The organism is Pseudomonas sp. 32A, from assembly GCF_052682255.1.
In genome coordinates this window covers 1318636-1372835 of record NZ_JBQYLY010000001.1, presented here as the reverse complement: position 1 = coordinate 1372835, position 54200 = coordinate 1318636, and the positions used below count along the sequence as shown (strand labels likewise).

General features: G+C 60.7%; 59 protein-coding genes, 1 tRNA gene and 1 pseudogene (2 of these 61 only partly in view). 24 read left to right on the top strand and 37 right to left on the bottom strand.

The features are described from left to right. Window positions 1-312 carry the end of an MBL fold metallo-hydrolase gene (locus ACUN0G_RS06280; protein ID WP_445572925.1) on the top strand. The gene continues 561 nt to the left of window position 1, outside the view, so only the last 312 of its 873 coding nucleotides appear in the window; its start codon lies beyond the left edge, outside the window; it ends in the stop codon at window positions 310-312. Window positions 313-346: 34 nt separating this feature from the next. Beyond that, window positions 347-961, top strand: coding sequence for an NAD(P)-dependent oxidoreductase (locus ACUN0G_RS06275; protein WP_445572924.1), 615 nt, complete (start codon window positions 347-349; stop codon window positions 959-961). A 130-nt stretch (window positions 962-1091) separates the two neighbouring features. Here the strand turns inward: ACUN0G_RS06275 and ACUN0G_RS06270 are convergent, their stop codons facing one another. Further along, window positions 1092-1961 carry a LysR substrate-binding domain-containing protein gene (locus ACUN0G_RS06270; protein WP_445572923.1) on the bottom strand — a complete coding sequence of 290 codons (870 nt, stop codon included), beginning with the start codon at window positions 1959-1961 and terminating at the stop codon, window positions 1092-1094. A gap of 111 nt (window positions 1962-2072) precedes the next feature. Here ACUN0G_RS06270 and ACUN0G_RS06265 point away from each other — a divergent pair, with 111 nt between their 5' ends. The 4 genes from ACUN0G_RS06265 to ACUN0G_RS06250 all read left to right on the top strand — a co-directional run bounded on the left by ACUN0G_RS06265 (window position 2073) and on the right by ACUN0G_RS06250 (window position 7663). After that, the gene (locus ACUN0G_RS06265; RefSeq protein ID WP_445572922.1) at window positions 2073-3698 is read left to right on the top strand and encodes a 5-guanidino-2-oxopentanoate decarboxylase; all 1626 of its coding nucleotides are present in this window, start codon (window positions 2073-2075) and stop codon (window positions 3696-3698) included. Further along, window positions 3695-5137, top strand: coding sequence for an aldehyde dehydrogenase family protein (locus tag ACUN0G_RS06260; RefSeq protein WP_445572921.1), 1443 nt, complete (start codon window positions 3695-3697; stop codon window positions 5135-5137). Before ACUN0G_RS06265 ends, ACUN0G_RS06260 begins: the two co-directional genes overlap by 4 nt. A 265-nt stretch (window positions 5138-5402) precedes the next feature. Further along, window positions 5403-6590: a cyanate transporter gene (locus tag ACUN0G_RS06255; RefSeq protein ID WP_445572920.1), complete on the top strand. Its 1188-nt coding sequence runs from the start codon at window positions 5403-5405 to the stop codon at window positions 6588-6590. Window positions 6591-6727: 137 nt separating this feature from the next. Next, complete coding sequence (locus tag ACUN0G_RS06250) at window positions 6728-7663, top strand: LysR family transcriptional regulator (RefSeq protein WP_421524652.1); 936 nt, start codon at window positions 6728-6730, stop codon at window positions 7661-7663. A gap of 110 nt (window positions 7664-7773) precedes the next feature. Here ACUN0G_RS06250 and ACUN0G_RS06245 read toward each other — a convergent pair whose 3' ends face one another. After that, window positions 7774-8136 (bottom strand): 5-carboxymethyl-2-hydroxymuconate Delta-isomerase, encoded by a 363-nt coding sequence (locus ACUN0G_RS06245; RefSeq protein ID WP_258344182.1) that lies wholly within the window; start codon window positions 8134-8136, stop codon window positions 7774-7776. Between the two features lie 170 nt (window positions 8137-8306). After that, a complete protein-coding gene (locus ACUN0G_RS06240) occupies window positions 8307-9242 on the bottom strand; it encodes a LysR substrate-binding domain-containing protein (RefSeq protein ID WP_167662740.1) in 936 nt (311 codons plus the stop codon). Between the two features lie 60 nt (window positions 9243-9302). Here ACUN0G_RS06240 and ACUN0G_RS06235 point away from each other — a divergent pair, with 60 nt between their 5' ends. Beyond that, the gene (locus ACUN0G_RS06235; RefSeq protein ID WP_258344178.1) at window positions 9303-9548 is read left to right on the top strand and encodes a hypothetical protein; all 246 of its coding nucleotides are present in this window, start codon (window positions 9303-9305) and stop codon (window positions 9546-9548) included. On the opposite strand, the gene ACUN0G_RS06230 is transcribed toward ACUN0G_RS06235, so the two are convergent. The 6 genes from ACUN0G_RS06230 to ACUN0G_RS06205 all read right to left on the bottom strand — a co-directional run bounded on the left by ACUN0G_RS06230 (window position 9503) and on the right by ACUN0G_RS06205 (window position 15757). Further along, window positions 9503-10828, bottom strand: a complete 1326-nt coding sequence (locus ACUN0G_RS06230) for an MFS transporter (RefSeq protein ID WP_445572919.1) — start codon at window positions 10826-10828, stop codon at window positions 9503-9505. The genes ACUN0G_RS06235 and ACUN0G_RS06230 overlap by 46 nt on opposite strands. A 59-nt stretch (window positions 10829-10887) precedes the next feature. Next, a complete protein-coding gene (locus ACUN0G_RS06225; RefSeq protein WP_445572918.1) occupies window positions 10888-12210 on the bottom strand; it encodes an MFS transporter in 1323 nt (440 codons plus the stop codon). 75 nt (window positions 12211-12285) lie between these two features. Beyond that, the gene (locus ACUN0G_RS06220; RefSeq protein ID WP_445575524.1) at window positions 12286-13164 is read right to left on the bottom strand and encodes an SMP-30/gluconolactonase/LRE family protein; all 879 of its coding nucleotides are present in this window, start codon (window positions 13162-13164) and stop codon (window positions 12286-12288) included. 69 nt (window positions 13165-13233) lie between these two features. Beyond that, a complete protein-coding gene (locus ACUN0G_RS06215; RefSeq protein ID WP_445572917.1) occupies window positions 13234-14166 on the bottom strand; it encodes a 3-keto-5-aminohexanoate cleavage protein in 933 nt (310 codons plus the stop codon). 83 nt (window positions 14167-14249) lie between these two features. Next, the gene (locus ACUN0G_RS06210; protein WP_445572916.1) at window positions 14250-15038 is read right to left on the bottom strand and encodes an SDR family oxidoreductase; all 789 of its coding nucleotides are present in this window, start codon (window positions 15036-15038) and stop codon (window positions 14250-14252) included. Next, window positions 15035-15757, bottom strand: a complete 723-nt coding sequence (locus ACUN0G_RS06205; protein WP_003211913.1) for a GntR family transcriptional regulator — start codon at window positions 15755-15757, stop codon at window positions 15035-15037. The genes ACUN0G_RS06210 and ACUN0G_RS06205 overlap by 4 nt, the downstream gene beginning before the upstream one ends. 134 nt (window positions 15758-15891) lie before the next feature. Here ACUN0G_RS06205 and ACUN0G_RS06200 point away from each other — a divergent pair, with 134 nt between their 5' ends. Then, window positions 15892-16284 (top strand): VOC family protein, encoded by a 393-nt coding sequence (locus tag ACUN0G_RS06200; protein WP_445572915.1) that lies wholly within the window; start codon window positions 15892-15894, stop codon window positions 16282-16284. Window positions 16285-16404: 120 nt separating this feature from the next. Here ACUN0G_RS06200 and ACUN0G_RS06195 read toward each other — a convergent pair whose 3' ends face one another. Beyond that, the gene (locus tag ACUN0G_RS06195; RefSeq protein WP_445572914.1) at window positions 16405-16551 is read right to left on the bottom strand and encodes a hypothetical protein; all 147 of its coding nucleotides are present in this window, start codon (window positions 16549-16551) and stop codon (window positions 16405-16407) included. A 198-nt stretch (window positions 16552-16749) separates the two neighbouring features. On the opposite strand from ACUN0G_RS06195, the gene ACUN0G_RS06190 reads away from it, so the two are divergent. Next, window positions 16750-18042, top strand: coding sequence for an MFS transporter (locus ACUN0G_RS06190; protein ID WP_258344171.1), 1293 nt, complete (start codon window positions 16750-16752; stop codon window positions 18040-18042). 12 nt (window positions 18043-18054) lie between these two features. After that, window positions 18055-18813: a substrate-binding domain-containing protein gene (locus ACUN0G_RS06185; protein ID WP_421524655.1), complete on the top strand. Its 759-nt coding sequence runs from the start codon at window positions 18055-18057 to the stop codon at window positions 18811-18813. On the opposite strand, the gene ACUN0G_RS06180 is transcribed toward ACUN0G_RS06185, so the two are convergent. Then, entirely contained in the window at window positions 18805-19707 is a 903-nt protein-coding gene (locus ACUN0G_RS06180; RefSeq protein ID WP_445572913.1) for a LysR family transcriptional regulator, read from the bottom strand. The genes ACUN0G_RS06185 and ACUN0G_RS06180 overlap by 9 nt on opposite strands. Before the next feature lie 382 nt (window positions 19708-20089). Between ACUN0G_RS06180 and ACUN0G_RS06175 the strand changes: the two genes are divergently transcribed. The 3 genes from ACUN0G_RS06175 to ACUN0G_RS06165 all read left to right on the top strand — a co-directional run bounded on the left by ACUN0G_RS06175 (window position 20090) and on the right by ACUN0G_RS06165 (window position 21667). After that, window positions 20090-20371, top strand: coding sequence for a ribbon-helix-helix domain-containing protein (locus tag ACUN0G_RS06175; RefSeq protein WP_063032594.1), 282 nt, complete (start codon window positions 20090-20092; stop codon window positions 20369-20371). Continuing rightward, complete coding sequence (locus ACUN0G_RS06170) at window positions 20368-20688, top strand: type II toxin-antitoxin system RelE/ParE family toxin (RefSeq protein ID WP_177027148.1); 321 nt, start codon at window positions 20368-20370, stop codon at window positions 20686-20688. The genes ACUN0G_RS06175 and ACUN0G_RS06170 overlap by 4 nt, the downstream gene beginning before the upstream one ends. A 127-nt stretch (window positions 20689-20815) precedes the next feature. Further along, complete coding sequence (locus ACUN0G_RS06165) at window positions 20816-21667, top strand: hypothetical protein (protein WP_445572912.1); 852 nt, start codon at window positions 20816-20818, stop codon at window positions 21665-21667. Here ACUN0G_RS06165 and ACUN0G_RS06160 read toward each other — a convergent pair. From ACUN0G_RS06160 to ACUN0G_RS06140, 5 genes and pseudogenes are all read right to left on the bottom strand, one after another. Beyond that, the gene (locus tag ACUN0G_RS06160; protein ID WP_374106749.1) at window positions 21636-22445 is read right to left on the bottom strand and encodes a methyl-accepting chemotaxis protein; all 810 of its coding nucleotides are present in this window, start codon (window positions 22443-22445) and stop codon (window positions 21636-21638) included. The genes ACUN0G_RS06165 and ACUN0G_RS06160 overlap by 32 nt on opposite strands. Before the next feature lie 48 nt (window positions 22446-22493). Continuing rightward, window positions 22494-23261 (bottom strand): annotated as a pseudogene (locus ACUN0G_RS06155) (MCP four helix bundle domain-containing protein); the annotation flags it as partial. A 179-nt stretch (window positions 23262-23440) separates the two neighbouring features. Beyond that, window positions 23441-24466 (bottom strand): histone deacetylase family protein, encoded by a 1026-nt coding sequence (locus ACUN0G_RS06150; protein WP_445572911.1) that lies wholly within the window; start codon window positions 24464-24466, stop codon window positions 23441-23443. A gap of 11 nt (window positions 24467-24477) precedes the next feature. Then, window positions 24478-25707, bottom strand: a complete 1230-nt coding sequence (locus ACUN0G_RS06145; RefSeq protein WP_445572910.1) for a Zn-dependent hydrolase — start codon at window positions 25705-25707, stop codon at window positions 24478-24480. Between the two features lie 22 nt (window positions 25708-25729). After that, on the bottom strand, window positions 25730-27040 hold the full coding sequence (locus ACUN0G_RS06140) for an MFS transporter (protein WP_445572909.1): 1311 nt from the start codon (window positions 27038-27040) through the stop codon (window positions 25730-25732). Between the two features lie 159 nt (window positions 27041-27199). Here ACUN0G_RS06140 and ACUN0G_RS06135 point away from each other — a divergent pair, with 159 nt between their 5' ends. Then, window positions 27200-28141, top strand: a complete 942-nt coding sequence (locus tag ACUN0G_RS06135) for a LysR family transcriptional regulator (protein WP_445572908.1) — start codon at window positions 27200-27202, stop codon at window positions 28139-28141. Window positions 28142-28184: 43 nt separating this feature from the next. Here ACUN0G_RS06135 and ACUN0G_RS06130 read toward each other — a convergent pair whose 3' ends face one another. The 11 genes from ACUN0G_RS06130 to dapA all read right to left on the bottom strand — a co-directional run bounded on the left by ACUN0G_RS06130 (window position 28185) and on the right by dapA (window position 35364). After that, entirely contained in the window at window positions 28185-28952 is a 768-nt protein-coding gene (locus ACUN0G_RS06130; RefSeq protein WP_445572907.1) for an anti-sigma factor family protein, read from the bottom strand. Further along, window positions 28949-29446: an RNA polymerase sigma factor gene (locus ACUN0G_RS06125; protein WP_421524699.1), complete on the bottom strand. Its 498-nt coding sequence runs from the start codon at window positions 29444-29446 to the stop codon at window positions 28949-28951. The genes ACUN0G_RS06130 and ACUN0G_RS06125 overlap by 4 nt, the downstream gene beginning before the upstream one ends. 59 nt (window positions 29447-29505) lie before the next feature. Continuing rightward, entirely contained in the window at window positions 29506-29997 is a 492-nt protein-coding gene (locus ACUN0G_RS06120; protein ID WP_375378952.1) for a tetratricopeptide repeat protein, read from the bottom strand. Between the two features lie 102 nt (window positions 29998-30099). Next, on the bottom strand, window positions 30100-30657 hold the full coding sequence (locus ACUN0G_RS06115; RefSeq protein WP_445572906.1) for a cytochrome b: 558 nt from the start codon (window positions 30655-30657) through the stop codon (window positions 30100-30102). A 76-nt stretch (window positions 30658-30733) separates the two neighbouring features. Then, window positions 30734-31168, bottom strand: coding sequence for a type VII toxin-antitoxin system HepT family RNase toxin (hepT, locus tag ACUN0G_RS06110; protein ID WP_445572905.1), 435 nt, complete (start codon window positions 31166-31168; stop codon window positions 30734-30736). Further along, window positions 31158-31553, bottom strand: a complete 396-nt coding sequence (gene mntA, locus ACUN0G_RS06105; protein WP_445572904.1) for a type VII toxin-antitoxin system MntA family adenylyltransferase antitoxin — start codon at window positions 31551-31553, stop codon at window positions 31158-31160. Before mntA ends, hepT begins: the two co-directional genes overlap by 11 nt. A gap of 121 nt (window positions 31554-31674) precedes the next feature. Beyond that, window positions 31675-31764 (bottom strand) — tRNA-Ser (locus tag ACUN0G_RS06100). 83 nt (window positions 31765-31847) lie between these two features. Then, complete coding sequence (gene purC / locus ACUN0G_RS06095; protein ID WP_003211975.1) at window positions 31848-32561, bottom strand: phosphoribosylaminoimidazolesuccinocarboxamide synthase; 714 nt, start codon at window positions 32559-32561, stop codon at window positions 31848-31850. Between the two features lie 28 nt (window positions 32562-32589). After that, entirely contained in the window at window positions 32590-33348 is a 759-nt protein-coding gene (locus ACUN0G_RS06090) for an MBL fold metallo-hydrolase (protein WP_258344154.1), read from the bottom strand. A 4-nt stretch (window positions 33349-33352) separates the two neighbouring features. After that, on the bottom strand, window positions 33353-34468 hold the full coding sequence (bamC, locus tag ACUN0G_RS06085; protein WP_258344153.1) for an outer membrane protein assembly factor BamC: 1116 nt from the start codon (window positions 34466-34468) through the stop codon (window positions 33353-33355). Between the two features lie 17 nt (window positions 34469-34485). Further along, the gene (dapA, locus tag ACUN0G_RS06080) at window positions 34486-35364 is read right to left on the bottom strand and encodes a 4-hydroxy-tetrahydrodipicolinate synthase (protein ID WP_445572903.1); all 879 of its coding nucleotides are present in this window, start codon (window positions 35362-35364) and stop codon (window positions 34486-34488) included. A gap of 261 nt (window positions 35365-35625) precedes the next feature. Here dapA and ACUN0G_RS06075 point away from each other — a divergent pair, with 261 nt between their 5' ends. Together ACUN0G_RS06075 and ACUN0G_RS06070 are read left to right on the top strand one after the other, a co-directional pair. Then, on the top strand, window positions 35626-36186 hold the full coding sequence (locus ACUN0G_RS06075) for a glycine cleavage system protein R (RefSeq protein WP_003172487.1): 561 nt from the start codon (window positions 35626-35628) through the stop codon (window positions 36184-36186). A 10-nt stretch (window positions 36187-36196) separates the two neighbouring features. Next, window positions 36197-36670, top strand: coding sequence for a peroxiredoxin (locus tag ACUN0G_RS06070; protein WP_017479251.1), 474 nt, complete (start codon window positions 36197-36199; stop codon window positions 36668-36670). 110 nt (window positions 36671-36780) lie between these two features. Here ACUN0G_RS06070 and ACUN0G_RS06065 read toward each other — a convergent pair whose 3' ends face one another. After that, the gene (locus ACUN0G_RS06065; RefSeq protein WP_003211986.1) at window positions 36781-37851 is read right to left on the bottom strand and encodes an AI-2E family transporter; all 1071 of its coding nucleotides are present in this window, start codon (window positions 37849-37851) and stop codon (window positions 36781-36783) included. Between the two features lie 40 nt (window positions 37852-37891). Continuing rightward, entirely contained in the window at window positions 37892-38131 is a 240-nt protein-coding gene (locus ACUN0G_RS06060) for a sulfurtransferase TusA family protein (protein ID WP_445572902.1), read from the bottom strand. 95 nt (window positions 38132-38226) lie between these two features. Here ACUN0G_RS06060 and ACUN0G_RS06055 point away from each other — a divergent pair, with 95 nt between their 5' ends. Then, entirely contained in the window at window positions 38227-39660 is a 1434-nt protein-coding gene (locus ACUN0G_RS06055; protein WP_258344149.1) for a M48 family metalloprotease, read from the top strand. A gap of 68 nt (window positions 39661-39728) precedes the next feature. Here ACUN0G_RS06055 and ACUN0G_RS06050 read toward each other — a convergent pair whose 3' ends face one another. The 4 genes from ACUN0G_RS06050 to rpoE form a co-directional block, all read right to left on the bottom strand. After that, on the bottom strand, window positions 39729-41168 hold the full coding sequence (locus ACUN0G_RS06050) for a DegQ family serine endoprotease (protein ID WP_003211993.1): 1440 nt from the start codon (window positions 41166-41168) through the stop codon (window positions 39729-39731). Between the two features lie 246 nt (window positions 41169-41414). Next, window positions 41415-42371 (bottom strand): MucB/RseB C-terminal domain-containing protein, encoded by a 957-nt coding sequence (locus tag ACUN0G_RS06045; protein ID WP_421524666.1) that lies wholly within the window; start codon window positions 42369-42371, stop codon window positions 41415-41417. Window positions 42372-42387: 16 nt separating this feature from the next. After that, window positions 42388-42975 carry a sigma-E factor negative regulatory protein gene (locus ACUN0G_RS06040; protein WP_258344146.1) on the bottom strand — a complete coding sequence of 196 codons (588 nt, stop codon included), beginning with the start codon at window positions 42973-42975 and terminating at the stop codon, window positions 42388-42390. Window positions 42976-43006: 31 nt separating this feature from the next. Further along, window positions 43007-43588, bottom strand: a complete 582-nt coding sequence (rpoE, locus tag ACUN0G_RS06035; protein ID WP_003172477.1) for an RNA polymerase sigma factor RpoE — start codon at window positions 43586-43588, stop codon at window positions 43007-43009. Between the two features lie 467 nt (window positions 43589-44055). On the opposite strand from rpoE, the gene nadB reads away from it, so the two are divergent. Then, entirely contained in the window at window positions 44056-45672 is a 1617-nt protein-coding gene (gene nadB, locus ACUN0G_RS06030) for an L-aspartate oxidase (RefSeq protein ID WP_445572901.1), read from the top strand. On the opposite strand, the gene ACUN0G_RS06025 is transcribed toward nadB, so the two are convergent. Together ACUN0G_RS06025 and ACUN0G_RS06020 are read right to left on the bottom strand one after the other, a co-directional pair. Further along, window positions 45641-46093 carry a protein YgfX gene (locus ACUN0G_RS06025; protein WP_258344144.1) on the bottom strand — a complete coding sequence of 151 codons (453 nt, stop codon included), beginning with the start codon at window positions 46091-46093 and terminating at the stop codon, window positions 45641-45643. The two genes, nadB and ACUN0G_RS06025, sit on opposite strands and share 32 nt — an antisense overlap. Beyond that, on the bottom strand, window positions 46077-46331 hold the full coding sequence (locus tag ACUN0G_RS06020; protein WP_003212000.1) for an FAD assembly factor SdhE: 255 nt from the start codon (window positions 46329-46331) through the stop codon (window positions 46077-46079). The genes ACUN0G_RS06025 and ACUN0G_RS06020 overlap by 17 nt, the downstream gene beginning before the upstream one ends. 139 nt (window positions 46332-46470) lie before the next feature. On the opposite strand from ACUN0G_RS06020, the gene ygfZ reads away from it, so the two are divergent. Further along, the gene (gene ygfZ, locus ACUN0G_RS06015) at window positions 46471-47412 is read left to right on the top strand and encodes a CAF17-like 4Fe-4S cluster assembly/insertion protein YgfZ (protein ID WP_421524668.1); all 942 of its coding nucleotides are present in this window, start codon (window positions 46471-46473) and stop codon (window positions 47410-47412) included. Between the two features lie 36 nt (window positions 47413-47448). Continuing rightward, a complete protein-coding gene (locus ACUN0G_RS06010) occupies window positions 47449-48270 on the top strand; it encodes an HDOD domain-containing protein (protein ID WP_445572900.1) in 822 nt (273 codons plus the stop codon). Here the strand turns inward: ACUN0G_RS06010 and ACUN0G_RS06005 are convergent, their stop codons facing one another. Then, on the bottom strand, window positions 48271-49656 hold the full coding sequence (locus tag ACUN0G_RS06005; protein WP_258344140.1) for a sensor histidine kinase: 1386 nt from the start codon (window positions 49654-49656) through the stop codon (window positions 48271-48273). Beyond that, complete coding sequence (locus ACUN0G_RS06000) at window positions 49649-50320, bottom strand: response regulator (protein ID WP_003212008.1); 672 nt, start codon at window positions 50318-50320, stop codon at window positions 49649-49651. The genes ACUN0G_RS06005 and ACUN0G_RS06000 overlap by 8 nt, the downstream gene beginning before the upstream one ends. A 238-nt stretch (window positions 50321-50558) precedes the next feature. Between ACUN0G_RS06000 and ACUN0G_RS05995 the strand changes: the two genes are divergently transcribed. From ACUN0G_RS05995 to ACUN0G_RS05980, 4 genes are all read left to right on the top strand, one after another. Beyond that, window positions 50559-51839 carry an OprD family porin gene (locus ACUN0G_RS05995; RefSeq protein WP_445572899.1) on the top strand — a complete coding sequence of 427 codons (1281 nt, stop codon included), beginning with the start codon at window positions 50559-50561 and terminating at the stop codon, window positions 51837-51839. Between the two features lie 28 nt (window positions 51840-51867). Further along, a complete protein-coding gene (locus tag ACUN0G_RS05990) occupies window positions 51868-52854 on the top strand; it encodes a Bug family tripartite tricarboxylate transporter substrate binding protein (RefSeq protein WP_258344139.1) in 987 nt (328 codons plus the stop codon). A 130-nt stretch (window positions 52855-52984) separates the two neighbouring features. Beyond that, window positions 52985-53443 (top strand): tripartite tricarboxylate transporter TctB family protein, encoded by a 459-nt coding sequence (locus tag ACUN0G_RS05985; RefSeq protein WP_421524671.1) that lies wholly within the window; start codon window positions 52985-52987, stop codon window positions 53441-53443. Window position 53444: 1 nt separating this feature from the next. After that, window positions 53445-54200, top strand: partial view of a tripartite tricarboxylate transporter permease gene (locus ACUN0G_RS05980; protein ID WP_445572898.1) — the start only. Its footprint extends 759 nt past the window's final position; the window shows 756 of its 1515 coding nt (coding positions 1-756); the start codon lies at window positions 53445-53447; its stop codon lies beyond the right edge, outside the window.

Below are 54200 nucleotides of genomic sequence, written 5' to 3'. Positions count from 1 at the left end.
GTCTCCGAGAACATTCATGTGTGGATGGCCGACACGCAGACCGCGAAGTCCCACACCGATTGGCTGGCAACCCTGCAACGTATCCAGGACTTGAAACCGCGCACCGTGATCCCGGGTCACTACCTGGGCACACCGTCGCTCAAATCCGTAGCGTTCACCGCCGACTACATCAAGGCGTTTGATGAAGAAACCGCCAAGGCCAAGGACTCTGCCGCCCTGATCGCGGCGATGAAAAAGCGTTACCCGAACCTGGGCGACGAAAGCACCCTGGAATTGGGCGCCAAAGTCGCCAAGGGCGAAATGCAGTGGTGAGTCGATTCAACCCTTAACCGTACTGGAGAACGTCATGAGCAAGATCGCAATCATTGGTGCCACCGGTCGTGCCGGTAGCCAACTGCTGGAAGAAGCGTTGCGTCGCGGGCACACCGTCACGGCCATCGCTCGCAATACCGACAAAATCGGCGTGCGCCCTGGGGTCATCGCCAAGCAAGTGGATGCACTGGATGCCCAGGCGCTGGAACAGGCCATCCGCGGCAACGACGTGGTGATCAGCGCGGCGCACTTCGCCACCCTGCCTGCGGAAGCGGTGATCACCCCGGTGAAAAAAGCCGGCGTGAAGCGCCTGCTGGTGGTGGGCGGTGCCGGTTCGCTGCTGTTGTCAGGCGGCAGCCGAGTGATCGACAGCCCGGGCTTCCCGGAAGAATACAAAGCCGAAGCCAGCGCCGGCAGCGTCTTCCTCGACACCCTGCGTCAGGAAAAAGACCTGGACTGGACCTTCCTGTCGCCTTCGGCGGAGTTCGTCGAGACCGCGCGCACCGGAAAATTCCGCCTGGGCCAGGATGAATTGCTGGTGAGCCGTGAAGGCCGCAGCTGGATCAGCTTTGCCGACTTTGCGATTGCCCTGATTGACGAAGTGGAAACGCCGAAGCATTCGCGCCAGCGGTTTACCGTCGGTTACTGACCCCCTACGTTCGATCGTTCCCACGCTCTGCGTGGGAATGCATCTTGTGACGCTCCGCGTCACGGCTCCTAGAGCGGACGCAGAGCGTCCAGGGCGGCATTCCCACGCAGAGCGCGGGAACGATCATTTATTAAGCCTGCGCCTGGCTCACCAACCAATCCATAAGCTGCTCCAACCCCGCCGAAGGCTGCGTCCCCGGCGGGTACACCAGGTAATACCCCATCCCCGTCGACACCCGCAGTTCAAACGGTGTCGCCAACCGCCCCGCCTTCAAGTCCTCGCCAATCAGCGCGCTGTCGCCAATCGCCACACCGGAGCCTTGGGACGCCACCGTCATCGCCAGATCCAGCGTTTCAAAATGATGCCCCTGGGCGAGATTGCTCAAGCGTGTATTCGCCGCCTTCAACCACAACGCCCAATCCCGTTCATCCCGCGTAGGGTGCAACAGCACCTGTTGCTGCAAGTCGGCGGGCGTGTGCAAACCACCGAGCAAGGCCGGCGCGCACACCGGTGTCAGGCGCTCATCAAACAAATGCCGGGCCTGGGCCGACTGCTCGGCAATCGGCGCGTAAATCACCGCGGCATCGAACTGTTCACGGCGAAAGTCGACGGTGTAGGCCACGGTGGTGGTCAGTTCCACCGGCACGTCCGGGCGTTCTTGCTGCCACTGCATCAGGCGCGGTAACAGCCAGCGCATCACGCAGGTGGAAGCCTTGAGCTGCAAGGTCTCGCGGCGGGTGCCGATCTGCTCCACCGCGTCACCGATCAGGCCAAACACCTGCTGCGCCCGCAGCGACCATTCACGGCCCTCTTCGGTCAGGCTCAAGCCACGGGCCTGGCGCTGGAACAGTGCATAACCGAGATGACTTTCCAGCCCGGCAATCTGCCGGCTCACCGCCCCCTGGGTGATGTGCAATTGCTCGGCGGCTCGGGTGAAGTTGCAGCACTGGGCCGTGACCCAAAAGGTGTGCAAGGCCGGCAACGGCGGAAGGCGTTTCATAAGGGCGCAGCCATGACGTGAGGACATGGCTAGTATGACTTTTTATCGATTGTTGCCGCTATGGGCCAGCCGTTCCAATACGGGCCTTTATCAACAATAAGAGCGACGACAATGGCGACCTGCGGCGAAGTATTGGTCAACCTGCTGGAAGGCTACGGCGTGGACCAGGTGTTCGGCATCCCCGGCGTGCACACCGTGGAACTCTACCGGGGCCTGGCGCGCTCGAGCATCCGCCACGTCACCCCGCGCCACGAACAGGGCGCCGGCTTCATGGCCGACGGCTATGCGCGCACCAGCGGCAAGCCGGGCGTGTGCTTCATCATCACTGGCCCCGGCATGACCAATATCACCACCGCCATGGGCCAGGCGTACGCCGACTCGATCCCGATGCTGGTGATTTCCAGCGTGCAGTCCCGCAGCCAGCTGGGCGGCGGGCGCGGCAAGCTGCATGAGCTGCCGAACCAGAGCGCGATGATCGCGGGCGTGGCGGCGTTCTCCCATACCTTGATGTCGGCCGCCGAATTACCCGGTGTGTTGGCCCGGGCGTTTGCGCTGTTCCAGGCCGGGCGACCGCGCCCGGTGCATATCGAAATCCCGCTGGATGTGCTGGTGGAAAACGCCGACGCATTGCTCGGCAGCGAGCCGGTCAGCGTTTACCGCGCCGGTGCTGCGCCGTCGGCGGTCAAGCAGATGAGCCGGTTGCTGGCGGCGGCGAAACGTCCACTGATTCTCGCCGGTGGCGGTGCCATCGACGCGGCTGCCGAGTTGACGCAACTGGCCGAAGCCCTCGGCGCGCCGATGGCGCTGACCATCAATGCCAAGGGCATGCTGGCGTCCAACCACCCGCTGCTGATCGGTTCGACCCAAACCCTGCTCGCCACCCGCGCCTTGGTCGCCGAGGCAGACGTAGTACTGGCGATCGGCACCGAGCTGGCAGAAACCGACTACGACGTGACCTTCGCCGGCGGCTTCGACATTCCCGGCGCCCTGCTACGCGTCGATATCGATTCCGACCAGACCGTACGCAATTACCCACCGCAAGTCGCGCTGGTGGCTGACGCGCAAATCGCTGCTCAAGCCTTGCTTGCCGAACTGGGCAACAAGCCCTTGGCCGCCCGCGACAGCAACTGGGGCGCCCATCGCGTCGCCCGCCTGTGGAGCGAACTGGAACCCACCTGGGACGCCACCACCCGCGCGCAAACCCTGTTCCTCAACACCGTCCTGGACGAGTTGCCCGACGCCGTACTGGTAGGCGACTCCACCCAACCGGTGTACACCGGCAACCTGACCCTGAACCTCGACCACCCGCGCCGCTGGTTCAACGCCTCCACCGGCTACGGCACCCTCGGCTACGCCTTGCCGGCGGCCATTGGGGCGTGGCTGGGACGCGGCAACGGTGCGCCGGTGGTGTGCCTGATCGGCGACGGCGGCCTGCAATTCACCCTGCCGGAACTGGCCAGCGCCGTGGAAGCGCGCACGCCGGTGATCGTGCTGCTGTGGAATAACCAGGGCTATGAGGAGATCAAGAAATACATGGTCAACCGCGCCATCGAGCCGGTGGGCGTGGACATCTACACCCCGGACTTTATCGGCGTGGCCAAGGCATTGGGCTGCGCTGCCCAGGCCGTGCACGGTGTTGAAGAGCTGCGTTGCGCATTGCGCGCCGCCACGGATCGCCAGGGGCCGACGCTGATTGAAATCGACCAGGGACTTTGGATGAAGGAGGTGGCGGTATGAGCGCGGTATTGAACGGGCTGTATATCAATGGCGTGTGGCGTGCGGGTCATGACGTGCTGGACGTGATCAACCCGGCGACCGAGGCCACGTTGGCTCAAGTGAACCTAGGTGATGCAAGTGCGGTGACCGAGGCCGTCGGTGCCGCCAGCGCTGCATTCCCGGACTGGTCGAAAAGCAGCGGGCGCGACCGCGCGGCACTGCTGCGCAAGATCGCCGAGGGCGTAAGCGCCCAGCGTGACCACCTGATGCACCTGCAATCGAGCAACAACGGCAAGCCGCTGTTCGAGGCCGGGATTGATGTGGACGACGTGATCGCCACGTTTGAGTATTACGCCGGTGTGGCCGACGAAATGGATGCCACCCAGGACCTTCCGGTGGCACTGCCCACTGAGGATTTCAGCGCCCGCGTACGCCGTGAACCCTGCGGCGTGGTGGGCCTGATCGTGCCGTGGAATTTCCCGATGGTCACCACTGCCTGGAAACTCGCCCCGGCGTTGGCGGCCGGTTGCTGCGTGGTGCTCAAGCCTTCGGAAGTCACACCGCTGGCGGAGCTGGAACTGGCCAGGATCATCGCTTCGGTGGGGCTGCCTGCCGGTGTGTTCAACCTGGTCTGCGGCACTGGCCTGGCGGTGGGCGCGCCGATGGCGGCCGACCCTCGGATCGCGAAAATCTCCTTTACCGGCAGCAACGCCGTGGGCGTGCAAGTGATGCAGCGCGCTGCGGAAACGGTCAAGGGCGTGAGCCTGGAGCTGGGTGGAAAATCGTCGTTGCTGGTGTTGGCGGACGCCGACCTCGACCTGGCCGTGGAACTGGCCTGCGGCGGTGGATTCTTCAACGCCGGGCAGATGTGCTCGGCCACCAGCCGGGTGTTGGTCGCCGACGAATTGGCGGACGAGTTTCTGACCCGTTTGCAGGCCAAGGCCGAGAGTATTCGCGTGGCGGACCCGTTTGCCGATGACGTAGAAATGGGCGCGTTGGTCAACCGAGCGCAGTACCAACGGGTGCTGGGGCATATCGAGCGTGGCGTGCAAGCCGGTGCGAAGTTGCTGTGTGGCGGCGGGCGCCCGGCGGATTTGCCTCGCGGTTATTTCATTCGCCCGACGGTGTTTACCGAAGTGCCGTTGGACAGCGCGTTGTGGAACGAAGAAATCTTCGGCCCGGTGCTGTGTGTGCGCAGTTTTGCCAATGAGGCCGAGGCGGTGGCGCTGGCCAATGACAGCGAGTTTGGTTTGGTGGCCAGCGTGCTGAGCCGCAACCCGGAAGCGGCTGAGCGGGTAGCGAATGCGTTGCAGGTGGGCCTGGTGTGGATCAATGCGCCGCAGGTGATCTTCCCGCAAGCGGCGTGGGGTGGTTACAAGCAGAGCAGTATTGGCCGGGAACTGGGGCCGTGGGGGTTGCAGGCGTTTCAGGAGATCAAGCATGTGATTCGGGCGGTCTGAAAACCACCAGACAACATTGTGGCGAGGGAGCTTCTGTGGCGAGGGGGCTTGTCCCCCGTTGGGCTGCGAAGCGGCCCCAGAAAAAGCGGGAGCGCTTCGCACTCCAACGGGGGACAAGCCCCCTCGCCACAAAAGCTCTCCTCACCACAAAAACCTTGGCACAAAAAGCCCTCCCGCATTTTTTCAATAGCCCCAACGACTTTCTCATTTGCTCCCCTCCCCCACGCCCGGCCTAATGCTGCCCTTGTCAGTTCAAGGCTCGCCCATGGAAAACGTCCGCGCAAAACCCGCTACCGCCCTTTGGCTGATGATCAGCGTCGTGCTGGTCGCCCTCAACCTGCGCCCTTCAATGGCCGCCGTCGGCCCGTTGTTGTCGTCGATTCGCGCCGATGTGGCCCTGAGTTTCAGCACGGCCTCCCTGTTGACCATGCTGCCGGTCATGGCCATGGGCCTGGCAATGTTTTTTGGCATGGGCGTGGCCAAGCGGTTCGGTGAGCATCGCAGCATTGTGCTGTCGCTGGGGGTGATCGGCATGGCCACCGTCTCCCGGTTGTTCCTGGACTCGGCGGTTGAGCTGATCCTCAGCGCCATCGCCGCCGGCGTAGGCATCGCGATGATCCAGGCGCTGATGCCCGCCTTGATCAAGTCGCGCTTCAGCGACAACGTTTCCCTGTTCATGGGGCTGTACGTCACCGCGATCATGGGCGGCGCGGCCCTGGCCGCTTCGTTCTCACCGTTTATCCAGGTGCAAACCGGGAGCTGGCGCATCGGGCTGGCGATCTGGGCGGTTCTCGCTGTGTTGGCGCTAGTGTTCTGGTACGCCCAACGCTCAGTGTTGCCGCCACTGCCCCAAGCCGGCGCAGGCCAACAGGAGTCGTTCTTCGGCAATCGCCGGGCCTGGCTGCTGGCGATTTTTTTCGGCCTCGGCACCGCCGCCTACACCTGCGTGCTGGCCTGGCTCGCGCCGTACTACGTGGAACAAGGCTGGAGCGAGCAGAACGCCGGCCTGTTGCTGGGCTTTTTGACGGCCATGGAAGTGGTCTCCGGCCTGATCACCCCGGCCATCGCCAACCGCCGCCAAGACAAGCGCGGCGTGGTCGCGGTGCTGCTGGTGCTGATCATCGCCGGCTTCTGCGGCCTGATCATGAGCCCGCAGCACCTGAGCCTGCTGTGGCCGTGCCTGCTGGGCCTGGGGATCGGCGGGTTGTTTCCGATGAGCCTGATCCTGTCCCTCGACCACCTCGACAACCCGCGCCGCGCCGGTGGCCTGACCGCCTTTGTGCAGGGCATCGGCTATTTGATCGCCGGTCTTTCGCCGCTGATTGCCGGGATGATCCGCGACCAACTGGGCAGCTTCGAATGGGCCTGGTGGTCACTGACGGCCGTGGTGGTGGTGATGCTGCTGATCGTGCTGCGTTTCGACCCCCGGCATTACGCGCGGCATATTCGCTGAGGTCGTGTTGTAAACATTATTTGTCTCACCTCAAACAGAGAAAGGTCCGACAGAGCTTTCTATTGGTACGAGCGTTCCGTTAACATTTTGTATTGTCTTGTACCGAGTTCGGTACAAAGCGCTTGCGGACGGAACGGATGCTAAACAGCAACTTGCTTAGAAAGCTCGATATGCAGGACCTGATGGTGTTTGTCGCTGTTTACGACCAAAGCAGCGTGACCGACGTCTCCGAAACCCTGTTCGTCAGCCAGTCCACCGTGAGCTACAGCCTGAAGAAGCTGCGCACCAGCTTCGAAGACGAGTTGTTTATCAACACCCGGGCGGGCATGCGCCCTACGTACAAAGCCGCCACCATGTACGGGCATGTGCAGAAAATCCTCGAAAGCATCAACCTCTGCCATGCCGGCAGCCAGGCCTTCGACCCGACCCAGAAGGCCGTGACCTTCAACGTCTGCGCCCCCGAATACTTCGAACAACTGATCCTGCCGCGCCTGCTGAAAAACTTCGATCACGCCGACCTGCCGGTGATCGTCAATGTGCAGAAGCTCGAAACCGAGATCCCGGCCGACGCCTTGCGCGACGGGCGCCTGGACCTGGTGATCTGCTTCGGGCCGCACTTTCATCGCGAGCACAAGGACATCAAGACCCAGATGCTGCTGGAGGACGACCTGGTGTGCGTGTTCGACAAGCACTCGGCGCCACGGGAGCCGGCGTTCAGCCTGCAATCCTTCGTCGCCCGGCGCCATGTGTTCCCCACGCCCTGGAGTTCCGACACCAACATGATCGACGGCTGGCTCGCGCGCCAGTCCCGCAAACGCCAGGTGATCGCCCGGGCCAACAGCTACAGCGCGGCGCTGAAGATGATCACCGGCACCGACTTTATCGTCACCCTGCCCCGTCGGGTGCAGAAGCTGCTGGCGGACAAAACCGTGTTCGGCCATTGCGAAGCGCCGAACGGTTTGCCGGGGTTTACCCTGGATATGCAGTGGAATGAACACAGCGAGCAGGACAGCGCCAACACGTGGTTCAGGGAGCAGGTGGTGAAGGTGTGCGCGGATCAGGGGTTGCTATAACTTTTTTGTAGGAGCGAGCTTGCTCGCGAAGAACGTTAACGATGACACGGGCATTCAGGATCCCTGCGTCGTCTGTTAGTTTTTCGCGAGCAAGCTCGCTCCTACAGTAGTTAGCCGATGGTGACTTTGCTGTAGGAATCGCGATCCATGTCTACCAGCAGGACGCTGAGTTGCACCTGCAAATCCGCCGGCCATTCGCCCAGGTCCTGCAGCGCTGCCAGCAGGCTTTCCGACAACTGCTTCTTGACCTGTGGTGAACGCCCACTGAGCAGCGACAGCTTTAGCGCGATGAACGCGCGCGGGCTCAAGGACGTGCCCACCTGGAACGTCTCCACCTTCAGCGCACGGCTTTTGATATCGAACTCGGAACCGAACTGCCCGGACGCCATCAGCACGTTGTTGAGCCGCAACAGGGTTTTCTCAACGGCCAGGTCTGTGAGATTGGCGGTGTATTCCAGATGCAGATGCGGCATGAAAAGCTCCGAGTTGTTGTAGGAAAAGAGTCATACATATAGCACGAGGCCGAAACGATTCAGACCGCTTTCAATGTGAAACTTCGCTCAAACCGCGCAACGAACGATTTTCCCGGATCGCCACGATCACCAATACCGCCGAAGTCAGCGCCCCCGGTACCAACGCCGTCTCAAGATTTGGGGGCGACTACTGGCAGCATGTCCCGCTCGCTCATGAACGCCTCGAGCCGCGAACGCATCCAGCGTTCTGCCGGGTCGGTGTCCACGTGGCTGAGCCAGACCATGGACAGGTCCAGGGTCGGGGTTTCGAACGGAAACGGCTCGCAGAACAGATTCCCCCCGGCGGCCATGGCCTGGGCAGTGTAGTCCGGCAGGCTGGCAATCATGTCGGTGCCGGCGAGCAACGCCGGCAGCGCGCTGTATTGCGGCACCGAGAGCACCACGTGGCGTTTGCGACCGATCTCCGCCAGCCATTCATCGGCAAACCCGGACACGTTGGCGGTGTGGGACACCAGCACATGGGGCCGTGCGCAGTATTCATCGAGGGTCAGGGGTTTGTCCGAGGCGTCCGCCCGCAGCAGACAAGGGCGGATATGCCGCAACAGCTTGCGCTTGGCATTCGCCGGCAGGCCGCGGGTCTGGGTGATGCCGACGGTGATATCGCCGGAAGCCAACAGGTCCGGGATGCGCCAGTAGTCCACATGCTGCACCACGAACACCACCTGCGGTGCCTCCTGGCGCAATGCCCGCAGCAACGGCGGCAGCAGGCCGAACTCGACGTCATCGGACAGGCCGATGCGAAAGGTCATGGTGCTGATGGAGGGGTCGAAATCGTGGGTCAGGCTCAAGGCCGACGACAAGGAATCGAGGGCCGGCGACAGGTGCTTGATGATTTCCTCGGCCCGCGCGGTGGGTTCCATGCGATGGCCGACGCGAATAAACAGCGGGTCATTGAACAGTGTGCGCAGGCGATTGAGGGCCGAACTGATGGTGGGTTGGCCGAGAAACAGCTTCTCCGCCACCCGGGTGACATTGCGCTCGAGCATCAAGGTTTCAAAGACCACCATCAAGTTGATGTCGGCCTTGCGTAATTCATTGCGATTCATCGGCGCCCGCCCCACTGCCCTGGATAAGCCGCAGTTTAGAAACACCCGGGGCCTGCGTCTATGCGCACACTGTTCAACACGGGCCTTTGGGACTATAAAGCAGCTTCCAAGGCTTGTGAGAACACCATCGTGCTGGTCATTTCTGCCTTGAGCATCCTGCTCGCCGGGATTTTGCTCTGGGCCATCAAATTCGTCGCTCACCCTACCGCCAGGACACTGTTGCGGGTATTTGTCGGTTTATGCCTGGCGGCCGTCGTGGCTTATCTGGTGCTGGCTTCGGGGTTTCCGACCTCATTGCTGGTGTGATCAGGCTCCTGCCCCTGGCGCAAACGCAAGGCGGCCAACGCGGCCACCACCAGCACCACGGCAATCACTTTCAAGCCGTTCATGGCATTGCCGGTGCTCATTTCGATCGCGCCCATCACTGAGGGCCCGACAAACCCGCCGAGCAACCCGCAGGCGTTGACGAAGCCCAGCCCGCCCGCCAGTGCCACGCCCTTGAGGCGTGAAGCCGGGTAGAGAAAGATGATCGACTGCACCACAAAGAACATCACCGCCGACACACAGAAGCCCAGCAGGCTGAATACCGGCCCGGACACCGAGGCAATCCCCAACCCCAACGCCATGGTCAGCAAGCCGGTAATCAACAGCCGCCGGGCACGGCTGGGCGTGGTGGCAAAACGCGGCAGCAACACCGCTCCGGCTGCGGCTGCGATCCACGGCAATGACGTCAGCAAACCGACGCTCATGGTGCTCAATTCCCCGTACTTGCTGATGATGCTCGGCAGGAAAAAGATCACGGTGTAGATGGTGATCTGATGGCAAAAGTACACAAAGATCGCCAGCAGGATCTGCGGGGTCAGCCAGTTCTTCAGGGAATGCCCACCCTCGCCTGCGCCCTCTTCGGTCTCCATCGCGATGCGCTGTTCAATCCCGCGCGCCTCTTCGGCCGAGAGCCACGGCGCCTTGCTCGGACGGTCCGGCAACTTGCGCCACACCACCCAGGCAAATGCTACTGCCGGCAAGCCTTCGAGCAGGAACATCCACTGCCAGCCGTGCCAGCCGAGGATGCCGTCCATGCGCATCAACGCCGCGCCCACCGGGCCGCCGATGATGTTGGCAAAACACACGCCGAGCAGAAAATACCCGGTGGCCCGCGCCCGTTGCTCGCGGTTGAACCAGTAGGTGAGGTACAGCATCACCCCGGGAAACAGTCCGGCTTCGGCAATGCCCAGCAGCAGGCGCAGGATATAGAACGAAGTTTCACCCTGGACGAACGCCATGGCCGCCGAAATCAGGCCCCAGGTCACCATGATCCGGGCAATCCAGAACCGCGCGCCGACCTTGTACATGATCAGGTTGCTGGGAATTTCCGACAGCGCATAGGTCAGGAAAAACAGCCCTGCGCCCAGGCCGTACGCCGCCGCTGAAATCCCCAGGTCAACATCCAGATGATGCTTGGCCAGGGCGATGTTGATGCGGTCCAGAAAGCTCAGCACGTAGGCGATGATCAGCAAGGGCATCAGCTTGACGAACATCAATTTGTTCAACTCCCGTGGTTCACGGGCAGTGTTTGCAGTCTTCATCGGGCACTTCCTCTTGGCGCCCCGCCAGCGCAACGGCTGGGGGACGCATCGGTGTTGTTCTAGGGTTCGAGTTGCGCAATCAGCGCCGGCGGGCGATGGGAAAACAGTTGCAGCAGCGCCCCGCCCAGGGCACAACCGGCCATCACGAAGAAGCACACCGTGTAGCCGTGCAAGGTGGTCCAGCCGCCGCCCATGGCAATCAGGCTGCCCATCAGCACCGGCGCCAGGCCGCCGCCGATAAACATCGCGGTAGTGATGATGCCGTTCGCGGTGGAGGTCGCCGACGGCTCGGCCGAGTCGCAGGCCACCGCGTAGTAGATCGGCCACACCGCATTGGCCACCAGGCCGAACAGCAGTTGCACGACGATGATCAGGGTCAGGGTGTTGGCGAAGTAGAACGCACCGACACTGGCGGCCATCCACACCCCGCAGATGATCAGGGTGACGCGCCGGCCAATGATGTCCGACAGCGACGGCCACACCAGTTGCCCGAGAATCCCGGTCAAGGTGAACACCACGCTCATCCCCGCCGACTCGGCCAGGGACAACCCGGCGATGTTGTAGAGGTAGGCTGGCAGCACGATGTTGACGCCCATGTACACCACTTGGGTCAGCATCGTGTTACCCGCCGTCAGGGCGATATTGCGATTGCGCAACGTGGCGATAAAGGTGCGCCAGGCATGGCCCTTCACTTGGCTGGCGGGTGCGTTGTCCGGCGGGGTCATGCCCTTGGCGGCGATATCGACGTAGAGCGCGGTGATGCGTTCGGCGGTGGAGTAACGCGCCCAGAAAATCATCAGCGGCAACGCCACCACAAACGCGAAGAAGAACACGTAGCGCCAGTTGTCTTCACCGAAGATGCTGATGACAAAGCTGGCGACAATGCCACTGAGCATGGCGCCAATCGGGTAACCGGTGTGGTGCGCGCCAAGGGCAAAACCACGACGTTCCACCGGCCACCATTCGGCGGTGTTGCTCACACCCACCGGCTCGCCCCAGCCGGCGCCAAGGTTGACGCCGACCCGCAGTGCAATAAAGGTCGCGAGGTTGCCGCTGAGGGCCTTGAACCCGGAGAGAAACGAGATCGCCGTATAGCCCAGCACCAGCGGCACCTGGAACCGCGCACGCTTCCAGCCACCGCCGTAGCGGTCACTCCACATCGAGCCGGGAATATCCAGCAGGGCCAGGGCGAGCATGATCACCGTGGCCATGGTGCCCCACTGATCGGCCGACAAATCGAAGTGCTTGGAGATGGTCGGCCCCAGGCGCAGCACGATCTCACGGTCGTAGGCGTTGAGGATCCAGATCATCCAGCACACCAGCAGCGACACCCAGGAGTGCCGGTGGATACTGCGCAGCGAGGCTTTTTTCAAGGTTGCCATGGGTTTCTCCAGGCGCGCGAGGGCGCGCACTGACGCAAGGTTGCGGAAGGAATGTGCCTTGTTGAAAAAAACGCGCTAGCTGGCGAACCGTCGCTCGGCTATTCCTTGCACGCCCAGCCCGGTGATCGCAAAAAGCGCCCCGCGCTGCTGACCGTCGGCCGGGAAACGCGGCAACGGTGGCTTGGCCATGGAGGTGACAAACAGGGTGTCCAGGTTCGGCCCGCCGAAGGTCAGGCTGGTGACCTTTTTCACCGGCATCTGGATGATCCGGTCGACCTGGCCGTCGGGTGTGTAGCGCACCAGTTTCCCGGCGTAGACCAGCGCCTGCCACAGGCAGCCTTCGGCATCCACGGTGCAGCCGTCGGCGGCGCCACCGCTGCTGGTATCGACCTTGGCGAAGGTGCGTCGATTGCTCACCGCGCCGCTGGCCTGGTCGTAGTCGTACGCCCAGATCTCGCCGGACCAGGTGTCGCAAAAGTAGAACGTGTCACCCGACGGGCTCCAGCACGGGCCGTTGGACACGATGATGCCTTCGTCCAGGGTGTGCAGGCTCAGGTCCGCGTCGAGGCGGTAGAGCTTGGCGCTGGCGCTGTCTTCGAGGGTGTCCATGGAGCCGAAGACAAAGCGGCCCTGGCGGTCGACCTTGCCGTCGTTGAGGCGGTTGTTGGGCAGTGCGGGTTCCGGGTCGATGACCAGCGTCTGTTCGCCGCCGTTGAGGTCGAGCAGATGCACGCCGTTTTGCAGGGCTACGATGGCTTGCTCGCCGCTATGCCGCAGGGCCATGGAGCCGATTTTCTGGCCCACGTCCCAGGCGCGCAGTTCGCGGCCATCCTCGGTGCAGCGCAGGATCCGGCCGTCGGCGCTGTCGATCCAGTACAACCGTTGTTGCTCGACGTCCCACACCGGGCCTTCGCCCAGGGTGGTCTTCACGTCCACAAGCACTTCGATACGCATGGTGTTATCCCCTTTTTTGTTGTTGTGCGGGATGGACATGGCCGCGCCGTGACGCGGCCGGTTTATCGCTTAGAAGTTGACCTGGTCGCGCCCTTTCAGCCCGAGGATTTCTCGCGCTTCATCCGGCGTGGCGACCCGGTGGCCGAGGGCTTCAATCACTGTGCGAATGCGCCGTACCTGCTCGGCGTTGGACGCGGCCAGTTTGCCTGGGCCATCCCACAGCGAATCTTCCAGGCCGACTCGGGCGTTGCTGCCCATGGACAGGCCCATGGTGGCCAACGGAATTTGCCCACGGCCGGCGCCGAGGATCGACCACACGTAGTCGTCGCCAAACAGCCGGTCAGCAGTGCGGCGCATGTGGGCCAGGTCTTCCGGGTGGCCGCCGATACCGCCGCGCAAACCGAATACCGACTGGATAAACAGCGGCGGCTTGAGCAGGCCGCGTTCCAGGAAGTGGGCGGCGGTGTACAGGTGGCCGATGTCGTAGCACTCGATTTCAAAACGTGTGCGGTTTTCGGCGCAGGAATTGAGGATGTGGGTAATGTCGCGGAAGGTGTTGCGAAAGATCCGGTCGTCGCTTTCTTCCAGGTAAGGACGCTCCCAGTCGTGCTTGAACTCGGTGAAGCGGTTGAGCATTTCGTACAGGCCGAAGTTCATCGAGCCCATGTTCAGCGAGGCCAGTTCCGGCTTGAACTGCATCACCGGTTGCAGGCGTTCTTCGACGCCCATGGTCGGTGCGCCGCCGGTGGTGATGTTGATCACCACGTCGCTGGCGGCTTTGATCTGGGGCAGGAATTCGGCGAACAGCGCAGGGTCCTGGCTGGGACGGCCATCGATGGGATCACGGGCATGCAGGTGAACAATGGCGGCGCCGGCTTCGGCGGCACCGATGGCGGCATCGGCAATTTCCTGCGCGGTGATCGGCAAATGCGGCGACATCGACGGCGTATGGATGGCACCGGTGACGGCGCAGGTGATGATCACAGGACGATTTTTGGACATGACGATTCTCCGACTTTTATTCTTATGAAAAAAAATCCCGGGTGTGGCTTGTGTGTTCTTCCTTGGCTAAACGCTGATGCGGCCTACAAGTACTCGACGTTACCGTCGACACTGATCGCTTGGCCGGTGACATTGCGGGCGGCGGGCGAGCAGAGAAACAAGGCCATGGCCGCGACGTCTTCGGCGGTGACCATGCGCTTGAGGGAGATCTTGTTGAGGTATTCCTGGCGCATCTCGGCTTCCGGTACGCCGACCTGCTCGGCACGGGCACGGAGCACGCCATCCATGCGCGGGCCTTCGACGATGCCGGGCAGCAAGGCGTTGACGCGGATGTCGCTTTCGCCCAGCTCCGAGGCCAGGGATTTCATCAGGCCGACGATGGCCCATTTGGTCGCGGCATACGGCGTGCGCCAGGCGTAGCCAAGACGGCCCGCAACCGAGGCGATATGCAGCAGATGGCCGTGGGACGATTCCTTGAGCATCGGCACCGCGTGGTGGGCAAAACGGTATTGCGCCGTCAGGTTGATGTTGATCGTGGCTTGCCACTCGGCATCGCTGATGGCGTCGATGCCGCCGGTGGGACCGGCAATCCCGGCGTTATTGACCAACACATCCAGCCCGCCGAATTGCTCGCGCTGCACCTGGAACACCGCCTCGATCTGCGCGGCGTCGCTCACGTCGGCACGGGTGGCAACAGTGCCTGGGTACTTGTCGCGAAACGCCGCCAGGGCCGGTTCGCTGACATCACACACATGCACCTTGGCACCCGCCTCCAGATAGGCCGCCGCCAACACTTCACCGATGCCGGCAGCCCCGCCGGAAATCAACACACGTAACCCAGGATAGGGCTGCAGCCGCTGTAGGACACTCATGCACGTTTACCTCCTGAAACAGACGACCGCGAACGGTCGTTCTTGACGAGCAGGCGCGCCAGGGAATCGGCGGCCTGCATGATGTCATCGGTCACGGCAGCGCGGGCACCGGCACCATCGCGGGCGGCCAGGGCTTCGACGATGCGCGTATGCGCCTCCATCGAGCGCTGCAAGTGAGCTTTGTCGGGAGCGACCAGGGCAAAACACGGGCCCATGTGCAGCCAGAAGTTTTCCACGGCGGCCATGGTCAATTCGGCCTGGGCGACGGCATAGATCCGACGGTGAAAGGCGAAGTTGGTCCACAGGTAGCGGGAAACGTCGACTTCGTCGGCGGCTTGTTGCATCTGCTGGCAGAGGTCGGAAATTTCGTCGAGGTCGGCTTTTTCCAGGAGCAGCACGGCTTTTTCTGCCAGCAAACCTTCCAGGGCGACCCGCGCATCGCGAATTTCCCGCAGGCGTTCGACCGTCATCATGCGGACCCGCAGACGAGAAGTTTCGGTGACTTCAAAGGCGTTTTCGGCGCTGAGACGCTGGAGGGCTTCGCGTACCGGCATGGGGCTGGAGCCGAGGGCTTCGGCGAGGCCGCGGATGGTGAGTTTCTGGCCGGGCTGGAAACGACCACTCATCAAGGCTTCACGGATCTGGCGATAGACCTGGTCTTGCAAGGTATCGCGGGACACCTGGCGCAAGGTCGGAAGGAGAAGCGGGCCATCTGTCATGAGTCAAAACCTGTGTTGTCGTTCTTATGGCTCCAATATGTGATCACAAATCAAATATGTCAAATAGTTTCCCGTTGACCATGAGTGTGACGCTGACTTAAATGGCCTCTCTCTCAAGCAAGGACCGCTGAACCATGAAATTCGCCTACACCATCGTCTACGTGCCGGACGTCGCTGCCTCCCTGCAGTTCTTCGAAAAAGCCTTCGGTTTGAGTCGTCGTTTCCTGCATGAATCGGGGACGTATGGCGAGTTGGAGACGGGTGGCACCACCCTTTCCTTCGCGGCCCATGAGTTGGGCGAGATGAATTTCAAGGGCGGGCATGTGGAGGCGCATGCCTCGCAGCAGCCGCTGGGGATGGAGTTGGGGTTTGTTACCGAGGATGTGTCAAAGGCCCATGCCAGAGCGCTGGCGGCGGGTGCGAAAGAGCTTGCTGCGCCGAGCACCAAGCCTTGGGGGCAGGTGGTGTCGTATGTGCGTTGCCCGGATGGGACGCTGGTGGAGTTGTGTACGCCGATTCAGAACTGAAGAAACACTGTAGGAGCGAGCTTGCTCGCGAAGGTCGTGAACGATAACGCGGGAAACCAGGTGCCCCGCGTCGCCCTCAGGTTTTTCGCGAGCAAGCTCGCTCCTACAGAAAACAAGGACTCAAGGCTTGAGCGGGAGCTCCTGGTCACGCTCGGACAGCTCCGTGCCATCGTCCGGATGCTTCCAGGTCTGCGGTTTTTCTTCCTCGCGGCGCTGCCTGGCGCGCTCCTGTTCCAACTCATCACGTTGCTTGTGTTCGTTGCTCATACCCACCTCCCGTCCGTAAGAATTGGACACAATGGAGAAGCATAGATGAGGGAGCGGTTTTGTGTGATCCCAGCCATTGATAACCAAGGCGCATCAATACATGTAAATAACTCACTTATCATTTCTAAATGTGTCAGCCACTATCCGCGGTCTTAAGCGAAACAAGCACTTTAAAAAGAACGCTGGAGACACAAAAAAATGCAAAATCCTTCACGGCCTGACTCTGCCCGCTCCAAAGTCGGCGCGGTCTTTCGCGTCACCTCCGGCAACTTTCTCGAACAGTTCGATTTTTTTCTGTTCGGTTTCTATGCCACCTATATCGCCGCTGCCTTCTTCCCTGCCGCCAATGAATTTGCGTCATTAATGATGACCTTCGCCGTGTTCGGCGCAGGCTTTTTGATGCGTCCGCTGGGCGCAATCATCCTCGGCGCTTACATCGATGATGTGGGTCGCCGTAAAGGCTTGATCGTGACCCTGGCGATCATGGCCAGCGGTACCCTGCTGATCGTGCTGGTACCGGGCTATCACACCATTGGTTTGTGGGCACCGCTGCTGGTGCTGGTGGGCCGCCTGTTGCAAGGCTTCTCGGCCGGCGCAGAACTGGGCGGTGTGTCGGTGTACCTGGCCGAAATGGCCACACCGGGCCGCAAGGGCTTCTACACCAGCTGGCAATCGGGGAGCCAGCAGATCTCCATCGTGGTCGCGGCCGCCCTGGGTTATGGCCTGAACCAATGGATGGAACCGGCGGTGGTTGCCGATTGGGGCTGGCGCATTCCGTTCGCCATCGGTTGCGTGATCATCCCGTTCATCTTCTTCCTGCGCCGCAACCTGCAGGAAACCGAAGAGTTTGCCAACCGCAAGCACCGCCCTACCATGCGCGAAGTGCTGGCCACCCTGGTGAAGAACTGGACCATCGTCATCGGCGGCATGATGATGGTGGCAATGACCACCACCGCGTTCTACCTGATCACCGTGTACGCGCCGACCTTCGGCAAAACCGTGCTCAACCTGACTACCTCCGACGCCCTGCTGGTGACCTTGCTGGTAGCCGTGTCGAACTTCATCTGGCTGCCCATCGGCGGCACCCTGAGTGACCGTTTTGGCCGCAAGCCGGTGCTGATCGCCATGACCGCCCTGACTGTGCTGACCGCCTACCCGGCACTTTCCTACGTGGTCAATGCGCCAAGCTTCGCGCACATGCTGGAAACCCTGCTGTGGTTCTCCTTCCTGTACGGCATGTACAACGGCGCGATGATCCCGGCCCTGACCGAAATCATGCCGGTGGAAGTGCGCGTGGCGGGCTTCTCCCTGGCCTACAGCCTGGCGACCGCGATCTTCGGTGGTTTTACCCCAGCGATCTCAACCTGGTTTATCCACGAGACGGGCGACAAGGCATCGCCGGCCTACTGGCTGATGTTCGCCGCACTGTGCGCCCTGTGCGCGACGTTTGCGCTGTATCGCCGCGCCAGTGCCCGTCTGCAAGTTGCCTGAGGAATCACGCTGATGAAAACCCTATTCAAAACACTGGCGGCACTGGCGATCGGTTCCCTGGCGATGGTCGCCCATGCAGAAGAGCTGAAAGTCATGACCTCCGGCGGCTTCACCGCCGCCTACAAGTTGCTGGGTGCGCAATACGCCACCCAGAGCGGCGACACCCTCGACACCATCCTCGGCCCGTCGATGGGCAAGGCGCCGGAAGCAATTCCCAACCGCCTGGCCCGTGGCGAACACGCCGACGTGGTGATCATGGTCGGCTACGCCCTGGACGAGCTGATCAAGCAAGGCAAGGTCGACAAAGCGTCCCGCGTTGAACTGGCGGACTCGCGCATCGGCCTGGTGGTCAAGGAAGGCGCAACCAAGCCTTCGATTGCCACCGATGCCGAACTGAAGACGGTACTGACCAACGCCAAATCCGTCGCGTACTCGGACAGCGCCAGCGGCGTCTACGTCGAAAAGGAACTGTTCAAGAAACTCGGTATGCCGTCCAAGGGCACCATGATCGAACGTATCCCGGTGGCCTCCCAAGTGGCCAAGGGTGATTACGAAGTGGGCTTGCAACAGGTGTCCGAACTGCTGCCGATTCCAGGTGTGACCTACGTCGGAAAAATCCCGGAAGACGTGCAGTCCGTCACCCGTTTTGCTGCAGGCATTCCAGTGAATGCCGAACACCCCGAGCAGGCGAAAAAACTCCTGCAATTCCTCGCCTCGCCCGAGGCGCAACCGGTGGTGCAATCCACCGGACTGGATTCGGTATCACACTGACCGGAACGGCATCTGCCGGGTCAACCGCTCCAGTTCCAGTGCCGCCGGCGTCAACGTACGCCCGCGGCGCTTGATCAACCCCACGTTGCGCACCACCTCCGGCTCCACCAGCGGCACGCTTGTCAGAATCGGATGTTCGCCGCCCGGCATCGCAATCGACGGCACCATCGCCACCCCCAACCCCGCCTCCACCAACCCGATCATCGTAGTGACGTGATGGGTTTCGCAGATGCTTGGCTTCTTCACCCGCACCCCGCGCAGGGCCTGGTCCAGCAAAAAGCGATTGCCTGAGGTCTTGTCCACGGTGATGTAGTCATGCTCGTACGCCTCGACCCACGTCACACTGGCACGGTCCGCCAGTGGATGATCCCGGCGACAGGCCAGCACATAACGCTCCTGCAACAACAGCTCGAACTCCACCCCATCCGCCAGGCTGCCGCTGAAACTCACGCCGAAATCCGCCTCGCCACTTTCCACCGCCGCACACACCTCGCCCGCACTCGCGTCCAATACCCGCAGACGAATCTTCGGATAGAGCTTGTGGAATTCGGAGATCACGTGGGGCATGAAGTAGTACGCCGTAGACGGCACACAGGCGATGGTGACATTGCCCATACGGGTTGAAGCCACGTTACTGATGCCCATCAGGGCGATGTCCAGGTCATCGAGCATGCGCTCGACTTGCGGCAGGAACGCGCGACCCACCATGGTCAGGCTGACCCGACGCGTGGTGCGTTCGAAGAGTTTGACGTCGAGGGCAGACTCGAGCTTTTCGATGCGCCGGCTGAGGGCTGGCTGGGAGATACGGATGGCTTCGGCCGCCGCACGGAAACTGCCCTTGTCTACGACGGCACGGAAGGCTTGGAGGTCGTTCAGGTCGAAGTTGATGATCACGGGGGCAGCCATTGGTTGAACAGATGTGGCGGGCATTATCGTATGGGGGCTGGCGGGATGCTATTGGCGCGGGCCACAGACTCGGGATCAGCCAATAACCCTACGGAAAATATGCGGTCATACATATCAGCAGGGAATTTGCGTGGGTTGGAAACGAGACTTCTGAAAAGCGTCAATACTGACAGCCTCAAATCCAGCTCTCACTTTCAGGCCCACTATGGAAAAGTCTTTGACGATGGATTACCCCATCAGTATCTGCACGAAACAGACAGCACGCTGGTCAGTTCAGGAGACTCCAGCGACTCACACTGGTCAGTTACCGCTTGCAACACGCCCAGCGTTGAGTAGGATTAAATCCTACCCAGCAAAAGCGGACGCTACCATGCGCTCAACCCAGCAAATGAGCATCACCTTGCCGATTGAGATGGCCGCACTCGTCAAAGCCAAAGTGAGCACTGGCGAGTATGCCAGTGAAAGTGAAGTCATACGCGACGGGCTGCGAATCTTGCTGGCACGTGACCGAGCAATGGAAAACTGGCTTCAGGATCAAGTGATTCCAGCAGCCGTCGCCCTCAAGGCCGATCCAGACAGCGCGCTGTCTGCCGCCCAGGTCCGCGAACACATGGCAGCCAAACGCCAACAGAAAGGCAACCGTAAGTCGTGACCTACACGGTAGCTTTTTCACCCAAGGCAGTAACGCAACTCGAAGAACTTGAAGACTACATAACCCAGGCCGGCTCACCCGTCATCGCTGCGCGCTATGTAGATGCCATCATCACTTACTGCGAAAACCTGTCTCTATTTCCTCTGCGCGGCATCAGCCGTGAAGACGTGTTACCCACTCTACGTACCACTCACTATCGGCACACCACCATCATCGCTTTTACAGTAGATGCCGACACTGAAACGGTATCGATTCTAGGGGTGTTCTACGGAGGGCAAGATTACGCAGCCCTCTTGCAGGACGAGGACAACGGTTAACTTCGGCTCCAATCGTTCTATTCACGAATAGCTACCGGTAACGCAATCAATGGATGAAACAATAAAAAGGACTTCCAGCCCTGCGCCTCTCTATCGAGCGCTTCGAGCGGGGTTGTGGCTCCTGGGTTTGCTCTGCCTTGCAGCTTTGGGCTTCTTCGCCTGGCAAAGCTTCTACCCGGTCAGCGCAGCCGAAGACTGGAGTGTTCATGTCGTCCACCGAGACGTAGCAAAGGCCGCATCACTGATGCCGATGCCCGACGGTTCGCTGATGGTGAGCCAGGAATTGAGCGATGGGCTTGGCAGTATCGTGCGCATCTTGCCCGACGGAAAACGCGAGCTGGTTGTAGGAAAACTATCCAAGCCCGATGGCATGGTGGCCACTCAGGGCGGTTGGGTGTTCAGCCAGGAAGTGGACGGCGCGCCGGTCAGCCTCCTCAAGGACGGCGTCGTCACCGAGCTGTTCAGGGGAGAAAGCGTGCAAGGGCTATGGGACGACGGCGAGTACCTGTATGCCATCGAAGACCGCAAGGTCGGGGCGCGGATTCTGCGCTATCACTGGAGCGACAGGACCTTGAGCGTCGTGCGTGACCAACTCAGCGAAGGCGAGTCGATTGTTCGCTGCACGGATGGGCGCATGCTCTACACAGAAAAAAAGAAGGGCGTGGTGCGAGAGCTGACCATCGACGGTAGCGACCCGGTGGTACTGAGCCATTTGAACAAACCCACCTTCCTGATGTGCGATGAACGCGGGTTATGGATCAACGAGGACTCAACCCACCGTGCGCGTTTGTTGCTGATCGACAAGCACGGGCACCAGCAGACGATCCTGTCTTTCCTGAAGGCGCCACAGTCGATTGTGCGTACGACGAAGGGAACGTACCTGGTGGCCGAAGGTGGTCGTGACCGTATCCTGGAACTGGTGCCATCCGTGGCACGAGCAGACCCCGTTACAGCTGAAACCGCGCCACCGCCTCATTAAGCGACACCGCCAACCGCGCCAGCTCATGGCTCGACCCGTTGATCTGCCCTGCCCCCGAGGACGACTGCGCAGACAGGTCACGAATATTGACGATGTTGCGGTCCACTTCCTTGGCCACTTGCGCCTGCTCCTCGGCGGCGCTGGCGATGACCAGGTTGCGCTGGTGAATCTGGTCGATGGAGTCGGTGATCTGGCTCAATGCGCCACCGGCGCCTTCGGCCAGGATCAAGGTTTCACTGGCCCGCTGGGTGCTCGATTGCATAGAGGTCAGTGCCTCGCTGGAGCCACTGCGCATCGCGGTCACCATCTGGTCGATCTCCAGGGTCGATTGTTGAGTGCGATGGGCCAGTGCACGCACTTCATCCGCCACCACGGCAAAACCACGCCCGGACTCACCGGCACGCGCCGCCTCGATGGCCGCGTTCAGCGCCAGCAAATTGGTCTGCTCGGCAATAGAGCGAATCACGTCCAGCACCTTGCCGATGTCCCGCGATTGATCGGCGAGGTTTTGCACCAGGCTCGAGGTTTCGCCGATGTTGGTGCTCAGCGCCTGAATCGCGCTGACCGTTTCACCGACGCGCTGCTGGCCGTCGCGGGCCGTTTCATTGGAGAGCCGGGTGGATTCGGAGGTGGAAACGGCATTACGCGCCACCTCATCGGCGGCCGAAGTCATCTCATTGACGGCGGTGGCGGCTTGCTCGATTTCAGCGGTCTGCTTTTGCAGGCTGCGGCTGCTCTGGTCGGTGATACCGTTGAGGTCGGTGGCCGAGGCCGCCATCTGCCCGGCCGACTGGCGAATCAACTGCAAGGTACCGCGCAGGTTGCCTTGCATACTCTGCAGTGCCACGAGCAGGCGCGTCACTTCGTCGTCGCCGGTGACTTCAACGGTCTGGGTCAGGTCGCCCCGAGCGACGTTTTCCGCGGCACGCACGGCGTGGCTCAGCGGGCCAACGATGCTACGCGTCAGCAACCACGCCAAGGCCACCGTGCTCAACGCCGCCAGCAGCACGAAGCCGAAGACCATCGTGCGTGAGCGGCTGTACTGCGCCTGCGCCGTCTGGCCCTGCAGGTTTATCTGGGCGTTGTAGTAGTCGGCCAGGGCATTGAGCTGATTGCCGGAACCGTCGACCACGGTTTTCATGTCCACCAGCAGCAACTTGTTCAGCTCGGTGGTCTGCTGCTTGTCGGCGAGGATGAATGACTGAGTGAGACCTTGCTGATACTGACGCAGGGAGACCTGGAACTGATCATAAAGATTGCGTACCTCGGGGGTATCAATCACCGCATTCAGGTCGGCCAGTTTCTTCGTCAGATCCTGGCTGCGGGTGTCCATCTGGCTACGGTATTGCGAGAGGCTCGCCGGGTTGGGATCAAGGGCCATGCGCAGGGAAATGGTGCGGATGCGCAGCATGATTTCGCGAATGTCCGAGACCAGGCGCATCTTCGGCACCAGGCCACTTTCAACCTGCACGGCACTTTCGCGGATGTTCGCCATATTCGAGAGCGCAAAGAACCCGAGCAGCGCCACGAGCAAGGCAATCAAGGCAAAACCGAGACCCGCGCGGCGGGCAATGGACAGGCTGCGAAGCGACATGGCGATTGTTCTCATTATTGGCATACGACATCGTATGACAGAGTTTCGGCCAGCCAGGATAGGACTTGAGGGGTATTGACCAGAAGTTAGCGGATATAAATTACCTACCTGAAAGCCCTACGAAACAGACACGCCTTGGAGGTATTTCCAAGGCAGCCCGAGACTCTTTATTCAGCAGGTCAGATAGACCACGCCTGCGCACTTTCAAAAAACGCCTGCGCATTACTGTCCAGCGTTTCCAGGTGATAGCCGCCTTCTTGCACGATTACGCACGGCAGCCCCAACCCACGAATACGCTCACCCAACCGCGCAAACCCTTCCCGCGTCACTGCCACTTTGCTCTGTGGGTCCAGCTCGTAAATATCGAACCCCAGCGACAACACCAGCACGTCCGCCGAGAAGTCCTTCACCGCCTTTAAGGCCAGCTCCAGCTTTTCAAAGAACACCGCTTCACTGGCACCATGCGCCATCGGCAGGTTGAGGTTGAAGCCTTCCCCCTTGGCAGCGCCGCGCTCCTCCGCAAAGCCTGCAACCCCCGGATAGAAGTTGGTCGGGTCGCCATGAATCGACACGTACAGCACATCATCACGGTCGTAGAAAATCTCCTGGATGCCTTGCCCGTGGTGCATGTCGGTGTCGAGTACGGCGACGCGCTCGAAGCCATCGCGCAACGCCTGCGCCGCCACCGCCGCATTGTTGATGTAGCAAAACCCACCGGCAGCATCGAAACGGGCGTGGTGGCCTGGCGGGCGGCACAGTGCATAGGCTGCCGGCGCACCGTCGAGGATGTCTTTAGCGGCAGCGACGGCGCTTTGGGCGGACCAATACGCCGAGCGCCAAGTGAGTTCGCCAACCGGGCAACTGCCGTCGGCGAGGTAGCGCGCCGCCTGGGCCAGGATGCCGCGCAGGGCGTTGGGCTCGCGCACGAAGATGTTGGACATGACTTCGTCGCCCCAGTCTTCGGGGATTTCTTTCCAGCGCTGGTGGGCTTCCTGGAGGAAGGTCAAGTAGGCAGCGCCGTGTACAGCCAACAGTGGATCGAGGCCATGGTCGTGCGGTTGCTGGATTTCGAAGCTCAGGGTCTGGGCGGCCAGCAGCAGGTTGCGGGCGCGTTCCGGGACCTCCTGCGGCGTGCGCATCTGGCCACGGGAGTAGTAGCTGCGAGGATGGTGCAGGAGTTGTTCGGGGTGGAAAAAAGTACGCATGGGATTTCTCCTTACTGAACCTGGCCGGCACGTTTCAACACGGCATTGAGCAATACATCGGTGCCCTGGCGAACGTCCTCGGGCAGCACGTCTTCCGCTTCGTTATGACTCAAGCCGCCGACGCACGGGATGAAGACCATCGCCGTCGGGCAGTACCGCGCCAGGTGAATAGCGTCGTGACCGGCACCGCTGACGATGGATTGCTGTGCATAACCCAACGCATCCACTGCCGACTGCACACACGCCACACACTCGGCATCAAACGGCGTGGAGGGACTGATCCAGTGCGGGCTGACGGTGACGCTCAGGCCACGCTGGGCGGCGATATCCTGCAAACGGGCGCGCACCTGTTGCTCCATGGCTTCGATGTCGGCGTCGCGGTGATGGCGCAGGTCGACGGTGAAATTCAGCAGGCCGGGGATGGTATTGCGCGACGACTTGGCGATGTTCAATTCGCCCACCGTCGTCAGGCCTTCAGGCGCAAAATCAGCCGCCAGGTTTTCCAGCGATTGAATCATCTGCGCGGCGCCATACAAGGCGTCCTTGCGCAGCGGCATCGGCGTGGTGCCGGCATGGGCGGCCATGCCTTCTACACGCACGTCGAGCCAGCGAATCGCCTGGCCACCGGTGACCACACCGATGCTCTTGGCGTTGTCTTCCAGGATAGGACCTTGCTCGATGTGCGCTTCAAAATACGCATCCACCGCGCTACCCAATGGGCGTTGGCCGTTGTAGCCGGTGCTGCGTAACGCATCTGCAACGCTGACACCGTCGACATCCCGGGTGGCCAGCGCCTTATCCAACGCCAGGGTGCCGGTGAACACCGCCGAGCCAAGCATGGCCGGGGTAAAACGGGCGCCCTCCTCGTTGGTCCACACCGCGATTTCCAGCGGTTTACGGGTCTTGATGCCGTGGTCGTCGAGGCTGCGGATCACTTCCAGTCCGGCCAGCACACCATAGACGCCATCAAACCGCCCGCCTTCCGGCTGAGTGTCGAGGTGGCTGCCCATCATTACCGGGGCCGCTTCATTGTCCGTGCCGGCGCGGCGGGCGAACAGGTTGCCGATGGCGTCGACGCTCAAGGTCAGCCCGGCGTCTTCACACCAGCGGCTGAACAGCGCGCGGCCAGCCTGGTCTTCGGCGCTCAACGCCAGGCGGCAACTGCCACCGCGAGCCGTAGCGCCGATCTCGGCCATGGCCATCAGGCTGGCCCACAGGCGCTCGCCATTAATCTTCAACATACACATTCTCCAATCAAACGCTTCAAGCCATTTCAAGGCGGTGGGCGGTGGCGTGACGACGGGACAACGCCAGTACGCACAGCAGCGAAACCGCCGCGATCGCGCTGTAGAACACCGCCATCGGCCACCATTGGCCCTGGTATTCATGGGCCAGCCAGGTGCCGATCAACGGCGTGAGGCCACCGGCCAGCGCTCCGCACACTTGATAGGCCAGGGAGATGGCGGTGTAGCGCACACGGGTTTCGAACAGGCCGCTGACGAAGCCGGCGATCACCGCATAAAACGAAGCCATGCACACCACGGCCAGCGCAATGCCGAGGATGATCAACGGCGCCTGGCCGCTGCTGACGAGCACGAACATCGGATAGGGCGAGGCCATCGCGAGCACGGTCATCGCACACAAAAAACGTGTGGCACCGACCTTCTCCGCCACCCAGGCCGCCAGCGGCTGGACGCAGAACTGGATGATAGCCACGACAAACAGGCATTCCAGAATCAACGAGCGCGGCAGGTTAAGTTGCTGGGTGGTGTAGGCAATCATGAAGGTGTTGGTGAAATACACCCCGGCAATCCCCAAGGTGTTGGCGCCGATGCACAGCAGCAGTGGGCGCCAGGCCGTCTTCAGCACTTCGATCACCGGCGCCTGATCCTGGGTGATGGCCCGGGCCTTTTCCGCCTTGGCTTTGTCTTCCAGGAACTCGGGGGATTCATTGACACCCAGGCGGATCGCCAGGCCGACGATCAACAACAAGGCACTGGCCAGGAACGGCACGCGCCAGCCCCAACTGAGCAGATCGGCTTCCGGCAAACGGGTTACCGCGCTGAAGGCCAGCAACGACAGGATCAAACCCGCCGGGCTGCCCAACTGCGCAAAGGAAGCAAAAAAGTTGCGACGGCCTTTGGGTGCATGTTCGCCGGCCATCAGCACCGCCCCGCCCCACTCGCCGCCAACGGCAATGCCCTGCACGATGCGCAGCAGCACCAGCAATATCGGCGCCGCGACGCCGATCTGCGCGTAGGTCGGCAGCAGCCCGATGCACACCGTCACCACGCCCATCATCACCAGCGTGATCACCAGGGATTTCTTGCGACCGATACGGTCACCAATATGCCCAAACACGATGCCGCCCAACGGCCGGGCAAAGAAGCCCACGGCAAAGGTGCCGAACGCGGCCATGGTGCTGAACAGTTTGTCGTCGGAAGGGAAAAACAGCTGACCGAACACCAGCGCCGCGGCGGTGGCGTAAATGTAAAAGTCGTACCACTCGATCATGGTGCCGATGAAAGCGGCGGCCGCGGCACGGCGAGGCTGCGGCGAAGCGGAAGGCTTCATGGGGCTGGCTCCTTTGGTTATTTTTTTGGCAGGAGAAAGGTCTGGCGCTCGCGCTCTGATGGCGCTGGTTGAGGGTGATTTTTCGTCTCGACGCTATGATTAGTCAATTTTCTATTTATTATTCCGATTATAAATCCTGCTTATTATCGAGCTGTCGCCATGTCTGAAAACCGCCGCGATGTTCACCCGCTGCTCAACGACCGTCTGGACTGGAACCTGCTGCGTACCTTCCGGGTGATCGGCCAGGAACTGAGCATCAGCCGCGCCGCCGCGCGCTTGCACCTGACCCAGCCGGCCATCAGCCAGGCGCTCAAGCGTCTGGAAGAGCAACTCGACTGCCAACTGATCGCTCGTCGCGGGCCACGTTTCGTGCTGACCGAAGCTGGCGAGCAAATCTTCGCGATCGCCGGCGAGATGTATGGCCAGGTCTCGCAGATGAGCAACGCCCTGCAAAAGCCCGGTGACGAGGTGATCGGCAAGGTGCGGTTGCTGATGATCAGCCGGATCAACTCGGACACTTTTGATGAGTTCCTGGCGGACTTCCATCGCCAGCATCCCAGGGTCGACCTGGACGTTGAGGTGATGCGTAGCTCTGACATCGTTGCTGCCCTGCTGGAGAAAACCGCGACGTTGGGCCTAAGCCTTAATCGACGGCCGCAGCCACGGTTGGAGCAGCATCTGTTTCTGCGTCAGCGTTATGCATTTTTTTGCGGCCGACATCATCCGCTGTTCGGGCGTACCGGTCTGGCGGAAGGCGATTTGCAGTCGGAGAACTTCGTGAGTTTTACCAGCGACCAGATCGGCGGGATGCTCTCGCCGTTGACGATCTTTCGTGACCAGCAGGGCTTCAGCGGACGCATCGTGGCGTCGTCCTCCAGCCTGGAGGAAGTGCGGCGGTTGGTGATTGCCGGGTTTGGCCTGGGCTGCCTGCCGATTCATGTGGTGGCCGAAGATGTGAAGCATGGATTGCTCTGGCGTTTGCCGCCGGACGAAGGGATTACCGACGTGGATATCCACCTGCTATGGAATCGTGAGCAGAAGATGAGCCGGGCGGAGGCGGTGTTTATTGAGAGTCTGTTGGCGCGATTGGCTGCCGAATGAATGGCATTGGTGAACAGTCGAAGGGTTTATTCCATGCCAATGACTACACGGCCAGAGCCTTCTCGGCACTGCGTGCCATGATCTGCAAATCTTCAAACGGGTTTCTGCCAATCAACATGAAGGCATGGGTTGGATTGGACCAAAACACCACGTTCATTCCACGACGCTGTTCGGTGGCCATGGGCATCAGGCCTTTTTTCGCAGACGTAATACAGAGCGCCAGCGGGCCGTGACGTGGGTCGAGGTACGTTAATTGGCCGATTAATACGCCATCGTAATCGAGGATTTGTGCGCGCCTGAACTCGGCGCCCGGCAGGCTTATCGCCTCTGGGCTCAGCGGCAGACCGAGCTGGCGCCCTACCGAACTCAGTTGGGCAATAAGCGAGTCGGGATCAGCGCTGAGGTTTTCCAAGGTCTGGGGCGTATACAGCGCCATGTATTCGGCGACCGAGGCACGCCAGCCCGAACCGGGCTCTGGTCGGGGCCAGGTCATGAACAGTCGATCAGCGACCACGCCGGCCACCGCAAAGCTAACCGCAACCGCGAGAAACCTGCGCCGACTCAGGGTGGGTGTTTGTGCTGGCGGCAAGGCATCGAGCATCGCCTGCAAACGTTCGGTGGGGGCTTGATCGAGTACCGAATCGAAAGCTGATTTGAACGACAGGTGCCCGCGCTTGAGCTGCTCTACACGGGCAGTCACGGTAGGATCAATCCCCAACAGGTTATCGATAACCTGACGCTGCTGAGGGTCTAACTCGCCGTCCAGATAAGCCACCAGCAGTTCATCCGACGGTGGTGTATGTTGAGTCATCGTCGTTCTCCACTCGATTTATCCAACAGGCCACTTGAGTGCGCCGTTTCAGCCAGTTTCAAGCGCGCAGCGGCCAGCCGGCTCATCACCGTTCCCACCGGGATATGCAGGACTTCGGCAATTTCCTTGTATGAAAGCCCTTCGACGTAGGCCAGAAACACCGTCTCCCGCTGGGCTTCAGGCAACGCATTGACGCGCTTGATCACCTGCGCAGCCAGCACGTGATCCTGAGCCAGGGTTTCGCCGTCGAACGACAACTCCTGCTCAGCATCGACGAACCCCTGGCCTTGCCGCACCCGTTGCGAGCGCAATTCGTTGAGCCAGATCGAATGCATGATCGTCAGCAACCAGCGGTCCAGTCGCGTGCCGGCCATGAACTGTCCTGCACGCTCCAATGCCCGCACGCAAGTGGCTTGCACCAGGTCATCCGCCACATGCTTTTGTCGCGACAGCACCAACCCGTATCGCCATAAACGTGGCAACAACTGGCTCAACTCACGACGCAACTCAGCGTCTTTGCTTATGGCAATCTCCCGACTGTTCGCTCACGGGTTCAAGCCTGAGGCGCGGCGGCGATGGCTTCGGCCAGGTCTTCGTATTCTTCGCAGGTGGTGCTGCACAAGGCTTTGATTTTCACCAGTTGCTCCTGGGCCAGGTCCACGCGGCCCTTGATGACGTAGGCTTCACCCAAGTACTCACGGACTTGTGCGTAGTTGGGGTCCAGGGCCACGGATTGCAGGTAGTAGCTGATGCCTTCGTCGGTGCGGCCCAGCTTGCGGGTGGCGTAGCCGCGGTAGTTCAGGGCCTTGGCGGTGTTCGGGTTTTGCAGGGTGTCGAGCAGTGACAAGGCTTCTTCGTAACGCCCGTCCTTGGCCAGGCGATAGGCGTAGTCAGTGCGGTCAGCGTCCGACGTGGCTTTGCTGGTTTGCAACACGCACTTGCCGGTCTTGGTGTCCCAGACCTGGCCTTTCGGGCAGTTGGGCTTGGGCGGCGCCGATTCGTCACCGGAAGCATGGGCCTGGCCGGCCAGTAGTGCGGCGGCCATACAGGCACCGAAGAACAAAGCGGTGCGGTAACCAACGGCGTGTTCGGGACGATTCTTCATGGCGTTCAGCTCCGTAACGATAGGGAAAGTACAGCAGCAAACTCAGTGTTGAAGATCACCCCGAGGGCCAGGCAGCATGCGGCGCAGCGTGCCGTCGCGCTGGATGTAGTGATGCCACAGCGCGGCGCAGGCATGCAGCCCCGCAAGCACGATGATCGCCCAGGCGACGTTGTTGTGCAGGCCACCGAGGGTGCCACGCAACTCGTGATCAATCACAAACGGCGCGGGGACGGGGAACAGGCCGAAAAAATTGAAAGGCTCGCCTTGGGCCCAGCGGAACAGGAAGCCCAGGATCACCTGCGTCAGTAGTAACAGGTATAGACAGCCGTGGGCGATTTTGGCGGCCAGGTTAAGCGCAGGATGATTGTCGGCCTTTGGGTGATTACCGCCGAACAGACGCCAGAGGATACGTGCAGCGATCAGCACTGCCATGGCGATGCCGAGGGAGATATGGACGGATTGCAGGCCCTTGCGCAGCGGCGTGGCTTTTTCCAGGTTTTCCCAGATGTGGGCGCTGGCGAACATGAAGATCACCAACGCGGCGGTCAGCCAGTGGAAGGTGCGGGTCAGGCGGTCGTAGCGGTCGGCGGGGTTGTTCATGGGCGTTTCCTGGGTGGTCTGTGTGGTGAACACCGCAGCAGGAAAACTTATTCGGAGGGAGGGTAAAATTCACAGATTAGACCTGTTTATTTTCCAACCCCGCATCCTTGGTCAAAATATGCGAACTAAATGCTAGAAACTCCCCCAGATGTTTTGTGATGATCGCTACGGTAATCGGCAATTGAAGCGTCTGGTACTCGTGAACAGCAATGTTACGAAACCCGACCATGTTCTTCAGGTTGGTCAGCAACGCAGGATTGACCCAACCGCCCTGACATAACAATTCAAACACGTCACGGGCTCCTTGTGGAACGCCCAGGCGCTCACGACGAATCAAGTGTTGGCCCATGTCCAGCGCTGCCTCACAGGCACGCTGAATATTAAAAATCGCCGCATCCTGGCGCGTGAAATCTGTGGCGAAGCTGGTGGGATCTTTATCGTATTCCTGACGGGCGCGAGCAACGCACCGCTCAATGCTGGCTGCTTTATTGATGAGAACATCATCGACCATAAACTTTCCCTTCCTTCTGGATATCCGCCGACAACTCAGCCCTTGCCGTGTCCAGCGCGGTTTTTTCGCTCAGGACGTAGCTCTCGAATAGACCCGCCTGGACGTTCCCGGACCAGAGCCGACGCCCAGTGGTCAATACTTGGTATTGCATTACCGTTGAGGCTGCGCGCAAATCAAGCAAGTCGACGGGAACTCCAACGATATCGGCCAACTCCCCGGAGAGCTGCCATAGCAATAAAGGCTCGACCACTCCCGCAGAAAGGACCGCAACATCCAGATCACTCTCACTACCTGCCTCACCCGTCACTTGGCTACCGAACACATACACAGCCAATAGCTCGGGAACTTCAGCCTGCAAACGCGCCAGCACTTTTTTAAAATTCATGACTGATGTCCGAAGCGCCAATTAACGAAGACCGTAGCAGAATTCATTATGCAGTTTCTGACTGAAAGCAAAAAACCCCCGACAACATTGAAGTTATCGGGGGTTTTTCATTTTTCAATAATGGCGGAGAGATAGGGATTCGAACCCTAGGTACCGGTGAAGGTACAACGGATTTCGAATCCGTCCCATTCGGCCACTCTGGCATCTCTCCAACGGCGCGCATCATAACAGCCTGTTTCCTGGAAGCAAAGCGCCAAAGCGATTTTTTTCCGTGCTATCAGATGCTTGCGTCGATTACAGCGGTACGCCGAGACGGTTGGCGACTTCTTCGTAGGCTTCGATGACATCACCGAGGCCCTGGCGGAAGCGGTCTTTGTCCATCTTCTTGCGGGTGTCTTTGTCCCACAGGCGGCAGCCGTCCGGGCTGAATTCGTCGCCCAGGACGATGGAGCCGTCGTGGAACACACCGAATTCCAGTTTGAAGTCCACCAGCAGCAGGCCGGCGTCGTCGAACAGTTTGCTCAGGACGTCGTTAACCTTCAGCGACAGTTCTTTCATGCGCGCCAGTTGTTCAGCGGTGCCCCAACCGAATGCCACTACGTGGGATTCGTTGATGAACGGGTCGCCCTTGGCGTCGTCTTTCAGGAACAGTTCGAAGGTGTAAGGGTTGAGCTTGAGCCCCTCTTCCACGCCCAAACGCTTCACCAGGCTACCGGCCGCGTAGTTACGCACGACGCACTCGACCGGGATCATGTCGAGTTTTTTTACCAGGCATTCGTTGTCGCCCAGCAGTTTGTCGAATTGGGTCGGAATGCCGGCCGCTTCGAGCTTCTGCATGATGAAGGCGTTGAACTTGTTGTTCACCATGCCTTTGCGGTCGAGCTGTTCGATGCGCTTGCCGTCGAACGCCGAGGTGTCGTTGCGAAACAGCAGGATCAAGCGGTTGGCGTCGTCGGTCTTGTAAACCGATTTGGCTTTGCCGCGGTAGAGTTCTTCACGTTTTTCCATGATGGGCTCCGCTTGCTAAGTAGGTGGGCTAGGCGATGTGCCGCCAGTCGAGCCCTGAATCTTGATCGGCCAGTTGCAGCCAGTCCGGGTCGCACCCAAGGGTGTCGACAAAACATTGCCGGGCCAGCTGCGGCAGGTTGTTCTTGCTGCTCAGGTGGGCCAGGACCAGGTGTTGCAGGTCTTGCCAGCCCAACTCATACACCAGGTACGCCGCCTGGTGGTTGTTCAAATGTCCAAACTGCCCGCCAACCCGCCGCTTGAGAAAGGCCGGGTAGTGACCCCGCGCAAGCAGGTCACGGCAGTGGTTCGACTCGATCATCAATGCGTCGAGGTCGCGATAACCGTCCAGCACCTTGGCGCAGTAGGAACCCAGGTCGGTGAGCAGGCCGAAGCGCCGTTCACCATCACTGAATACGTATTGCGTCGGTTCCTGGGCATCGTGGGCCACTTCAATCACAGCGATGCTCAAGGCACCAATCTGCAATTGGTCGCCACCGGCCAGCAAACCTGCGGGTTCAATCGGTTTGCGCATCCCGCGCAAGGTACCGCGACTCAGGTACACCGGAAGATTGTAGCGCCGAGACAGCAAACCCACGCCATGCACGTGGTCGGCATGTTCGTGGGTCACCAGAATCGCGCTCAGCTGCGCGGGGTGAACCCCCAGGCGCAGCAGGCGCCGCTCGGTTTCCCGCAGGGAGAAACCACAATCCACCAGGACGTACGTGTCGTCGTGGGCTACAAGCGTGCCGTTCCCTTGGCTACCGCTGCCGAGAACGGCAAAACGCATCGGATCAGCCCAGGTTGTCCTGAATCACGCCCAACACTTTGCGCGCCACTTCTGCCGGCGCCACGGTGTTGATGTTTTTCTCGACGGTGACTTGCACGGTTTCGCCTACCTTGCTCAAACGAACCTGGTAACGCTCGGCGCGGGTCTCGACTTCTTCCTTGGTCGGCTTGCTGCCGAACAGCTTGCTGAAGAAACCTGGCTCTTCGTCTTTCTTCTCGGCTTTTTCAGCCAAGTTGATGTAGTACAGGCCCAGGCTGCGGTTGATGTCTTCAACGCGCCATTCGCCATGCTCCAGCGCGCGGCCGACACTCGACCAGGCGCGATCCAGGTCTTCACCCAGGTTGAGCACAACGTTACCGCTGCCGTCTTCGCTGAGGCTGACGCGGCTAGGTGTGTCGAAGCTACCGGCGGCGAGCAGGGAGACGGAACCGCCCTTCTCGGAGATTCGGCTCATGCTGGCGAGCATTTCGTCGACCAGGGCAGCGTCCACGCCGGTGTTGACCGAACGTGGGGTGAAGTCGACGTTGGCAGTGCTGCCGGCAGGACGCTCGGCGCTTACCACATAGACTTCACTGGTGTTGCGCTGCACGCCTGGCTCGATGCGCACGCGGATGCGGGCTTCGCTGTCATTGGCTACGCCGCCGGCTTGCAGGCGCTTGGCCATGGACGCCGACAGTTCGCTGGTGTGCTGCCACGCGGTAGTGAATTCACCGGTCTGCGGGCGTTGCTCATCGATACGGAAACCGTTGTCCTGGAAGAACTGCACGGCCACCGGCCAGACTTCGGCAGGTGGGCGCTGGGCCATGACCCAACGGGTGTCGCCGCTCTTCTGCAGGCTGTAGTCGCTGGCATCGGCCACGGCCGACAACGGCTGTGGACGCGGCACTTCGTACTCACCCTTGAAGGTGTCGTCGGCCACGTTGCGCGGAATCGGCAGCAACGGGTCAAGGCGCTTGGCGACGTTGACGTCCGACGGCAATTTCATCGGGGCGGTTTGTTGGGCTTCCAGGTAATCGCTACCGCGGTCGCGGAAGTAGCCTTCCGGGCCCCAGATCCAACCGCAGCCACTGGTGCTGGAGATAATCAAGGCAAGTGCGGAAAGTCCGGCCAATCGCTTCATGCGTAGTGCTTCCTCAATTAAACCAGGACGCCGGACTGGCGCAGGGCCTGTCGCAGCGGTTCGTGACAGGCTTCGCTGAGCCAGGTGAGCGGCAGACGGATACCGTCCGGCATCAAGCCCATCTCATGCAGCGCCCATTTCACGGGGATAGGGTTGGATTCGATAAACAGGTTTTTGTTGAGCGGTGCCAGTTGTTCGTGGATCGCCCGGGCCTTGACCGCATCACCGGCAATGGCCGCGGCACACAGCTCGCTCATGGCGCGCGGTGCGACGTTGGCAGTCACCGAGATGTTGCCTTTGCCGCCCAGCAGGATCAGTTCGACGGCAGTGGCGTCGTCACCGGAATACACCAGGAAGTCGCTGCTGACGCCGGCCAGGATGTCCTTGGCGCGTTGCAGGTCACCGGTGGCTTCCTTGATACCAATGATGTTCGGTACGGTGGACAGGCGGATTACGGTTTCGGCCTTCATGTCGCAGGCGGTGCGACCAGGCACGTTGTAGAGGATCTGCGGGATGTCGACCGCTTCGGCAATAGCGCGGAAGTGCAGGTACAGGCCTTCCTGGGTCGGCTTGTTGTAGTACGGAGTCACCAGCAGGCAGGCATCGGCGCCGGCTTTCTTGGCGTTACTGGTCAATTCGATCGCTTCGCGGGTCGAATTGGCGCCCGTGCCGGCGATGACAGCAATACGCCCTGCAACGCGCTTGACCACGAACTCGATCACTTCGATGTGTTCTTCCACATCAAGTGTGGCCGATTCACCCGTGGTGCCGACCGCCACGATGGCGTTGGTGCCCTCTTGCAGGTGGAAGTCCACCAGTTTGCCCAGGCTGTCCCAGTCGAGATTACCTTGTGCATCCATGGGTGTGACCAGTGCCACCATACTGCCCGCAATCATGCAACCGCTCCTGCCGGAAAAAGAGAGCGGTAATGGTACTGGCGCCAAGATGCTTGTACAAGCGAAGTACCGCCTGAGGATGCGTTCTGGATCAACTTAGTTCGCAGCAACGCCATCATTCGGCCAAAGCGGGGTTTGATGAAGCTGATTACGTAATGAAAACGCCACCTCCTAGCCCTTGGCGATGGTTTTCGCTACCCTTCATCCTTTGATTGATACCGCTTTCATCGTATCGACCGCTCATCGCTTTAGGAAGGCTGCATGTCCACCCCCACAGTCCGCGAACAATTCCTTGTCATCAGTGCCCTCGGCGCCAACCCCATGGAGCTGACTAACGTCCTGTGCCGCGCCAGCCATGAAAACCGCTGCGCCGTCGTGACCTCCCGCCTGACCCGCCATGGCGAGTGCAGCGCGCTGGTCCTGCAGATTTCCGGGACCTGGGATGCCCTGGCCCGCCTTGAAACCGGCTTGCCGGGCCTGGCCAAGAAGCATGACTTCACCGTCAACGTGGTGCGCAGCGCAGCCCTGGAAAACCGCCCCCAGGCTCTGCCTTATGTCGCCTATGTCAGCTCGGCCTACCGCTCGGACATCGTCAACGAGCTGTGCCAGTTCTTTATCGACCATAACGTCGAGCTGGAAAACCTGACCTGCGACACCTATCAGGCCCCGCAGACCGGCGGCACCATGCTCAACGCCACCTTTACCGTGACCTTGCCGGCCGGCGTGCAGATCAGCTGGCTGCGCGACCAGTTCCTGGATTTCGCCGATGCCCTGAACCTCGACGCACTGATCGAGCCTTGGCGCCCACAGAACCCAATGTAAGGAAGTTTTCATGGCTGTAGTCATCGACAAACCGGTAGCCGACTTCGAAGCCCAGGCCACCAGCGGGCAGACCTTCAGCCTTGCCGGGCTCAAGGGCAAACAAGTGGTGATCTACTTCTACCCGAAAGACAGCACCCCGGGCTGCACCACCGAAGGCCAGGGCTTTCGTGACCAGCACGCAGCCTTCAAGGCGGCCAACACCGAAGTGTTTGGCGTGTCCCGGGACAGCGTGAAGTCCCACGAGAACTTCAAGGCCAAGCAGGAATTCCCCTTTGAGCTGATCAGCGACAAGGACGAGGCTGTTTGCCAGCTGTTCGATGTAATCAAGCTGAAGAAGCTGTATGGCAAGGAATATTTAGGCGTTGATCGCAGCACCTTCCTGATCGACAAGGATGGTGTGCTGCGTCAGGAATGGCGTGGTGTGAAAGTACCAGGCCATGTGGATGCCGTGCTGGCAGCGGCGCAGGCGCTAAATAAAGCCTGACACCGAACCTGTAGGAGCGAGCTTGCTCGCGAAGGTCGTCAACGAAAACGCGCCCTACCTGAATGGACGCGTTGCCTATGAACGCTACGCGAGCAAGCTCGCTGCTACAGTTACAACAATGGTGCCACCACCGGCTCTTGCCGGGGCCAGGCATCCAGCACCGCCTTGAACAGCGTCGCCAGGGGAATCGCAAAGAACACCCCCCAGAAGCCCCATAACCCGCCAAACAACAACACCGCACAGATGATCGCCACCGGATGCAGGTTCACCGCCTCGGAGAACAGCAGCGGCACCAGCACGTTACCGTCCAGCACCTGGATGATGCCGTATACCGCCATCAGGTAGATGAACTGATCGCTCCAGCCCCATTGGAACAGCGCGATCAACATCACCGGCACTGTCACCACCACCGCGCCGACGTATGGCACCACCACTGAAACCCCCACCAACAGCGCCAGCAGGGCTGCGTAGTTCAGTCCCAGCGCGACAAAGCCAATGTAGGTGACGCCACCGCAGATAAAGATCTCGATGACCTTGCCACGGATGTAGTTGGCAATCTGCCGGTTCATTTCTTCGGCGACCCGGGTAATCAGCGCCCGCTCACGGGGCAGGTAGCCACGCACCCAACGACCGATCATCTCGCGGTCCTTGAGGAAGAAGAACACCAGGATCGGCACCAGTACCAGATAAATCATGATGTTGACCAGCAACGGCAAGCTCGAAAGGGAAAAGGTCAGCGCCCATTGTCCGAACTTTCCGATTTCACCGCGGGCCACTTCAATGGCCTGCAATACCTGCTCGTCCGATACCAGATGCGGATAACGCTCGGGCAACAGCAGCAGCAATGACTGCCACTTGGCGAGCATGCCCGGCAGTTCGTTGAACAAGGTAATCAACTGATGCCACAGCAAAGGCACCACGATCACGATAAACACCAGCAACAGCCCCATGAACAAGGCAAACACCAGGCCCACCGCCGCCCCACCCGGCAAGCGCAAACGCTCCAGAATGGAGACCAGGCCTTGCATCAGGTACGCCAGCACCATCCCCGCCAATACTGGCGCCAGCATGCCACCCAAGGTGAGCACGGCCGTAAAGGCGAGAAACAGCAGAACGGCCAGCACCACGGCTTCTTCGTCGGAGAAGTAGCGCTGAATCCAGTCACGTAACACTTTGAACATCAATAAACCTCAGGCGATAAGGACAGCACATTCAAGCGATTCAGGCCTTGCGCAACCAGTAACGATAGACGCCTGCTTCGTCTTCTTCATGCAGCAAGGTGTGGCCGGCCAGCTTGGAAAACGTACGGAAATCCCGCTGGGAGCCCGCGTCCGTGGCAATCACCTTGAGCACCGCGCCGCTGGCCAGCCGATTGAGTTCCAGCTTGGCCTTGAGCAATGGCAGCGGGCAGTTAAGGCCACTGGCATCCAGTTCGGCATCGAAGGCTACAGCGTCGGTCATGGTTTTGCTCCGGGTGGGCATCGAGGGCGCTTAGAATATCTGGTCCGAAGCTCAGTGTCCGGCTACAGTAAGGTCTTTGTCGAAAGGCTTTGTGCATGACTTTTTTGCGCCCTACCCTGCTGACGCTGGCTTGCCTGCTGGCCTCTCCAGGCTTCGCTGACGACCTGCCGTCACTTGGCGACGCCAGTTCTGCCATTGTCTCGCCAAAACAGGAATACGATTTAGGCAGGGCATGGCTGTCCTACTTGCGTGGCCAGGTCTCGCAACTCAACGACCCGCAGCTCAAGGACTACGTCGAAACCAGCGTGTACAAACTGGTGGAGACCAGCCAGGTCAATGACCGGCGCCTGGAATTCATTCTGATCAACAGCCCGCAGTTGAACGCCTTTGCCGCACCGGGCGGCATCGTCGGAGTCAACGGCGGCCTGTTCCTCAATGCCCAGACCGAAGGCGAATATGCGTCGGTACTGGCCCACGAATTGGCTCACTTGTCCCAACGCCACTTCGCCCGAGGCGTGGAAGCGCAGCAACGGATGCAAATCCCGATGATGGCTGCACTGCTCGGCGGCATCATCGCCGCCGCCGCTGGCGCAGGTGATGCGGGTATTGCTGCGATTGCCGGCAGCCAGGCCGCCGCCATCCAGGAGCAACGCCGCTTTTCCCGGCAAAACGAGCAAGAGGCTGATCGTATCGGCATTCTCAACCTGGAGAAGGCCGGTTACGACCCGCGCTCCATGCCGACCATGTTCGAGCGCCTGATGCGCCAGTACCGCTTTGACGCCAAGCCACCAGAATTCCTGCTGACTCACCCGGTCACCGAATCGCGGATCGCCGACACCCGCAACCGCGCGGAGCAAGCCAAGCCGGGCGGCATTGAAGACAGCCTGCGCTACCAACTGATCCGCGCTCGCGTGCAGTTGTATTACGAAGACACTCCAGGCCTGGCAGCCAAGCGTTTCCAGGCTCAGCTGGATGAAAACCCGAAAAATGATGTGGCGCGTTATGGCTTGGCCATCGCCCAGATCAAAGGCGCGCAGTTCAACCTGGCCCGGGAAAACCTCAAGCCGCTGCTGGCCAAGGCACCCAACGACATCACCTACAACCTGGCGCAGATCGAGTTGGACATTACCAACAACCGCCTGCCGGATGCCCAGCAGCGCACGGACCGGATGTTGACGCAATATCCGGGCAACTACCCACTGAATCAGGTGCGGGTGGACCTGCTGCTCAAGCAGAACCGTACCGCTGATGCGGAAAAAGCCCTGGAAGGCCTGCTCAAATCACGCACAGACGATCCGGATGTCTGGTATCAGGTCGCGGAAACCCGTGGCTTGTCGGGCAATATCATCGGCCTGCACCAGGCCCGCGCCGAGTACTTCGCCCTGGTGGGGGATTTCAAGCAGGCCATCCAGCAATTGGACTTCGCCAAGCGCCGCGCCGGCAGCAACTTCCCGCTCTCATCACGTATCGATGCACGCCAGCGTGAACTGATCGACCAGGAACGCATGATCAAAGACATGATGGGCTAAACCTTACAGCCACAAAAAAGCCCCGCTCTCGTACATCGAGAGCGGGGCTTTTTTATTGGACTAGCGGATTACTCGGCCAGTTTGAAGGTAATGAAGCTGGCACGCCCCTGACGCAGGACGCGCATCGACACCGAGCGGTTCTTCGGCAGCGCTTTGGCGATGTCGGTGAACTCTTTGGTGGAGTTGATGGCCTGGTTGTTCAGGTGGGTAATCACATCACCTGGTTGCAGACCAATCAGGGAGGCAGGGCCGTCCTGGACTTCCTTGATGACTACACCGCTCTTGAGGTCGAAGCTCTTCTTCTGCTCGTCGGTCAACTCGACCACGGCAATGCCCAGGCGGTTGCTGCTGCGTTCGGCACCCGGCTTGCTGTTGCCCAGTGCATCCAGCGCCGCGCCTTCTTCCGGAATCGCGCCGACAGTCAGCTCAACGTTCTGGCGCTTGCCGTCGCGGATCACTTCCAGCTTGGCCTTGCTGCCGGCCTTGAGAGCGCCCACCAGGTGTGGCAAGTCCGCAGACATGACGATCGGCTGGCCGTTCATGCTCAGGATCACGTCACCGACTTGCAGGCCACCTTTAGCTGCGGGGCCATCGTCCTGGATCTGCGCGACCAAGGCGCCGGCCGGCTTGTCGAGGCCGAAGGATTCAGCCAGGTCCTTGTTCACTTCCTGGATCACTACGCCCAGCCAGCCGCGGCTGACTTTGCCACCGGTTTTCAGCTGGTTGGAAACATCCATGGCCACGTCGATCGGAATCGCGAACGACACGCCCATGAAACCACCGGAGCGGGTATAGATCTGCGAGTTGATGCCGACCACTTCGCCCGCCAGGTTGAACAGCGGGCCGCCGGAGTTGCCCGGGTTGATCGGCACGTCGGTCTGGATGAACGGCACGTAGTTTTCGTTCGGCAGGCTGCGACCGATGGCGCTGACGATACCTTGGGTCACGGTGTGGTCAAAACCAAACGGCGAACCGATGGCGACGACCCATTGCCCGGCTTTCAGGTCCTGGGATTTGCCCAGTTTCAGCACCGGCAGGTCCTTGCCTTCGATTTTCAGCAGGGCCACGTCGGAGCGTGGATCCGTGCCCACCAGCTTGGCTTTCAACTCACTGCGATCCGCCAGGCGCACCAGAATCTCGTCGGCGTCAGCAATCACGTGGTTATTGGTAAGGATGTAGCCGTCAGGCGAGATGATGAAACCCGAGCCCAGGGACTGTGCCTCACGCTGGCCACCACCACCGCCACGCGGCGTGCGCGGCTGGGGCATGCCACGTTCAAAGAACTCCCGCAGCATCGGCGGCAGGCCTTCAAGGTCAGGCATCTGCTGGTTGGAGACTTTGCGATCCGGCAGCTTTTGCGTAGTGCTGATGTTCACCACGGCAGGCGACGCCTGCTCCACCAGTTGGGTGAAATCAGGCAGCTCGGCCGCTTGCGCGGTAACGGCCTGACCCAGCACCAGCACCGTGGCGACTATGGATAGGTAAGACTTCAAACGTGGTATCGACATACAGCTCCCGTTACGACGAGCAGGGTTGAGCGACAGGGTTCAATAAACGCCGAAAAAACTGCGACCGACATTTTTGTTCCGCGAACAAAACAAGGCCAGGGCCGAGAAGCCCTGACCTATAAAAAACATAGGGGATTTTAGCAAGTGAAAAAAATGATCCAGACATTTCATGTTTCTCGGTAGAGGCAGGCAACGACGCTCTCCTGCGCAACATTGAAATATCAGGATGAACATACGATTAACAACTCACGGCTTGGCGGGCGTGGTGCCACTGCGTAAAGACAGCGCAATTCGCTCGGCGGTGCCAATCGGAATTTCACCGACGACAGTCACCATCACCTCACCCTCCGGGGTATTCAAACGCCGCGATACTGCGACTGTCGGACCAAGTTGGGTACGGGTCTCGGTCACGGCCGCGCCGTTGAGCGGCTCCAGGAATACCGAAAAACGCGCCAGACCATCGTCATACATCAAACTGCTGACAGTCACCTTGGTATGGGAGTCTTTATGCGCGCTGCGGTTGACCAACTGGAAGCCTGGCGGTAACCAATCGAGGCGCCAATCCTGAGGGATCTCGACCTCCGGGGCCTTGGCGCTGGTCACTGCAACCGGCGTACATTCGCCGCTGGGCAGCAAATCACGATCGTCAGGTACCGATGTATTGAGCCGGGTGAACTGGAATCGCTCCAGCAACTGGCCCTGATCATTAAGCAACAATGACTTCAGTGGCAGCGCGGTTTCGCGATCCAGATGCAGCTCAAAACCATAGCGGTATTGATCGCGAGGGGTAACTGAGACGATCACCGCATTTCGACCAGCCACGCGCGATTTGCCGATGACGGCAAGGTCGTAGAATGCTTTGAGTTTTTGCGGATCAAGGGCGCGCGCTGCGGCGTTGGGAGAGCCCCCCAGCCCGGCAACCAGCGTGCCACTCACGCATTGGGTACGGCCATCAACGCGCAGGACTTCCTGGGCAGAACCATCGAGCTGCAAAAGCCGCTCACGGACCTGACCATTCTGGACACGATGCCAGATGTCATGGGTAGAAAAACTACCGTTACGCTCGTAGATGAAGGTGCCTTGAAAGCTTTGTTGCTGCTCCGCCCGCCCAAGACGCGTCAGCCAGTCTTGGGCTTCGTCGGCATGGGCGGGGACTACAAACCAGCCACTGAGCAAAAGCGCAAGGAGCGGTATGGCGCGCATAAAGCTCCTTGGCGGACTAGCGGTTTTCCAGGCTTGCAGCACGAGCGTATGGCAGAGCGCTTTCAGTGCCTTTCAAGGCTGATTCCTGTGCGTGTTGGCGCAGGTAGCCTGGAAGACGCTGATCTTGCCAGCCGGATTGCCCTTGAAGTACACCGTTGGCCATAGGCCCGGTGGTATCAGAGCTTTCCTTGTAGCCGGCCAGTACGGCTGGACCCTTGACCTGCGGACCGGCCATGACCGGTTGCTGGGTTTGTTGGGCCAGTTCGGCACCGGCGATTTCGTCCTGGTTGTACAGGCGAACACCTGCCAGTACAGCGACGGTCACCGAAGCAGCGACTGCCAGACGACCCAGGCTACGCCAAGGACCGCGAGCAGCTTTTGCCGGAACGGCTTCATCAGCCAGCGCAGCAGAAACGGCCGCAGCAATATCCAGACGAGGGATTAGAAGATCCTTGTGCATCACCGCCCGAGCGACTTGGTAACGAGACCAGGTTTCACGGGTTTCGGCATCATCAAATGCATTAAGCACTCGACGAAGTTCCAGTTCATCCGCTTCGTTATCCATCACTGCGGACAGCGATTCCTGCAGGGCATCACGACTCATGGCGGTTCCTCTCTTGGCTGTCGCCGCTGTCTCAGTTTTCCTGCAACAACGGCTGCAGGGCTTTATCGATGGCTTCCCGAGCCCGGAAAATCCGGGAACGTACGGTACCCACCGGACATTGCATGACGCTCGCAATGTCTTCGTAACTCAGACCATCGAATTCACGTAAAGTTAACGCGGTACGCAAATCTTCTGGCAGTTGTTGAATAGTGCGATGGACGGTTCCTTCAATCTCGTCGCGCAGCAATGCACGCTCCGGCGACTCGAGATCTTTGAGGCCGTGATCACCATCATAAAATTCAGCATCTTCCGAACTAACATCACTATCCGGCGGGCGGCGACCGCGAGAAACCAGATAGTTCTTCGCCGTGTTAATGGCGATGCGGTAGAGCCACGTGTAAAACGCACTATCACCGCGAAAATTACCGAGTGCACGGTACGCCTTGATAAAGGCTTCCTGTGCAACGTCCTGCGCTTCATGGGTGTCGTGCACAAACCGCACGATCAACCCGAGAATTTTGTGCTGGTATTTCAGCACTAGCAGATCAAATGCCCGCTTGTCGCCGCGTTGAACGCGCTCAACCAGCTGCTGATCCTCTTCCTGGGTTAGCATGAACACTCCTCGTTGTACTTAAAGGAGGCTTGCATAACTAATCGATCAGGCTTGCAAACATAGACTCGGGCTTTTCGCAAAAGTTCTCCCCCTCCAAGCAAGTTTCCGGTACGCACTGATTTGGCACACACGAAAAACGCAGCGCGGGCTATGCCGGCTGCGCGAATAATCTGTCGCCAGCTTCCTGACGCGCCTGACACAGGCGCCGATCAGCAAATCCGGCGTGTTCCCAGCTTTCGGGCATCCTGCTATTGAGTCGGGGCTTATGCAAAAAGTTCCCATCCCAATCGCCTTCAGTTTCACGAAAGCCGTGCAGTTCGTCGACCGTAGTCTCACAATGCCACGAATGCCCGGCTATTGTGCCGCTCCCCCCCTCTATATACTAGTGGGCCGTGTGACCCTTTGATTCGCCGATCCAGGCGTCCTGTTTGCGCCCCCTTCGGATCGCTTTTTGCGGAATCCTTCAAATGAGCCAACAGTTTCAACACGATGTCCTGGTGATTGGCAGCGGCGCCGCGGGCTTGAGCCTCGCATTGACCCTGCCGGGCCACCTGCGCATAGCCGTTCTGAGCAAGGGTGACCTGGCCAACGGTTCGACATTCTGGGCCCAGGGCGGTGTCGCTGCGGTGCTGGATGACACCGACACCGTGCAATCCCACGTCGAAGACACCCTGAATGCCGGCGGTGGCCTGTGCAATGAAGAAGCGGTGCGCTTCACCGTCGAGCACAGCCGCGAAGCCATCCAATGGCTTATCGACCAGGGTGTACCCTTCACCCGGGATGAACATTCCGGCACCGACGACGGCGGCTTCGAGTTCCACCTGACCCGCGAGGGCGGCCACAGCCATCGGCGCATCATCCATGCCGCCGACGCCACCGGCGCCGCAATCTTCAAGACCCTGCTCGACCAAGCGCGCCAACGCCCCAACATCGAATTGCTGGAGCAGCGAGTCGCCGTCGACCTGATTACCGAAAAACGCCTGGGCCTGTCGGGCGAACGCTGCCTCGGCGCCTACGTGCTTAACCGTACCAGCGGCGAAGTCGACACCTACGGCGCACGCTTCACGATTCTCGCCTCGGGCGGCGCAGCAAAGGTTTACCTCTACACCAGCAACCCCGACGGCGCCTGCGGTGATGGCATCGCCATGGCCTGGCGTTCCGGCTGCCGAGTGGCGAACCTGGAATTCAACCAGTTCCACCCCACCTGCCTGTACCACCCGCAAGCCAAGAGTTTCCTGATCACCGAAGCCCTGCGGGGCGAAGGCGCGCACCTGAAACTGCCCAACGGCGAACGCTTCATGCAGCGCTTCGACCCACGAGCAGAGCTGGCCCCGCGAGACATCGTCGCCCGGGCCATCGACCATGAAATGAAGCGCCTGGGCATCGACTGCGTCTACCTGGACATCAGCCACAAGCCCGAAGCCTTCATCAAGACCCACTTCCCAACAGTGTACGAGCGCTGCCTGGCGTTCAACATCGACATCACCAAAGGCCCGATCCCGGTCGTGCCGGCGGCGCACTACACCTGCGGCGGCGTGATGGTCGACCAACACGGGCGCACCGACGTACCCGGCCTGTACGCCATCGGCGAAACCAGCTTCACCGGCCTGCACGGTGCCAACCGCATGGCCAGCAACTCGCTGCTGGAATGTTTCGTATACGCCCGCTCCGCCGCCGCCGACATCCTTGAACAACTGCCGCGCATCCCGGTGCCGGCTGCCCTGCCCCGCTGGGACGCCAGCCAGGTCACCGATTCGGATGAAGACGTGATCATCGCCCACAACTGGGACGAACTGCGGCGCTTCATGTGGGACTACGTGGGCATCGTGCGCACAAACAAACGCCTGGCGCGGGCGCAGCACCGGGTTCGGCTGCTGCTGGATGAGATCGACGAGTTCTACAGCAACTATAAAGTCAGCCGCGACCTGATCGAGTTGCGCAACCTGGCCCAGGTGGCGGAATTGATGATCCGCTCGGCCATGGAACGCAAGGAGAGCCGGGGCCTGCATTACACCCTCGACTACCCGCAGATGCTGCCCGAAGCGCGTGACACTATTCTGGTGCCAACCACCTACGGCGGCTGAACTTCAAGCGCACCCGCAGGCGCCGATGCACATCGGCGGCCTGCGAATCCCGCGGCACGCATATCGAACGCACCCGCCAGTCACCCTGCACCCGAAAGCGCAGCACCACGATCAACGGCAACGCCAGGCTGTCGGGGCGCAATTGCACACTGTGCCAGCCACGGGCGGCGCTCCATAGCTGCCAGCCATCCTCATCGCGACGCAGGCCACGAATCGACGAACGGTGAGTCAACAGGAGATGACGCGGCAGCACCCAACCGGCATGGGCCAGGCACACCAAGGCGCCAACGGCTGCAATCCACGGGGACACATCGAGAAACCACAACGCACCCAATGCGAACGCCTGGGCGAAAAGATAAACCGCCAGCAACTGCCCGGAGGCATGCCAGCGGCATTCGAACGTATTACTTGGGCTGGACACGATCCAGAATCATCCGAACCATGCGCTGCAGCTCCGGGTCTTCCGATTCGGCGCGTTCCATGAACCAGCCGAACATGTCCTGATCTTCGCATTCCAGCAGCTTGCGGTAGCAGTCGCGGTCGACGTCGTTGAGGTGCGGATAGACCTCCCTGACGAACGGTACCAGCAACACGTCCAGCTCAAGCATGCCGCGGCGGCTGTGCCAGTAGAGGCGATTGAGTTCTACATCTTCGACCATGGAGCGCTCCTCAAATAGAGCGCAAGTATACAGGCCGACGCTGCCTGGAACAGTCGGCTTTGGTCGGCCATACCGAAACTATCCATTTGCCGGGCGCCCCTCTATGATGCACTCATGACTTTTTAACCTGCGATGACCCATGGCTGACTCTGCTTTCTTCTGCTCCCTGTCCCACGAAGGCGTACTCGCCGTCCGCGGCTCCGACGCTGCCAAATTCCTCCAGGGACAACTGACCTGCAACCTCAACTACCTGAGTGACACCCAGGCCAGCCTGGGCGCGCGCTGCACCCAAAAGGGGCGCATGCAGTCGAGCTTCCGCATCCTGCTGCAAGGCGATGGCGTGCTGCTGGCCATGGCCACCGAACTGCTGGAGCCGCAACTGGCAGACTTGAAAAAGTACGCCGTGTTCTCCAAATCCAAACTCACCGACGAAAGCGCCGCCTGGGTGCGTTTCGGGGTGTCGGATGCGGATCAGGTACTGGCCAGCCTCGGCCTCGAACTCCCCACCGAGACCGACAGCGTGGTGCGCAGCGACGATCTGATCGCCATCCGCGTATCCCCAGGCCGCGCCGAGCTCTGGGCTCCTGCCGCTCAAGCCGAAACCCTGCACGGCCAACTCGCCGCGCAATTGAACGAAGGTGAACTGAACCAATGGCTGTTGGGCCAGATCCGTGCCGGCATCGGCCAGGTCATGCCTCAGACCCGCGAACTGTTCATCCCGCAAATGCTCAACCTGCAAGCCATCGGCGGCGTCAGCTTCAAGAAAGGCTGCTACACCGGCCAGGAAATCGTCGCGCGCATGCAGTACCTGGGCAAACTCAAGCGCCGCCTGTATCGCCTGAGCCTGAATGCCAGTGAACTGCCGGAGCCTGGCACCCCACTGTTTTCCCCGACTCACAACAGTGCCATCGGCGAGGTGGTCATTGCCGCCCGTGCCGACCAAACGATTGAACTTCTAGCGGTGCTGCAAGCCGAAGCAGCAGAGAGTGGCGATGTGCATGTAGGCACGCTGGAAGGCCCCGGTCTTCAGCTGCTCGACCTGCCCTACCAACTGGACCGTGATCGCGAGATCCAGCGCTGATCGTCGTACCTTTTTGCAACACCCTAGAGATCTTGAATGAACAAGCTGGCGGAAAAAGTCCAACAGGCTTTGGTTGTGGCCATCGATAACGATGACCTGGTTCTGCCAACGCTGCCGGAAGTGGCCCTGAAGATTCGTCAGGCCGCCGAAGACCCGGACATCAGTATCAGCCATCTAAGCAAAGTGATCAGCCGCGATACCGCCTTGTCGGCGCGGTTGATCAAAGTGGTCAACAGCCCGCTGTTGCGCGCGACCCAGGAAGTTACCGACCTGCACACCGCCATCACCCGGTTGGGCACCAACTACAGCAGTAACCTGTCGATCGGGCTGGTAATGGAACAGATCTTTCACGCCCGTTCCGATGTGGTCGAACAGAAGATGCGCGACGTGTGGCGACGCAGCCTGGAAGTGGCCGGCGTGAGCTACGCGCTGTGCCGCAACCACAGCCAGTTGAAGCCTGACCAGGCGGCCCTCGGCGGTTTGGTGCACCAGATTGGCGTGCTGCCGATTTTGACCTATGCCGAAGATCATTATGAACTGCTGGCTGACCCCGTCAGCCTCAACCACGTGATTGAAAGCATCCACCCGCTGCTGGGGGACAAACTGCTGCGAAGGTGGGACTTCCCGGAAATGCTGGTGAACCTGCCAGGGCAATACCTCGACCTGGAGCGCGACTCCGAGCGCCTGGACTATATCGACCTGGTGCAGGTCGCCGTGCTGTATTGCCACCGCAACACCGACCATCCGCTCGCCAGCGTGCCGGTATCGACGGTGCCTGCTATCAAGAAACTGCGCCTCGACCCCTACAGCGAAGCCCTGCGCACCGAGCTGGATGAAGCGCGGTCGATGTTTTACTGATTACCCCGCAATAAAACTGACCCGCACTTTCAACCCCGCCAACTCACCGTCATGCAAGCTGATCTGCGCCAGATGTGCCCGGCAGATCTCGCCGACAATCGCCAGCCCCAAGCCCGACCCCAAGCCCTGCTGACTGCGCCGATAGAACCGCTCGAATACCCGGTCCCGCTCATCCAGCGGGATACCCGGGCCGTCGTCTTCCACCTCAAGCACCGCCGGCGCCGTCACCCGCAGGATCACATTGCCGCCCGGCGGCGTATGGGCCAAGGCGTTGTCCACCAGGTTGCTCAACAACTCGTTCAACAAGGTCGGCTCGCCTCGCAGCCATACCGGCTCATCCGCTTCCAGCGCCAGGGCCACGCCACGTGCATGGGCCAGCGGCGCCATGGCCATCCCCAGTTCGCGGGCCAATTGGCTCAAGTCCAGCAACTGGGCCCCGCCTTCGGCAATCGCCCGGGCACCGTTTTCAATGCGAGCCAGCGACAGTAATTGATTGGCCAGGTGAGTCAGGCGATCAGTGCCCTGGGCCGCGGTTTCCAGGGTGGTGCGCCAGGTGGCCGGGTCTTCGGCGCGCAGGCCGAGCTCCAGTCGGGCTTTGAGGGCCGCCAGCGGCGTACGCAGCTCATGGGCGGCGTCGGCAATAAACTGCGCCTGGCGCTCGAACTGCCCGCGCAGGCGTTCGGTGAAATGGTTGAGCGCCCGCACCAGCGGGCCCAGTTCATGCTGCACTTCTACCAAGGGCAACGGCCGCAGATCATCCGGCTGACGCTCCTCTACCGCCGTGCGCAAACGCTCCAGCGGCCGCAACGCCGCACTCACCGCAAAGAACACCAAAAACAATGCACCGATGGCCAGCATCCCTAAGCGCAGCAAGGTATCGGCCATCAGGCTGCGAGCCATGGCGACCCGCGCCTCGTCGGTTTCGGCCACACGGATCTCCGCCATGCCGTTCATGTTCGGTTCGGAGACGGCCTTGAGCAGGCTGACCACTCGCACGTTCTGGCCCTGATACTTGGCGTTATAAAAGCGCGCCAGCGCCGGATAGTCATCGGTGCGCGGCGTGCCCGGCGGTGGGCCCGGCAGGTTCTCATAGCCGGAAATCAGCTTCTGGTGAATATCGTTGACCTGGTAGTAAATCCGCCCGGCGCTGTCATAGGCGAACGTATCCAGGGCCACGTACGGCACATCGGCACTCAAGGACCCATCACGATGAGACACGCCGGCCGCAATGGTTCGCGCCGAGGCCAACAGCGTGCGGTCATAAGCCGTGTCCGCCGCCTCGCGCCCATTCCAGTAAGCGCTCAAGCCGCTGGCGAGCATCAATACCACCAGCAACAGCGCGAGGTTCCACAGCAGGCGCCAGCGCAGGCTGCTGGGCTTATGCATCGCGGGCTTCCAGCAAGTACCCCAAACCACGGAAGGTGACGATGGCCACCGGCTGGCCATCGAGTTTCTTGCGCAGGCGATGCACGTAGATTTCGATGGCGTCGGGGCTGGCCTCTTCATCCAGGCCGAACACCTGGGAGGCCAGTTGCTCCTTGCTCATCACCCGACCCGGACGTGCAATCAGCGCCTCAAGCACCGCCTGCTCGCGGGAGGTCAGGGTCAGCAGTTCGCCACCCAGGGTGAAGCGCCGCGTATCCAGGTCGTAAATCAGCACGCCACACGCCTGCTGCCGCTCACCGCCCAGCACGCTACGGCGCAGCAGGGCTTTGACTCGGGCTTCCAGCTCCGTCAGTTCGAATGGCTTGGCCAGGTAGTCATCCGCCCCCAGGTTGAGGCCGTGCACCCGGTCTTTCACATCACTGCGAGCGGTCAACATCAGCACCGGCAGATTTTTCCCGCGGGCCCGCAACCGTGCCAACACCTCGAAACCGTCCATGCGCGGCAGGCCCACATCGAGGATCGCCACCGCGTACTCCTCGCTGCTCAAGGCCAGGTCCGCGGCCACCCCATCGTGCAACACGTCGACGGTCAAACCCGTGCTCTTGAGCGCTTGGGCGACACTTTCGGCGAGCTGCAAATGGTCTTCAACCAGAAGGACACGCATGGGGTTTTACCTCGTTAGGGGGTGGTCGGCGCCACGCTTTGCCGGGGAGTTTACAGGCGCCACCTGCGCTGTGAAGCCCGAAAACATTGAAAGGCGACTGAAAGGTTAGTGAAAGCTTCGCCCTTTAGCATCCAGCCACGGTGGGTTTCGCCTGCCGAGCTATTTCACCTGTAGCGCCCGAAAAACGCCTCGAAGCGTTTTCGCCAAAATAAGAACAATAAAACGGAGTACACCCACGATGCTGCGCACTCAGCCGCCCGCTCGTTCTTCTCGTTTCACCCAGACCGCCCTTGCCAGTGCTGCCGCCTTTGCCGGCTTTTCGCCCGTAGGCCAAGCCGCCTTTTTCGAGGACAGCACCGCCACCCTCGAAACCCGCAACATGTACTTCAATCGCGACTTTCGCGATGGCACCAGCGCACAACAATCCAAGCGCGACGAGTGGGCCCAGGGCTTCATGCTCAACCTGCAGTCGGGCTACACCGACGGCACCGTCGGCTTTGGCGTGGATGCCCTGGGCATGCTCGGGGTCAAGCTCGACTCCAGCCCCGACCGCACCGGCACCGGCCTGCTGCCCACCCACGATGATGGCCGCGCCGCCAACGAATATTCCAAACTCGGCCTGACCGGCAAAGTGAAGATCTCCGCCACCGAGCTGAAGATCGGCGCACTGATCCCCGAGTTGCCGATCCTCAAGCCCAACGACGGGCGCATCCTGCCCCAGACGTTTGAAGGCGGCCTGTTGAGTTCCAAAGAGTTCAAGAACCTGGTGTTCACCGGCGGCCGCCTGAACAAGGCCAAGGACCGCGACGACACTAACTACGAAGACATTGGCCTCAATAACAAGAACAGCCGCTTCCTCAGCGGCGCCACCGGCAAGCATTTCGATTTCGGCGGCGTGGACTACAAGTTCGCCGACAAGATCACCGGCAGCTACCACTTTGCCCAACTCGACGACGTGTACCGCCAGCATTTCCTCGGCCTGGTCGCCTCGCGCCCAATGGGCCCCGGCACCTTTGGCGCCGACCTGCGCCTGGCCATCAGTGATGACACCGGTGCAGCCCGCGGCGGCAAGATCGACAACACCTCCCTCAACGGCCTGTTCAGCTATGCCCTCAATGGCCATAAGCTCAGCGCCGGCTATCAGCACATGTCCGGCGATAGCGCCTTTCCCTACGTGGACGGTAGCGATCCTTACCTTGTCAACTTCGTGCAGATCAACGACTTTGCCGGCGCCGAAGAACGCTCGTGGCAGGCACGCTACGACTACGACTTCGCCAAGCTGGGGGTTCCCGGCCTGAGTTTCATGAGCCGTTACCTGTCGGGTGACAACATCAAGCTCAAGAACGGCGAGACCGGCAAGGAGTGGGAACGCAACAGCGAGATCAAGTACGTGGTGCAAAGTGGCACCTTCAAGGACGTGGCCGTGCGCCTGCGTAATGCCACTTACCGTTCCAACTATTCGGCCCGTGATGCGGATGAAGTGCGCCTGCTGGTGAGCTACAGCGTCGCACTCTGGTAACAGCAACCTCATAACAACAACGATGGAGATGAACATGACCCTTTCGCTGCGTAAATTTGCCCTGACGGCCAGCTGCATGCTGTTCGCCAGCCAATTGATGGCCGCCGAACCCAAGCGCCCGGAATGCATCGCCCCGGCGTCCCCGGGCGGTGGTTTTGACCTGACCTGCAAACTGGCGCAAAGCGCGCTGGTCAACCAGAAGCTGCTGAGCAAGCCGATGCGCGTGACCTACATGCCTGGCGGCGTGGGCGCGGTGGCCTATAACGCCGTCGTGGCCCAGCGCCCGGCCGACGCCGGCACGCTGGTGGCGTGGTCCAGCGGCTCGCTGCTGAACCTGGCCCAGGGCAAGTTTGGCCGCTTCGATGAAAGCGCCGTGCGCTGGCTCGCGGCCGTCGGTACCAGCTACGGCGCCATCGCGGTAAAAAACGATTCGCCCTACAAAAACCTCGACGACCTGGTCAAGGCCCTGAAGAAAGATCCAGGCAGCGTGGTCATCGGTTCCGGCGGCACCGTCGGCAGCCAGGACTGGATGCAAACCGCACTGATCGCCAAGGCCGCCGGGATCAACCCGCGTGACCTGCGTTATGTGGCACTGGAAGGCGGCGGCGAAATCGCCACCGCGTTGCTCGGCGGCCACATCCAGGTGGGCAGCACCGACATCTCCGACTCCATGCCGCACATCCTCAGCGGCGACATGCGCCTGCTGGCGGTGTTCTCCGACGAGCGCCTGGACGAGCCGGAAATGAAGAACATTCCGACCGCCAAGGAACAAGGCTACGACATCGTCTGGCCGGTGGTACGTGGCTTCTACCTTGGGCCAAAAGTCAGCGACGAAGACTACGCCTGGTGGAAGGATGCCTTCGACAAACTGCTGGCTTCCGACGAGTTCGCCAAGCTGCGTGACCAGCGCGAGCTGTTCCCGTTCGCCATGACCGGCCCGGAGCTGGACACCTACGTGAAGAAACAGGTGGCTGACTACAAAGTACTGGCCAAAGAGTTCGGCCTGATCCAGTAATCGCCCCTCTGTGGGAGCGGGCTTGCTCGCGAAAAACTTCAACGATGACGCGTGCTGCCTGTATAAACGCGACGTCCTGGCGTTCTTCGTGAGCAAGCTCGCGCCTACAAGAGTCTCCAAGGAGTTTCCCATGCTCTTACAACGCATTTTCGCCTCAGTGATGTTGTTGGTCTGCGCCGGCCTCGCACTGATGGCCTGGCCTTATCAGGCGTCGTTTTCCTACGAGCCGGTAGGGCCTCGGGCCTACCCGCTGTTGATGCTCGGGCTGATGGGCCTGGGGCTGATCTACATGCTGTTTCGCCCACAGCCCACCCAGCACACTGAAGAAGAGCCCGCGCTGGACCGCCAGACCCTGATCAAGATCGGCCTCTGTGTCGCGTTGCTGCTGGTGTTTGCCGGCACCTTCGAATCCCTGGGTTTCATCCTCAGCAGCATGCTGATCGGCATTCCGATGGCCCGCTTGTATGGCGGCCGCTGGAAGCCCAGCGTGGTGATCGTGACCTTGATGAGCATCGGTCTTTACCTGTTGTTCGACAAAGCCATGGATGTACCGCTGCCGCTCGGCCTGCTTGAAGTTCTGGAGAACTGATATGGATACGTTCAGCTATTTGGGCCAGGGCTTCGGCGTTGCACTGACCCCTTACAACCTCATCACCGCGCTGTGCGGCACCTTGATCGGCACCGTCGTTGGCCTGTTGCCGGGCCTCGGGCCGATCAACGGCGTGGCGCTGTTGATCCCCATCGCATTTGCCCTCGGGCTGCCGCCTGAGTCGGCCTTGATCCTGTTGGCGGCCGTGTACCTGGGCTGCGAATACGGCGGGCGCATCAGCTCGATTCTGCTGAACATCCCGGGTGAAGCCTCCACCGTGATGACCACCCTCGACGGCTACCCGATGGCCCGTAAAGGCCTGGCGGGCGTTGCGTTGTCGCTGTCGGCGTGGAGTTCGTTCATCGGTGCGTTTATCGCCACCTGCGGCATGGTGCTGTTCGCCCCGCTGCTGGCCAAATGGGCGATTGCCTTCGGCCCGGCGGAGTATTTCGTACTGATGGTGTTTGCCATCGTCTGCCTGGGCGGCATGGCCGGTGACAAACCGCTGAAGACCTTTGTCGCGGCGTTGATCGGCCTGTTTCTGTCTGCGGTGGGTATCGATGCCAACAGCGGTGTGTACCGCTTCACCGGCGATAACATCCACCTGACCGACGGTATCCAATTCGTGGTGCTGGTGCTGGGCCTGTTCTCCATCAGCGAAATCCTGTTGCTGCTGGAAAAAACCCACCGGGGCCAGGAAGCGGTGAAAGCTACCGGACGGATGATGTTTAACCTGAAGGAAGCTTGCGCAGTATTC

What these genes read in the sequence shown, in the direction of transcription:
- ACUN0G_RS06070 (WP_017479251.1), top strand. Translation starts at nt 36,197, where the DNA reads ATGGCTGTAGTCATCGACAAACCGGTAGCCGACTTCGAAGCCCAGGCC.
- ACUN0G_RS06010 (WP_445572900.1), top strand. Translation starts at nt 47,449, where the DNA reads ATGAACAAGCTGGCGGAAAAAGTCCAACAGGCTTTGGTTGTGGCCATC.
- ACUN0G_RS06250 (WP_421524652.1), top strand. Translation starts at nt 6,728, where the DNA reads ATGCTAAACAGCAACTTGCTTAGAAAGCTCGATATGCAGGACCTGATG.
- ACUN0G_RS06240 (WP_167662740.1), bottom strand. Translation starts at nt 9,242, where the DNA reads ATGAATCGCAATGAATTACGCAAGGCCGACATCAACTTGATGGTGGTC.
- ACUN0G_RS06195 (WP_445572914.1), bottom strand. Translation starts at nt 16,551, where the DNA reads ATGAGCAACGAACACAAGCAACGTGATGAGTTGGAACAGGAGCGCGCC.
- ACUN0G_RS06150 (WP_445572911.1), bottom strand. Translation starts at nt 24,466, where the DNA reads ATGCGTACTTTTTTCCACCCCGAACAACTCCTGCACCATCCTCGCAGC.
- rpoE (WP_003172477.1), bottom strand. Translation starts at nt 43,588, where the DNA reads ATGCTAACCCAGGAAGAGGATCAGCAGCTGGTTGAGCGCGTTCAACGC.
- ACUN0G_RS06160 (WP_374106749.1), bottom strand. Translation starts at nt 22,445, where the DNA reads ATGGCGGCCTCGGCCACCGACCTCAACGGTATCACCGACCAGAGCAGC.
- ygfZ (WP_421524668.1), top strand. Translation starts at nt 46,471, where the DNA reads ATGGCTGACTCTGCTTTCTTCTGCTCCCTGTCCCACGAAGGCGTACTC.
- ACUN0G_RS06260 (WP_445572921.1), top strand. Translation starts at nt 3,695, where the DNA reads ATGAGCGCGGTATTGAACGGGCTGTATATCAATGGCGTGTGGCGTGCG.
- ACUN0G_RS06040 (WP_258344146.1), bottom strand. Translation starts at nt 42,975, where the DNA reads ATGAGTCGTGATGCCCTGCAGGAATCGCTGTCCGCAGTGATGGATAAC.
- mntA (WP_445572904.1), bottom strand. Translation starts at nt 31,553, where the DNA reads ATGAATTTTAAAAAAGTGCTGGCGCGTTTGCAGGCTGAAGTTCCCGAG.
- ACUN0G_RS06175 (WP_063032594.1), top strand. Translation starts at nt 20,090, where the DNA reads ATGCGCTCAACCCAGCAAATGAGCATCACCTTGCCGATTGAGATGGCC.
- ACUN0G_RS06265 (WP_445572922.1), top strand. Translation starts at nt 2,073, where the DNA reads ATGGCGACCTGCGGCGAAGTATTGGTCAACCTGCTGGAAGGCTACGGC.
- ACUN0G_RS06050 (WP_003211993.1), bottom strand. Translation starts at nt 41,168, where the DNA reads ATGTCGATACCACGTTTGAAGTCTTACCTATCCATAGTCGCCACGGTG.
- ACUN0G_RS06120 (WP_375378952.1), bottom strand. Translation starts at nt 29,997, where the DNA reads ATGGCCGCCGCACTACTGGCCGGCCAGGCCCATGCTTCCGGTGACGAA.
- ACUN0G_RS06060 (WP_445572902.1), bottom strand. Translation starts at nt 38,131, where the DNA reads ATGACCGACGCTGTAGCCTTCGATGCCGAACTGGATGCCAGTGGCCTT.
- ACUN0G_RS05990 (WP_258344139.1), top strand. Translation starts at nt 51,868, where the DNA reads ATGAACATGACCCTTTCGCTGCGTAAATTTGCCCTGACGGCCAGCTGC.
- ACUN0G_RS06230 (WP_445572919.1), bottom strand. Translation starts at nt 10,828, where the DNA reads ATGAAGACTGCAAACACTGCCCGTGAACCACGGGAGTTGAACAAATTG.
- ACUN0G_RS06235 (WP_258344178.1), top strand. Translation starts at nt 9,303, where the DNA reads ATGCGCACACTGTTCAACACGGGCCTTTGGGACTATAAAGCAGCTTCC.
- ACUN0G_RS06255 (WP_445572920.1), top strand. Translation starts at nt 5,403, where the DNA reads ATGGAAAACGTCCGCGCAAAACCCGCTACCGCCCTTTGGCTGATGATC.
- ACUN0G_RS06275 (WP_445572924.1), top strand. Translation starts at nt 347, where the DNA reads ATGAGCAAGATCGCAATCATTGGTGCCACCGGTCGTGCCGGTAGCCAA.
- bamC (WP_258344153.1), bottom strand. Translation starts at nt 34,468, where the DNA reads ATGAAGCGATTGGCCGGACTTTCCGCACTTGCCTTGATTATCTCCAGC.
- ACUN0G_RS06220 (WP_445575524.1), bottom strand. Translation starts at nt 13,164, where the DNA reads ATGCGTATCGAAGTGCTTGTGGACGTGAAGACCACCCTGGGCGAAGGC.
- ACUN0G_RS06090 (WP_258344154.1), bottom strand. Translation starts at nt 33,348, where the DNA reads ATGCGTTTTGCCGTTCTCGGCAGCGGTAGCCAAGGGAACGGCACGCTT.
- hepT (WP_445572905.1), bottom strand. Translation starts at nt 31,168, where the DNA reads ATGGTCGATGATGTTCTCATCAATAAAGCAGCCAGCATTGAGCGGTGC.
- ACUN0G_RS06145 (WP_445572910.1), bottom strand. Translation starts at nt 25,707, where the DNA reads ATGTTGAAGATTAATGGCGAGCGCCTGTGGGCCAGCCTGATGGCCATG.
- ACUN0G_RS06065 (WP_003211986.1), bottom strand. Translation starts at nt 37,851, where the DNA reads ATGTTCAAAGTGTTACGTGACTGGATTCAGCGCTACTTCTCCGACGAA.
- ACUN0G_RS06005 (WP_258344140.1), bottom strand. Translation starts at nt 49,656, where the DNA reads ATGCATAAGCCCAGCAGCCTGCGCTGGCGCCTGCTGTGGAACCTCGCG.
- ACUN0G_RS06215 (WP_445572917.1), bottom strand. Translation starts at nt 14,166, where the DNA reads ATGTCCAAAAATCGTCCTGTGATCATCACCTGCGCCGTCACCGGTGCC.
- ACUN0G_RS06210 (WP_445572916.1), bottom strand. Translation starts at nt 15,038, where the DNA reads ATGAGTGTCCTACAGCGGCTGCAGCCCTATCCTGGGTTACGTGTGTTG.
- ACUN0G_RS06225 (WP_445572918.1), bottom strand. Translation starts at nt 12,210, where the DNA reads ATGGCAACCTTGAAAAAAGCCTCGCTGCGCAGTATCCACCGGCACTCC.
- ACUN0G_RS06270 (WP_445572923.1), bottom strand. Translation starts at nt 1,961, where the DNA reads ATGAAACGCCTTCCGCCGTTGCCGGCCTTGCACACCTTTTGGGTCACG.
- purC (WP_003211975.1), bottom strand. Translation starts at nt 32,561, where the DNA reads ATGGAAAAACGTGAAGAACTCTACCGCGGCAAAGCCAAATCGGTTTAC.
- ACUN0G_RS06135 (WP_445572908.1), top strand. Translation starts at nt 27,200, where the DNA reads ATGTCTGAAAACCGCCGCGATGTTCACCCGCTGCTCAACGACCGTCTG.
- ACUN0G_RS05985 (WP_421524671.1), top strand. Translation starts at nt 52,985, where the DNA reads ATGCTCTTACAACGCATTTTCGCCTCAGTGATGTTGTTGGTCTGCGCC.
- ACUN0G_RS05995 (WP_445572899.1), top strand. Translation starts at nt 50,559, where the DNA reads ATGCTGCGCACTCAGCCGCCCGCTCGTTCTTCTCGTTTCACCCAGACC.
- ACUN0G_RS06055 (WP_258344149.1), top strand. Translation starts at nt 38,227, where the DNA reads ATGACTTTTTTGCGCCCTACCCTGCTGACGCTGGCTTGCCTGCTGGCC.
- nadB (WP_445572901.1), top strand. Translation starts at nt 44,056, where the DNA reads ATGAGCCAACAGTTTCAACACGATGTCCTGGTGATTGGCAGCGGCGCC.
- ACUN0G_RS06140 (WP_445572909.1), bottom strand. Translation starts at nt 27,040, where the DNA reads ATGAAGCCTTCCGCTTCGCCGCAGCCTCGCCGTGCCGCGGCCGCCGCT.
- ACUN0G_RS06075 (WP_003172487.1), top strand. Translation starts at nt 35,626, where the DNA reads ATGTCCACCCCCACAGTCCGCGAACAATTCCTTGTCATCAGTGCCCTC.
- ACUN0G_RS06020 (WP_003212000.1), bottom strand. Translation starts at nt 46,331, where the DNA reads ATGGTCGAAGATGTAGAACTCAATCGCCTCTACTGGCACAGCCGCCGC.
- ACUN0G_RS06245 (WP_258344182.1), bottom strand. Translation starts at nt 8,136, where the DNA reads ATGCCGCATCTGCATCTGGAATACACCGCCAATCTCACAGACCTGGCC.
- ACUN0G_RS06115 (WP_445572906.1), bottom strand. Translation starts at nt 30,657, where the DNA reads ATGAACAACCCCGCCGACCGCTACGACCGCCTGACCCGCACCTTCCAC.
- ACUN0G_RS06130 (WP_445572907.1), bottom strand. Translation starts at nt 28,952, where the DNA reads ATGACTCAACATACACCACCGTCGGATGAACTGCTGGTGGCTTATCTG.
- ACUN0G_RS06000 (WP_003212008.1), bottom strand. Translation starts at nt 50,320, where the DNA reads ATGCGTGTCCTTCTGGTTGAAGACCATTTGCAGCTCGCCGAAAGTGTC.
- ACUN0G_RS06200 (WP_445572915.1), top strand. Translation starts at nt 15,892, where the DNA reads ATGAAATTCGCCTACACCATCGTCTACGTGCCGGACGTCGCTGCCTCC.
- ACUN0G_RS06045 (WP_421524666.1), bottom strand. Translation starts at nt 42,371, where the DNA reads ATGCGCGCCATACCGCTCCTTGCGCTTTTGCTCAGTGGCTGGTTTGTA.
- ACUN0G_RS06185 (WP_421524655.1), top strand. Translation starts at nt 18,055, where the DNA reads ATGAAAACCCTATTCAAAACACTGGCGGCACTGGCGATCGGTTCCCTG.
- ACUN0G_RS06190 (WP_258344171.1), top strand. Translation starts at nt 16,750, where the DNA reads ATGCAAAATCCTTCACGGCCTGACTCTGCCCGCTCCAAAGTCGGCGCG.
- dapA (WP_445572903.1), bottom strand. Translation starts at nt 35,364, where the DNA reads ATGATTGCGGGCAGTATGGTGGCACTGGTCACACCCATGGATGCACAA.
- ACUN0G_RS06205 (WP_003211913.1), bottom strand. Translation starts at nt 15,757, where the DNA reads ATGACAGATGGCCCGCTTCTCCTTCCGACCTTGCGCCAGGTGTCCCGC.